The sequence below is a fragment of the Mycobacterium kiyosense genome, from assembly GCA_021654635.1.
GTDB classification, from domain to species: Bacteria; Actinomycetota; Actinomycetes; order Mycobacteriales; family Mycobacteriaceae; genus Mycobacterium; species Mycobacterium kiyosense.
In genome coordinates, this window is the sequence record AP025179.1 from 2,705,445 (window position 1) to 2,763,115 (window position 57,671).

The window sequence follows — 57,671 nt, forward strand, 5'->3', positions numbered from 1 at the left end:
AGCTCACGACGACCTGGTTCGGCTGAAGTCCGACCGGGTGTGGATCATCGACCCGCTGGACGGCACTCGCGAGTTCTCCACCCGCGGTCGTGACGACTGGGCGGTCCACATTGCGCTGTGGCAGCGCCCGTCGAACGGCCGGCACCAGATCACCGACGCGGCCGTCTCCCTGCCGGCCCGCGGCAACATCGTCTACCGCAGCGATACGGTGTCCGCGCGGGCCGCGCAAGCCGCGTCCGGTGGTACACCAGGCGTCATCCGGATCGCCGCCAGCGCCACCCGCCCGCCGGCCATCCTGTACCGGATGCGGCATCTGGTGGACATCGAACTGCTGCGGATCGGGTCGGCGGGCGCCAAGGCGATGGCGGTGGTCGACGGCGTCGCCGACGCCTACCTGCACGCCGGCGGCCAATGGGAATGGGATTCGGCGGCGCCGGCCGGGGTGGTGCTGGCCGCCGGCATGCATGCGTCGCGGCTGGACGGCTCGCCGCTGATGTACAACCAGCTCGATCCTTACCTGCCGGACCTGCTCATGTGTCGCAGCGAACTGGCGCCGATCCTGCTGGACGCCATCCGGCAGGCGTGGTGGTGAGCAGTCCCGTCGCCAGCCGGGCCTGACTGCGCGGCTCCTCCTCAGCACGCGGCGCGTGCTGCATCGTCGCCACGCGGGGTTCGACTGCGCGGCTCCTCCTCAGCACGCGGCGCGTGCTGCATCGTCGCCACGCTCTAAAGTCATCGGCATGCGGTCGTGGTCTTCTCCGCCGGTCCCGGATCTGCCCGGACGCGGCCCCGAGCTACGGCTTTACGACACCGCCGACCGCCAGGTCCGCCCGGTGACAGCCGGTCGCACCGCGAACATGTACGTCTGCGGCATCACCCCGTATGACGCCACGCATCTGGGTCACGCCGCCACCTATCTCGCGTTCGACCTGATCCACCGGCTCTGGCTCGACCTCGGTCACGACGTGCAGTACGTCCAGAACGTCACCGACGTCGACGACCCGCTGTTCGAACGCGCCGACCGCGACGGCGTCGACTGGCGCGAACTGGGCGACCGTGAGGTCGAACTTTTCCGCACCGACATGACGGCGCTGCGGGTGCTGCCGCCACGTGACTACGTCGGGGCCACCGAAGCCGTCGCCGAGATCGTGGAGCTCATCGAGAAGATGGTGGCGTCCGGGGCCGCCTACGTGGTCGAGGGAAAGTACCCGGACGTCTACTACCGCGCCGACGCCACCGTGCAGTTCGGCTACGAGTCCGGCTACGACCGCGACACCATGCTGGCGTTGTTCGCACAGCGCGGCGGCGACCCGCAACGCGCCGGTAAGACCGACGAACTCGACGCGTTGCTGTGGCGGGCCAACCGCCCCGGCGAGCCGTCCTGGCCGTCGCCGTTCGGGCCGGGAAGACCCGGCTGGCATGTCGAATGTGCGGCGATCGCGCTGAGCCGTATCCACAGCGAGCTCGACATCCAGGGTGGCGGCAGCGACCTGATTTTCCCGCACCACGAATTCACCGCCGCGCACGCTGAATGTGTCACCGGCGCGCGCAGATTCGCGCGCCACTACGTGCACGCCGGGATGATCGGCTGGGACGGGCACAAGATGTCGAAGAGCCGCGGCAACCTCGTCCTGGTCTCCACACTGCGCGCCCAGGGCGTCGACCCGGCGGCGGTGCGGCTCGGTCTGCTGGCCGGGCATTACCGGGCCGACCGCTCGTGGAGTCAACAGGTGCTCGACGACGCCCAGCGCCGTCTGCAGCACTGGCGCGCGGCGACCGCGTTGCCGGCCGGCCCGGACGCCGCCGACGTCCTCACCCGGGTTCGCCAGTACCTTGCCGACGATCTCGACACCCCTAAATCGCTTGCCGCACTGGATGGTTGGGCCACCGATGCACTGGAGTACGGCGGTCACGACGAGGCGGCGCCCAGGTTGGTGGCCGCCGCGGTCGACGCCCTGCTGGGAGTGGGTCTGTAGCGGCGCGGTGGTACGTTTTCGGCCATGGCGAGGGTGCAGCAGAACGTGCAGGACAAAGTCGTATTCATCACGGGCGCCGGCCGCGGTATCGGCGCGGAGGTCGCCCGCCGGCTGCATAACAAGGGCGCCAAGCTCGTCCTGACCGACCTGGGTGAGGCGGAGCTGAAGTCGATCGGCGCCGAACTCGGCGGCGACGGGCGCGTGCTGACGGTGGTGGCCGATGTACGTGATCTGGCCGCCATGCAGGCCGCCGCTGACCAGGCCGTGGCAAAGTTCGGCGGCATCGACGTGGTGGTGGCCAATGCGGGCATCGCCAGCTATGGCTCGGTGCTCAACGTCGACCCCGAGGCGGTCAAGCGGGTCATCGACGTCAACCTGCTCGGCGTCTTCTACACGGTGCGCGCCACCTTGCCGGCCATCATCGACCGCCGCGGCTACGTGTTGATCGTCTCCTCGCTGGCGGCGTTCGCCGCCGCTCCCGGAATGGCGCCCTACGACATGTCCAAGGCCGGCAACGAGCATCTGGCCAACGCGCTGCGGTTGGAGGTCGCGCATCTGGGGGTCAGCGTCGGCTCGGCCCACATGTCCTGGATTGACACCGCGCTGGTGCGTGACACCAAGGCGGATCTGCCCGCGTTCGGCGAGATGCTGGCCAAGCTGCCGCCGCCGCTGGGCAAGACCACCTCGGTGAACAAGTGCGCGGCGGCGTTCGTCAAGGGCATCGAAGAACGCCGGACGCGGGTGTACTGCCCGGGCTGGGTTGCGGCCCTGCGCTGGCTCAAGCCGGTGCTGTCCAGCCGAATCGGCGAAGCGCAGGTGCTCAAGTCCGCGGGTGGGGTGATTTCCAGGATGGATGACGACGTGGCCGCGCTCGGCCGGTTCACCAGCGCCTACACCCACGCCCTGGAGAAGCCGTCGGGTTCGTGACCCCGTGCGGGTGATTATCTGCGGCGCCGGGATCGCCGGGCTGGCCGCCGCCGAACGCATGTCGAGCATGGGCGCCGAAGTGGTGTTGCTCGAGCGCGCCCCGGGTCCCGACGAACGCGGCTACCTGATCGACTTCTACGGCCCCGGTTACGAAGCCGCCGAAGCGGTCGGCGTCCTGCCTGCGATTAAGGACGGGTCCTACCGCATCGACGAGGCCACCCTGGTCGACCAGCAGGGCCGCCGCCGGGCCGACCTGCCCTACAACCAGATCGCCAAGGCCCTCGGCGGCCGGGTGTCCAGCCTGCTGCGATCCGATTTGGCGAAAGCGTTGCGGGGCAACCTGCCCGACGGCGTCGACGTGCGTTACGGCGCGTCGCTGTCGGCGGTGACGGACCGCGACGACGGTGTCTCGGTGACGCTGGAAACCGGGGAGGAGCTGGCGGCCGACGTGCTGATCGGCGCCGACGGCAGCCACTCGAGGGTGCGGAGCCTGGTGTTCGGACCCGAGTCGCAATACCTGCGCTATCTCGGATTCCATTACGCGGCTTTTGTCTGCGACGCCTCCGACGTCGGCCGCCAAGCCGACACCGAGCAGATCGTGCTGACCGACACCGTCGAGCGGCAGATGGATCTGCTTTTTCTGCCCGACGGCCGCGCTGCCGTGCTGGCGACGTTCGCCGCCGCAGGTCCGGAATTGCCCGCGGATCCGCGTGCCGCGGTGCGGGACCGGTTCGCCGACGTGGGTTGGCTGGTGCCGGAAATATTGAACCGGTGCCCACCGGCCGGGGAGATGTACTACCAGGCAGCCGCCCAGGTCGTGATGCCGCGGTGGAGCAAGGGTCGGGTGGTGCTGCTCGGCGACGCCGCGGCCGCGGTCTCGCCGCTCGCCCCGCACGGCGCGTCGCTGGCGGTGGCCGGCGCCTACGTGCTCGCCGAACAGCTGCGTCTGACGTCCTCGGTCGAGCGGGCGCTGGACTTCTACGAGAAACTCTGGCGCTGGGTGGTCGAGGACAAGCAGAAAGCCGCCCGCGAGGTCGGCTGCTGGACGGTGCCCACGTCGCGCCGGGCCGCCCTGCGGTTCAGCTGGCGCCCGCTGGTCAATCGGTTCATCACCACGGCGTTGGCCGGTGAGCCGACCACGGTCATCGCGACGCTGCGCCGGGGAACTTCGGAACCGGGTTAGCGGCCGAAGCCGGGGCGGCGGCGTTTGAGGTAGCGCTCGAACTCGGCGGCCAGTGCGTCACCGTCGATCTGGCCCAGTACCTCGTTGACGTCGACGGACGCGTCGCCGTGCTGTTCGAGTGACTGCACGTATTCGGCCAGCTCCTGGTCGTCGGCGGCCATCTCGGTGATCTCCTGCTCCCACGCCTCGGCTTGCGCGGGCAGGTCGGCCAGCGGAACCTCGACGTCGAGTACTTCCTCGACGCGGCGCAGCAGCGCCACGGTCGCCTTGGGGTTGGGCGGGTGCGAGACGTAGTGCGGCACCGCCGCCCAGAACGTCACGGCCGGGATGCCCGCGGCCACGCACGCGTACTGGAAGACGCCGGCTATGCCGGTGGGGCCCTCGTAGCGGGTTTCCTCCAGTCCGAACAGCCGAGCCGAGTCCGACGAGTAGGCCGCACCCGAGACCGGTACCGGCCGGGTGTGCGGGGTGTCGGCCAGCAGCGCGCCCAGGATCACCACGGTGTCGACGTTGAGTTTGTCGATGATGCCCAGCAGTTCGTCGCAGAAGGTGCGCCAGCGCATGTTGGGTTCGACGCCGGACATCAGCACGACGTCGCGGTCGCTGTCGGGCGGGCGGCAGTGTGAGATCCGCATGGCCGGCCATTCCAGTTCCCGGGTGACGCCGTCGACTTGGCGGATCACCGGGCGATTGACCTGGTAGTCGTAGTAGGCCTCGTCGTCGATCTCCACGATCGGCAGCGCGTCCCAGATGTCGAACAGGTGTGCCACGGCGTCGCTGGCGGCGTCGCCGGCGTCGTTCCAGCCCTCGAATGCCGCCACTACGACGGTGTTCTGCAGTTGCGGCAGCCGTTGGGCATCATCCTGCCCGCGATCCGGCGAGTTCACCCGGCCAGCCTACGGCGTGGCGCTCCGGTTACGACGCAGACGTGCGGTTCTCGCCTCCGTGCGTCGAGCGTCCCCAGATGTACGGCCAAACGACCCTGCGAGCGGCATTTTGAGGCCGCTGGCGGGAGGCGACCGAAAGGCCCAGACGAAATACGGTTGGCTGCAATCTGGTTAACCTGGGTAATTAAGTCATTGCCGACCAGATCCGCGCGCCGGCGCTCGGTGGGCACCGCGATCGCCGGCCGGATCGGGTCAAGCTTGGCGTCCAGGGTTCGGGTGACGACGTAAACTCGTCTGGTCGAGAGGCGTTGCAACGGATTTTTTGGGGGGTCCTGGTCCCCCTGGTATCCGCCACGCTCGGCAGATCCAAGGACGCCTTCCGCGATGGAAGGATTGCATGTGAGCGCCCCCGAAAGTTTTGAGCCGAACATCCGTCCGGACTGCACCGACGAACTTTCCGCGGCCCTGCGCGAGCGGATTCTGGTGATCGATGGGGCGATGGGCACCGCGATCCAGCGCGACCGGCCGGACGAGGCCGGCTACCGCGGCGACCGGTTCACCGAGTGGCCGACCGCGTTGCAGGGCAACAACGACCTGCTCACGCTGACGCAGCCGCAGATCATCTCCGGGATCCACCGCGAGTACCTCGAGGCGGGTGCGGACATCCTGGAGACCAACACGTTCAACGCGAACGCGATCTCGCTGTCTGATTACGACATGGCGGACCTGAGCTACGAGCTGAACTACGCCGGGGCTGCGCTGGCCCGTAAAGCCGCCGACGAGTTCAGCACCACCGACAAGCCCCGCTATGTCGCCGGCGCCATCGGCCCGACCACGCGGACCGCGTCGATCTCGCCCGACGTCAACGACCCCGGGGCCCGCAACGTCTCCTACGACCAGCTGGTGGCCGCCTACCTGGAAGCCGCCAACGGCCTGGTGGACGGTGGCGCCGATCTGCTCATCATCGAGACCATCTTCGACTCGCTGAACGCCAAGGCGGCGGTGTTCGCCGTGGAGACGCTGTTCGAGGACCGCGGGCGGCGCTGGCCGGTGATCATCTCGGGCACCATCACCGACGCCTCCGGGCGGACGTTGTCCGGGCAGGTCACCGAGGCGTTCTGGAACTCGATCCGGCACGCCAAACCGATCGCGGTCGGCCTCAACTGCGCCCTGGGCGCGCCGGAGATGAGGCCGTACATCGCCGAGGTGTCGCGGATCGCGGACACCTTCGTCTCCTGCTACCCGAATGCCGGACTGCCCAACGCCTTCGGTGAGTACGACGAGTCCCCGGAGCGGCAGGCCTCTTATATCGCCGAGTTCGCCGACGCCGGCCTGGTGAACCTGGTCGGTGGGTGCTGCGGGACGGCGCCTCCGCACATCGCCGAGATCGCCAAGGTCGTCGAAGGTAAGCCGCCGCGCTGGGTGCCGCAGATCCCGGTGGCGACCCGGCTCGCGGGACTCGAGCCGCTCAACATCACCGAGGATTCGCTGTTCGTCAACATTGGTGAGCGCACCAACATCACCGGCTCGGCCCGGTTCCGCAACCTGATCAAGGCGCAGGACTACGACACCGCGCTGTCGGTGGCCCTGCAGCAGGTCGAGGTCGGCGCCCAGGTCATCGACATCAACATGGACGAGGGCATGATCGACGGCGTCGCCGCGATGGACCGGTTCACCAAGCTGATCGCGGCCGAGCCCGACATCAGCCGCGTCCCGGTGATGATCGACTCCTCCAAGTGGGAGGTCATCGAGGCGGGCCTGAAGAACGTGCAGGGCAAGCCGATCGTCAACTCGATCTCCATGAAGGAGGGCGAGGAGAAGTTCGTTCGCGAGGCACGGTTGTGCCGCAAGTACGGTGCCGCCGTGGTCGTGATGGCCTTCGACGAGCAGGGGCAGGCCGACAACCTGGAGCGCCGCAAGGAGATCTGTGGGCGCGCCTACCGCATTCTGACCGAACAGGTCGGCTTCCCGCCCGAGGACATCATTTTCGACCCGAACTGCTTCGCGCTGGCGACCGGCATCGAGGAGCACGCCACGTACGGCATCGACTTCATCGAGGCCTGCGCCTGGATCAAGGAAAATCTGCCGGGCGTGCACATCTCCGGCGGCATCTCGAACGTGTCGTTCTCGTTCCGCGGCAACAACCCGGTCCGCGAGGCGATCCACGCGGTGTTCCTGTTCCACGCCATCAAGGCCGGCCTGGATATGGGCATCGTCAACGCCGGCGCGCTGGTGCCCTACGACTCCATCGACCCCGAGCTGCGGGACCGCATCGAGGACGTCGTGCTGAACCGCCGCGAGGATGCGGCCGAGCGACTCCTGGAGATCGCCGAGCGATTCAATAGGACCGAGAAGAGCGAGGACCCGAAGGCCGCCGAGTGGCGATCCCTGCCGGTGCGCGAGCGGATCACCCACGCACTGGTCAAGGGCATCGACGCCCACGTGGACGACGACACCGAGGAGTTGCGGGCCGAGATCGCCGCTGCGGGCGGGCGCCCGATCGAAGTGATCGAGGGCCCGCTGATGGACGGCATGAACGTCGTCGGCGACCTGTTCGGCTCCGGCAAGATGTTCTTGCCTCAGGTGGTGAAGTCGGCCCGGGTGATGAAGAAGGCCGTGGCGTACCTGCTGCCGTTCATCGAGAAGGAGAAAGAGCAGTCCGGCGCGGCAGCCGGTAAGGACACCAACGGCACGATCATCATGGCGACCGTCAAGGGCGACGTGCACGACATCGGCAAGAACATTGTCGGGGTCGTGCTGCAGTGCAACAACTTCGAGGTGATCGACCTCGGTGTGATGGTGCCCGCCGAGAAAATCCTGGCCGCGGCTGAGGAATACGACGCCGACATCATCGGGCTGTCCGGGCTCATCACCCCGTCGCTGGACGAGATGGTCAACTTCGCCGTCGAGATGGAACGCCAGGGACTGCAGATCCCGCTGCTGATCGGTGGTGCGACCACCTCGCGTGCCCACACGGCGGTGAAGGTGGCGCCGCGCCGCAGCGGTCCGGTGGTGTGGGTCAAGGACGCGTCGCGCTCGGTGCCCGTCGCCGCCGCGCTGCTCGACGACAAGCAGCGTCCCGCGTTGCTGGAGGCCACCGAGAAGGACTACGCAGCGCTGCGCGAACGGCACGCTCAGAAGAACGAGCGCCCGACGCTGACGCTGGCGAAGGCACGCGCCAACCGGACGCCGATCGAGTGGGACGGCTACCCGCCGCCGGTGCCCGCCCAGGGTCTCGGCGTGCGGGATTTTCACGACTACGACCTCGCCGAGTTGCGGGAGTACATCGACTGGCAGCCGTTCTTCAACGCCTGGGAGATGAAGGGCCGCTTCCCCGACATCCTCAACAACCCGGTCTCGGGGGAGGCCGCGCGCAAGCTGTACGACGACGCCCAGGAAATGCTGGACACCCTGATCAAGGAGAAGTGGCTGACGGCCAACGGGGTGATCGGGTTCTTCCCGGCCAACGCGGTCGGTGACGACATCGAGGTCTACACCGACGACACCCGGACCGAGGTGCTCACCACGCTGTACAACCTGCGCCAGCAGGGCGAGCACCGCGACGGCATCCCCAACCGGAGTCTCGGCGACTTCATCGCGCCGAAGGCCACCGGTCTGGCCGACTACGTCGGCGCCTTCGCCGTCACCGCGGGACTCGGCAGCGCGGAAAAGATCGCGGAGTTCAAGGCGGACAACGACGACTACAGCGCGATCCTGCTGGAATCGATCGCCGATCGGCTGGCCGAGGCGTTCGCCGAACGGATGCACCAGCGGGTCCGCAAGGAGTTCTGGGGATTCCAGCCGGACGAGCAGTTGGACAACGAGGACCTGATTGGCGAGAAGTACCGGGGGATCCGTCCTGCCCCCGGCTACCCGGCCTGCCCGGAGCACACCGAGAAGGTGACGCTCTTTAAGTTGCTGGACGTTACCAAGCGGACCGGCATCGAGTTGACCGAGTCGATGGCGATGTGGCCCGGTGCCGCCGTCAGCGGATGGTACTTTTCGCATCCGCAGTCGCAATACTTCGTGGTCGGCCGGCTGGCCCAGGACCAGGTCGCCGACTACGCCAAGCGCAAAGGCTGGACGCTGGCCGAAGCCGAGCGCTGGCTCGCCCCCCAACCTCGGCTACAACCCGGAGGACTGAGCCGACGTCGGTGCGCCGCTACCGGCCTTCGTCGCCGGGTGTCCAGGTGTTCGGCAGCATTGGCTCCTGCGGGCCGTCGGTGAATTCGGCGCCGGGCAGCCGTGTGAGCCCCGAGCGCTGGTACGTCTGCTCTGCGCAGCGTGCCGACGAAGCCCTGCGGCCCCGCCCCGGAGGCCGAGGCTGCGACGTCGTCGGGCTCGGGCATGTCGGGCGGTCCGTCGACCTCTTCGTCGAGGTAGGCGAACTGATATTTGTGGCTGTGCTGGCGCACCCGTGCTCGGCGCTTGGCTCTGGCCTCGGCGGCGCTGGACAGCGGTGCGGCCGCTGGCGCCGCCGCCGCCGCACCGACGGCGGCGGCGGCTCTGGCCCCGAATGTAGGCGTGAATCCTTCACCGTCGGGGTCGCCGCCAACCGCATAGAACACTTGCACGCCGCCGGCGGCGGGGGCCGCCGGTGCCGGCGCGCCGGCCGACGATCCGGGGGCTCCGGCCGGTGCCGCGGCCGGTCCGCCGGCGCCGGTGCCGGCCAGCGTCACCCCGGTGACGGCGGGCGTCAGCTGCTCGGTGGGCGCTGTGGCGGCGACGGCGAGCGGCAACTCGGTGCTCGCCTCCAACCCGGCTAACCCGGCCAGCCCGATCAAGCCGACCGGCGCGAAGAGCGGGGCCAGCGCGGGAGCGAACGGGAAGATGTAGATGACCGGGTCGATGATCGAGTACGCCAGGATCATGAAGATCTCGGTGGTCATGAACGACAGCAACGAGTCCAGCGCTTGCACGACGAAGTCGCCCAGCGGTCCCGTCAGGTATTGGGCGGCCAGGTTGCGCATCAGGGTGACCAGATAGTTCAGCGCGTCGAGGATGATTTCGGTCGGGTCGCCAGAGATGCTGCCGGTGTCGGCGGCCGGCGCTGCCTGGGTGGTGACGATCTGTGGTGCGGTGCCCAACGTCGCCGTAGCCGCCGCCAGGCTGGTCTCTGCGACGGTCTGGTAGACGCTCATGGTCGTCGCGGCCTGGACCCACATCCGCAGGTAGTCCGCCTCGTTCAGCGCGATGGGGACGGTGTTGATGCCGAAGAAGTTGGTGGCCACCAGGGCGCCGTGCACGGCATGGTTGGCCGCCAGTTCGACCAGGGTCGGCATCTCGGCGAGTGCGCAGGTGTAACCGGCGGCCACGGTCTCTGCTGCGGCGGCCGCCGCAGCGGACACCGTTGCGGCCTGGGTCAGCCAATACAGATACGGCTGATGGGCCGCGACGAACTGCGCCGCGGTCGGGCCCGCCCACGCGCCCGCCGCAACGGCGCCGAGCACGCCTTCGAGGTCCGCGGCGGTGGAGGTGTATTCGGCGGCGAGCGCGTGCCAGGCGTCGGCTGCTGCCAGCAATGGACCGGGGCCTGAGCCAGTGGACAGCAGCGTCGAGTGCACCTCGGGCGGCAGCGCGAACCACACGGGACCGGTCATCATCGGCTGAGTCCTTCGAGCCATAAAAGCCAGCTAGTCTGGCCAAACCGGCATTAGGTTAGCCTAATCTTTTGAAGTTGTTATGAATACGCCGAAGAAACTGTTGTGACTTCTCTCGCGCTCGCATGGAACAATCGCTGGCCGTGAAGACCTTCGACGATCTTTTCGCCGAACTGGGCGAACGCGCGCGCACCCGGCCGGCCGGCAGCGCCACCGTTGCGGCGCTGGATGCCGGGGTGCACGCCCTGGGCAAGAAGATCCTGGAAGAGGCCGGCGAGGTGTGGCTGGCCGCCGAGCACGAACCCGACGAGGCGCTGGCCGAGGAGATCAGCCAATTGCTCTACTGGACGCAGGTGCTGATGATCGCGCGCGGCCTGTCCCTCGACGACGTCTACCGGAAGCTGTGAGCATGTTGCGTGTCGCGGTGCCCAACAAGGGCGCGTTGAGCGAACCGGCCACCGAGATCCTGTCCGAGGCCGGCTACCGGCGCCGCACCGACCCCAAGGACCTCACCGTCATCGACCCGGTCAACAACGTCGAGTTCTTCTTCCTGCGGCCCAAAGACATCGCCATCTACGTCGGCTCCGGCGAACTCGACTTCGGCATCACCGGCCGCGATCTGGCGCTGGATTCCGACGCCCCGGTGCGCGAACGCCTGGCGCTGGGCTTCGGCTCGTCCCGGTTCCGGTACGCCGCGCCGGCCGGACGGGACTGGACGGTCGAGGACCTGGCCGGCAAGCGGATAGCCACCGCCTACCCCAACCTGGTTCGTAAGGATCTGGCCGCCAGGGGCGTCGGCGCGACGGTGATCAGACTCGACGGAGCGGTGGAGATTTCGGTGCAGCTCGGTGTCGCCGACGCCATCGCCGATGTGGTGGGTTCGGGACGCACGCTGAGCCTGCACAACCTGGTGGCCTTCGGGGAGCCGCTGTGCGACTCCGAGGCCGTGCTCATCGAGCGGGCTGAGCCCGGCGGCCAGGCGGCCGCGGCCCGGGATCAGCTAATTGCCCGCGTTCAGGGCGTGGTGTTCGGCCAGCAGTACCTGATGCTCGACTACGACTGCCCACGCTCGGCGCTGGACCAGGCCACCGCCATCACCCCCGGATTGGAGTCGCCGACCATCGCGCCGCTGGCCGATCCGGATTGGGTCGCGGTCCGGGCGCTGGTGCCGCGCCGCGACGTCAACGGCATCATGGACCGGCTGGCCGTCATCGGAGCCAAGGCGATCCTGGCCTCCGACATCAGGTTCTGCAGATTCTGACCGTCGACCGCGGGCTTAGCTGTGTTAGCGTCCCGCTGGGAACTGCGGTAGGCCGCGGGCTTTCCCGCCATCGTCGCCAGGGGAGTACGTCTGTCCCAGGAGGGATTGCTGTGACGCAAGTTCTTGTCCTGCTGCTGGCATTGCTGATCGGGGTCGTGGCGGGGCTGCGGTCCCTGACGGCCCCCGCCGCGGTCGCGTGGGCGGTGTTCCTCAGCTGGCTCAACATGACCGGAACGTGGGCGTCCTGGGTGGGCAACATCGTCACCGTGGTGATTTTCAGCCTGCTCGCCGTCGCCGAACTGGTCAACGACAAACTGCCCAAGACACCGCCGCGCACCGCGACGCCGGTGTTTCTGGTCCGGCTCATCATCGGCGGCTTCGCCGGGGCGGTGATCGGCACTGCGTGGGGGCACAAGTGGGCGGCGCTGGGGGCCGGCATCATCGGTGCCGTACTGGGCACCGTGGGCGGTTTCCAGGCCCGGCGGGCGCTCGTCGTCAGGAACGGCGGCCACGATCTGCCGATCGCACTGCTGGAGGACGCGGTCGCGGTGTTGGGCGCCGTCGCCATCGTCGTGGCGGCAGCCGCGCTGTGACCCAAGACGCTGTGCTGCAGGAGCTTTCGCCGCTATCGGACCGGTAGCCGCGGACGGGACCGCGGGGGCGGAGCGCGGGAAAAGATGTGACGCGGGCGGTCTTCGTCGAGGACCGATCCGGCAGCTGGACGAGCTAACCGGCGGTGGTGCCTACCGGTGCGCTGGACAGTGTTGTGGGTTGCCGCTGCGTCTTGGGCAGCCGTTTGACCGCGATCAGCACACCGGTTCCCGCGATCGTGCACAGTGCCCACAACGCCAGGTACCAGAATGAGCGGAACTCGGGTCCGAAGAACACGGCGAGGGCGATGAACCAGAAGGTGATCATCCCGAGGTAACCCCACCAGACGATGGGGGCGGTTCCGGCGCTGCTGCGGCGGCGCATCAGGACGCCGACGTACATCACGGGTAAGGCGGCGTTGGCGACGGAGAAGTACGTCACCGCGAGCGGATCACCCATCGCATGGCTAAGGGCGTTCCAGATGACAATCGCCGCGGCGGCTCCGGCCACGATCAGCGCGGCGAACTGGCGCGGGTTCGCCGAAGGCAGCAACTCTGTCCTGCCGTACTGGATCGCCTGCACAATGAAGGCGACCTCGAAGGTGACGGTGAAAAGCAAAGCGACCCAAAATAATTCGACGTACCAGTGGTGGTAGGTGGTGAACCAGGTGTGGTAGTGGGCGACGAACGAGCCGTCGCCGGCGAACCAGAACAGGGTGCAGAAGATCGGTATCGAATACGTCTTTTCGCGGCGCGCAATCACGTAGGAGGCGAAGAACCAGGTGTAGTTGCAGACCATCGCCAGCGAGCACAGCGCCAAAATCCCGAGCTTGTGTTGGTCGATGGCGGTGAGCGTCTGTACTCCGTCGTACATTGCTGAGCTTCCTTCACCAGTCGAGCTGGGCGGTCTCTGGATGATCGCTCGCACCTCAATCGCAATTATTTGAGATGAGGTGTCTCAAAGATTAGGCGGCGGCGAGGCGCGGTGTCAATGATTCTGTTGCCGGACTTGGCGTTCGGTCCGCGGGTGTGGCCGTTGGGCTAACGTCGCTGGATCAGGAGTAGCTGCCGGTCATGCCGCCGGTTCGCTGCGACACGCCGGCCAGCCCGGGTACGGCGGCGGCGTACCGCCGAATGCCGGGCAGTGCGCCTGGTGCGGGCACCAATCGCACAGTCGCGACGGGTTGGGCCGGAAATCGCCGGTCGCACCGGCGGATTGGATCGCGCGCCACATCGCCGTCAGGGTCTTCTCGAAGCGCAGCAGCTCGTCATGATCGGGGGTGTAATCCAACACCTGACGGTCGGCGAGGTAGATCAGTCGCAGCCGGGCGGGCAGCACACCGCGCGAACGCAGCAGCGCCACGGCATAGAACTTCATCTGGAACATGGCTCTGAACTCAGCGGCCGCACGCGTCTCCGGTGGCGCCTTGCCGGTCTTGTAGTCGACGACCCGCAATTCGCCGGTGGCCGCGACGTCGATCCGGTCGATGTAGCCGCGCAGCAGCGTGCCGTCGGCCAACTCGACCTCCACCCGCTGCTCGCAGCACTGCGGGTCGAAGCGGGTCGGGTCCTCGAGCCGGTAGTAACCGCGCAGCAGCGCACGGGCCTCGTCGATCAGCTGAAGACGCTGCTCGGGGCCCAACTCTGCGGCGAGTTCGGCCTCAGCGGCGACAACCTGCTCCCAGGCGGGTTCCACCAGCGCGCAGGCGGTATCGCGAACCCGCTGCGCCGCCGGCAGCCCGTACAGCCGCTCCAGCGCGGCGTGCACCAGCGACCCGCGCAGCTGTGCCGTCGAGGGGGCCTCGGGCAACCGGTCGATGGCCCGGAACCGGTACAGCAGCGGGCACTGCTTGAAGTCGGCGGCCCGCGACGGCGACAGGGCAGGTCGCGGGCTGGCAGCAGCCGGCGGGGGCGGCGCCAGCTGATCGGTCATATTCGCAGCCTATGACTGCGCACCGACAACCCGAAGAAGGGCCGCGGCGCGTCGGCTGGCACGCTGTACGCCGTGTCAGCGACCGGTCCGTTCATTGTCGGTGAGCGTGTGCAGCTCACCGACGCCAAGGGCCGCCACTACACGATCACGCTGACGCCCGGCAGCGAATTTCACACCCACCGCGGTCGCATCGCCCACGACACGCTGATCGGGCTCGACGAAGGCAGCGTGGTCAAGTCCAGCAACGGCGCCATGTTCCTAGTGCTGCGCCCGCTGCTGGTCGATTACGTGATGTCCATGCCGCGCGGCCCGCAGGTGATCTACCCCAAGGACGCGGCCCAGATCGTGCACGAGGGCGACATCTTTCCCGGCGCCCGGGTGCTCGAGGCGGGCGCGGGCTCCGGCGCGCTGACACTGTCGCTGCTGCGCGCGGTCGGCCCGCAGGGCCGGGTTACCTCGTACGAGGTACGCGCCGACCACGCCGAGCACGCCCGCCGCAACGTCAGCACCTTTCATGGCGAGCTGCCGCCGAACTGGGAGCTGGTCATCGGCGACCTGTCCGATGCCGAGCTGCCGGACGGCTCCTTCGACCGGGCCGTGCTGGACATGCTGGCGCCGTGGGAGGTGCTGGAAGCGGTGTCGCGGCTGGTGGTCGCCGGTGGCGTGCTGATCATCTACGTCGCGACGGTCACCCAGCTGTCGAAGGTGGTCGAGGCGGTGCGTGCCCAGCAGTGCTGGACCGAACCGCGGTCGTGGGAGACGATTCAGCGCGGCTGGAACGTAGTGGGACTGGCGGTGCGGCCGCAGCATTCGATGCGCGGTCACACCGCGTTTCTGGTCGCAACCCGTCGGCTCGCTCCCGGCGCGGTGGCGCCGATGCCGTTGGGCCGCAAGCGTCCCGGCCGCGACGGCTGATCAGTCGTCGCTGCGGTGCAGACCTCGCCGAACCGACAGCAACTCGAACTCCGGATGCGCCGCGACCAGGCGCTCGGCGCGGTCCAGCACGTCGACGGTGTGAGCGCGGTCGGGCGACACCACCGCGACACCGATGCCTGAGCGCCGGTGCAGATCATGCGACCCGGTCTCGGCCGCGGACACGCTGAACTTGCGCTGCAGCTCGGCCACCACCGGCCTGATCACCGAGCGTTTCTGCTTCAGCGAGCGCACGTCGCCCAGCAGCACGTCGAACTCGAGCCAGCCGATCCACATCAGGGCGTCGGCGACGGACTCGCCGGCGGCCCGGCTTCCGGGCCGGGCGGCGGCGCCGGATTGGGCGCGGGCGCGGCCGGCGGTGACGTCGGCGGCAACGTCCCGGCGTTCTGCATGGCCAGCAGCATCTCCGCGGTCTTCCGGGACAGCTGCCAGCCGCCCGGCGTCGAGGTGAACTCCATCGGGAAAGTGAACTCCCGGTGATCCGGATTGGCGGTGTGGACGACGACGGTGGCCGTGGCGTTCGACGGGTTCTGGCTCGACCATGCGATGTTGTTCGCGACGAACGTCATCGGCAGGTAGCCGCCGTCGCGCGCGGCGGTGGTGAACCTGTCCAACGCGCCGGCCGTCTCGGGCCCGGCGCCTTGCACCAGGTTCAGCTTGTCGTTGCCCGGGACCGCCGCATCGGCAAGACGTGACAACACATCGGAGAGGATCTCCGGCGCGGGCAGGGGAGCGGTGGGCGCGGCGGCTACGGTGCTCGACGGCGCGGGCGGCACCGCCGTCTGGGCCGAATCCATCTTCTTGGCGGTGTCACGCGAGCATCCCGCGAGCGCCAGCACCGCCACCACGACGGCGGCGCCCAGGGTTACGCAGAGGTTTCGCGACATCCAGCGGCACGCTCAGCCGACAGCAAAACTGTGGAATGAAACGGATGTCACACTCGCGGCCCCGGTATCGGCCGAAGCGACGGTCTGAACGCCCGTGGCTTGGGATTTCGCGGTCACAGAAGTCCTTTCGCGCGGCCCGAGTAGAACCCGAGATTACCAGCGTGACCTAACTTGTAACTTTTCAAGGGCATTTGACTGCGCACATGAAGCGCCGTCGGCCGGTAGCTTAGAGGTATCCGCCACGCCATTCCTGGTGCGGGAAAGGAGCGCAAGATGGGTGACTCAGAGCGTTCTGAAGCATTCAAGAACCCCCGCGATATCCCCCTGTCCAGCGACGATGCTGCAGAACTGGAACAGCTGCGGCGTGAGGCCGCCGTGCTTCGCGAACAACTCGACAACGCCGTCGCACACCAAGGCTCGACGCGCTCGGCGCGCGATGTGCATCAACTAGAAGCTCGAATCGACTCGCTCGCGGCCCGCAATTCCAAATTAATGGAAACTCTTAAAGAGGCCCGCCAACAACTGCTGGCACTGCGCGAGGAAGTCGACCGACTGGGCCAGCCGCCCAGCGGTTACGGGGTGCTGCTCGGTGCGCATGAGGACGAGACTGTCGACGTGTTCACCTCGGGTCGCAAGATGCGACTGACGTGCTCGCCCAACATCGACACCGCGTCGCTGCGCAAAGGCCAGACGGTCCGGCTCAACGAGGCCCTGACCGTCGTCGAGGCCGGGACCTACGAGTCGGTCGGCGAGATCTCGACGCTGCGTGAGGTGCTCAACGACGGGCACCGGGCATTGGTCGTCGGCCATGCCGACGAGGAACGCATTGTCTGGCTGGCCGAACCGCTGGTCGCCGAGGATCTGCCCGAAGGGCATCCCGACGCGCTCAACGACGACAGCCGGCCGCGCAAGTTGCGGCCTGGCGACTCGCTGCTGGTCGACACCAAGGCCGGTTACGCCTTCGAGCGCATCCCCAAGGCCGAGGTCGAGGACCTGGTGCTCGAAGAGGTGCCCGACGTCAGCTACTCCGACATCGGCGGTCTGACCCGGCAGATCGAGCAGATCCGCGACGCGGTCGAGTTGCCGTTTTTGCACAAGGATCTCTACCGGGAGTACGCGTTGCGTCCGCCCAAGGGTGTGCTGCTCTACGGCCCGCCCGGCTGCGGTAAGACCTTGATCGCCAAGGCGGTGGCCAATTCGCTGGCCAAGAAGATGGCGGACCTGCGTGGTGACGACGCCCGTGAGGCCAAGTCCTACTTCCTCAACATCAAGGGCCCTGAGCTGCTCAACAAGTTCGTCGGCGAGACCGAGCGGCACATCCGGCTGATCTTCCAGCGCGCCCGGGAGAAGGCTTCCGAAGGCACTCCGGTGATCGTGTTCTTCGACGAGATGGACTCGATCTTCCGCACCCGCGGCACCGGCGTCTCCTCCGACGTCGAGACCACCGTGGTGCCGCAGTTGCTGTCGGAGATCGACGGCGTCGAAGGGCTCGAGAACGTCATAGTGATCGGCGCCTCCAACCGCGAGGACATGATCGACCCGGCCATCCTGCGGCCCGGCCGGCTGGACGTGAAGATCAAGATCGAGCGTCCGGATGCCGAAGCGGCCCAGGACATCTTCTCCAAGTACCTTGTCGACACGCTGCCGGTGCACGCCGACGATCTCGCCGAGTTCGACGGCGACCGGGGCGCCTGCATCAGGGCGATGATCGAGAAGGTCGTCGAGCGGATGTACGCCGAGATCGACGACAACCGCTTCCTGGAGGTCACCTACGCCAACGGTGACAAGGAAGTCATGTACTTCAAGGACTTCAACTCCGGGGCGATGATCCAGAACGTGGTCGACCGGGCGAAGAAGAACGCGATCAAGTCGGTGCTGGAGACCGGGCAGCCCGGTTTGCGCATCCAGCATCTGCTCGACTCGATCGTCGACGAGTTCGCCGAGAACGAGGACCTGCCCAACACCACCAACCCCGACGACTGGGCGCGGATCTCGGGCAAGAAGGGTGAACGGATCGTCTACATCCGCACCCTGGTCACCGGCAAGTCGTCGAGTGCGTCGCGGGCCATCGACACCGAGTCCAACCTGGGCCAGTACTTGTAAGCGGCGCGAGGGTCGCGCCGGTCCGACCGAGGGTCGTGCCGGCGCGACTTCGCTTCGCTGGCGAGGACCTTGCTTGGCCGCCGACGTCGGGGTCTTCTTCCTGCAGCCGCAGGAACTTAAGTCACCAGCGAGTAGCTGTTGGTCAGCTCGTCCTGCAGCACCTGGGCGGCCTGGGTGGTGGTGTCGATACGCAACTCGGTATCGAGCGTGCGGGCGCGGTAGGACCATCCCGCCGGAAGGTTAAGCCGCTCACCGAGCTTGGGCAGATCGGCCCGCGACAGGTTCGGATCAACCACCTGGCTCCAGGTTTGCATCACCCACTGCCGCCCGTGTGGGTCCTGCAGTTCGTAAATCTCCTCGCCGGCGTCGAACACGAACACGGTGTGGCGGCTCACCTGGTTGACGGTGTAGGGCGTGGGGTTCATCGACGACAGCAGCACGGTGGCCTGCAGCAGCATGTCGATGCCGCCGAAGGTCTTGGTCATCTGCATGCCCTGTTGTGCCTTCTCGATGCGGTTCATCAGCCAATACCGCGGACCGTTGAGAAGTGCTGTGGCCGCACCGTTTTCGGTCGCGATGGCGTGGGCGTCCAAGGCCGACCAGAGTTCGGCCGGACAGTCGTTGAGCCCGAAGCTGTTGTAGACGGTGGCTTGGGGACCCGCTTCGCCGGGAGTGACGAGCAGAACTTCGCCGTAGCGTTTGCCGGACAGGTCGGCCGCGGCGTGGCGCGGCGCGGAATTTGATTGAGGGGCTGACACCAGGGTGAACCTAATCACCGGGTTGACCGGCGTCAACACGGGTCAAATAGCGTGTCGCCCACCTCGCGGCGTAGTGGTTGCGGGCGGTCGAAGTGGCGCGCAGATTGTCGGTCAACGGATCGACGGCGGGGCGCTATCCGTCGTCGGGTCACCACCCTGGGCACTGACGGCAGGTCTCGCAGCAAAAACAGGCTTACTTGGCAACCAGATATGGCCCCTGGGCAAGGCCCTGCGCTATACCCGTTCGACGAGACAATCGATTTACCGGATTGCGGACTGCGGCGTGCGGGTCGAGGACCCGTTCGGTCGTGATTCGGGAGGCCGAGCCTCGTCTCTCGAGAAAATCCGGTTCGAGAACTGCTGTTGCGGCACAGTGGTCATTCGTCCGGAACTGGGATCGTAGATTCGCAGACTATCCCCCTGGACACCAGTGACAACCATGATGTGCTGCGGATACCCTTCGCTGCCGATGTAGATCGGAGCGACATATCCAGCGCGCACCGAGCCGGCCAGCCCCTGATACCCCCAACTGATCGCACGAGACGGAACGCGAGTGCGGAGACTGCGCGAAGAGGACTGGTAGATGCCGGGCTCAGCCGACGATCGCGGGACCGTAGTCTTTAACCCATGCAACGGATTATCGGGACGGAGGTCGAGTACGGCATCTCCTCGCCGTCAGACCCGACCGCCAACCCGATCCTCACTTCCACCCAGGCCGTGCTGGCCTACGCCGCGGCCGCCGGCATCCAACGCGCCAAGCGGACCCGCTGGGATTATGAGGTCGAGTCGCCGCTGCGCGACGCCCGTGGGTTCGACCTGAGCCGCTCGGCCGGCCCGCCGCCGGTGGTCGACGCCGACGAGGTCGGCGCGGCCAACATGATCCTGACCAACGGCGCGCGGCTCTATGTGGACCATGCGCACCCGGAGTACTCCGCGCCCGAATGCACCGACCCGATGGACGCGGTGATCTGGGACAAGGCCGGCGAACGGGTGATGGAGGCCGCCGCCCGGCACGTCGCCAGCGTGCCCGGCGCCGCGAAGCTGCAGTGTACAAGAACAACGTCGACGGCAAGGGCGCCTCCTACGGGTCGCACGAGAACTACCTGATGTCGCGCCAGACGCCGTTCTCGGCCATCATCGCCGGTCTGACCCCGTTTCTGGTGTCGCGGCAGGTGGTGACGGGTTCCGGTCGGGTCGGCATCGGGGGCCTCCGGCGACGAGGCCGGGTTCCAGTTGTCGCAGCGGTCCGACTACATCGAGGTCGAAGTCGGGCTGGAGACCACGCTCAAGCGCGGCATCATCAACACCCGCGACGAGCCGCACGCCGACGCCGACCGGTACCGCCGGCTGCACGTCATCATCGGTGACGCCAATCTGGCCGAGACCTCGACCTACCTGAAGCTGGGCACCACCGCACTGGCGCTGGACCTGATCGAGGCGGGGGTCGACCTCAGCGATCTGGCGCTAGCCCGGCCGGTGCATGCCGTCCACGCGATCAGCCGCGACCCGTCGCTGCGCCAGACGGTGGCGCTGGCCGACGGCCGCGAGCTGACCGGCCTTGCGCTGCAACGGATTTATCTGGACCGGGTGGCCAAGCTGGTCGACAGTCGCGACCCCGACCCGCGCGCGTCGCACGTGGTGGAGACCTGGGCGCAGGTGCTGGACCTGCTCGAGCGGGACCCGATGGAGTGTGCCGAGCTGCTGGACTGGCCGGCCAAGTTGCGGCTGCTCGAAGGTTTTCGGCAGCGGGAGAACCTGAGCTGGTCGGCGCCCCGGCTGCACCTGGTCGATCTGCAGTACTCCGATGTGCGGCTGGATAAGGGCCTGTACAACCGCCTGGTGGCGCGCGGCTCGATGAAGCGGCTGGTCACCGAGCATCAGGTACTGGAGGCGGTGGACAAGCCGCCGACCGACACGCGCGCGTACTTCCGCGGCGAGTGTTTGCGCAGGTTCGGCGCCGACATCGCCGCGGCCAGCTGGGACTCGGTGATTTTCGACCTGGGCGGCGACTCGCTGGTGCGAATCCCGACGTTGGAGCCGCTGCGCGGCAGCAAAGCGCATGTCGGGGCGTTGCTGGATTCGGTGGACAGCGCGGTGGAGCTGGTGGAACAGCTGACGCGCTGACTGGTCGAAGGCGTGGTTAGACCGACGAAATGTCGGGGGCGACCGGTAGGGTAGAGAAAAGCCAGCGGGCGTATGGACACCCGCCCGAAGGTGTATGACGAGCAGGAGGCGGCGATGGCGCAGGAGCAGACCAAACGCGGCGGTGGCGGTGGCGATGACGACGACGTCACCGGTGCGGCGGCCGCGGGTCAGGAACGTCGCGAGAAGCTGACCGAGGACACCGACGATCTGCTCGACGAGATCGACGACGTCCTGGAGGAGAATGCCGAGGACTTCGTGCGGGCTTACGTCCAAAAGGGCGGCCAGTGACCTGGCAGTCGCCCGATCGCCTACCCATCAACTCAGCACTTCCCGGATCCTCAGGTGTAGACCTGTCGTCTTTTGCCGACTTCCTGCGCCGTCACTCGCCGGAGTTGCTTCCCGCCAGCATTAGTGGCGCCCAGGTCGGTGACCAGTTGCCGCATGGCACCACGATCGTCGCGCTCAAGTACCCGGGCGGAGTTCTGATCGCCGGTGACCGCCGCTCGACGCAGGGCAACATGATCGCAGGGCGCGACGTACGCAAGGTGTACATCACCGACGACTACACCGCCACCGGCATCGCGGGCACCGCGGCGATCGCCGTCGAGTTCGCTCGCCTCTACGCCGTGGAGCTGGAACATTACGAGAAGCTCGAGGGCGTGCCGTTGACTTTTGCGGGCAAGGTCAACCGGCTGGCCATCATGGTGCGGGGCAACCTGCCGGCCGCGATGCAGGGTCTGGTGGCCCTTCCGCTGCTGGTCGGTTACGACATTCACGCCGCCGACCCGGAGTCGGCGGGGCGCATCGTCTCCTTCGACGCCGCCGGGGGCTGGAACATCGAGGAAGAGGGCTACCAGTCGGTGGGATCGGGTTCGATCTTCGCCAAGTCCTCGATGAAGAAGTTGTACTCCCAGGTCACCGACGGCGATTCGGCGCTGCGGGTGGCGGTGGAGGCGCTCTACGACGCCGCCGACGACGACTCCGCGACCGGTGGCCCGGATCTGGTCCGTGGCATCTATCCGACCGCGGTCACCATCGACGCCGACGGCGCGATGGACGTCCCGGAACGGCGGATCGCCGAACTTGCCCGCGATGTCATCGAAAGCCGTTCGCGTGCTGACACTTTCGGCCCCGACGGTGGTGAGAAGTGAGTTTCCCGTATTTCATCTCGCCCGAACAGGCGATGCGTGAGCGCAGCGAGCTCGCGCGGAAGGGCATTGCCCGCGGTCGCAGCGTGGTGGCCCTGGCCTACGCCGGTGGTGTGCTGTTCGTCGCGGAGAACCCGTCGCGCTCACTGCAGAAGATCAGCGAACTCTACGACCGGGTGGGCTTCGCCGCGGCCGGCAAGTACAACGAGTTCGACAACCTGCGCCGTGCCGGCATCCAGTTCGCCGACACCCGCGGTTACGCCTACGACCGCCGCGACGTCACCGGCCGCCAGCTGGCCAACGTCTACGCTCAAGCGCTGGGCAGCATCTTCACCGAGCAGGCCAAGCCCTACGAGGTGGAGCTGTGTGTGGCCGAGGTGGCGCACTACGGCGAGACCAAGCCCCCGGAGCTCTATCGGATCACCTACGACGGGTCGATCGCCGACGAGCCGCACTACGTGGCGATGGGCGGCACCACCGAGCCGATCATCAACGCGCTCAAGGAGTCCTATACCGAGGCCGCGGACCTGGCCGACGCGCTGAAGATCGCGGTCGGCGCGCTGCGGGCCGGAAGCCCCGAGTCCAGTGGCAACGGCCAGTCCAGTGTCGCGGTCGCCAATCTCGAAGTCGCGATCCTCGACGCCAACCGGCCGCGGCGGGCGTTCAAGCGCCTGACCCGCGCGGCCGTGGAAACGGCGTTGCAGGAGACGGATTCCGGCGACTCCGCTGCAGCCGACGGGGAAACGCCGGACTCCGGCGAATCGAAGGATTCCGGAGACAGCTAGACCCGGTCCGCACACCGGATCGGCCGCCGTGCGCCGCTTCCGCTGATTCGGCCACGACACCTCATTGCCCCGTTCGGGCGCGGCTGTTCATCGTCCCGGGTGGACAACTTGTACCCTCGATTGGGTGCAGCGACGAATCATGGGCATCGAGACCGAGTTCGGTGTTACCTGCACCTTTCACGGGCATCGTCGACTCAGTCCGGACGAGGTGGCCCGCTACCTTTTCCGCCGGGTCGTGTCGTGGGGTCGCAGTTCCAACGTTTTCCTCCGCAACGGTGCCCGGTTGTACCTCGACGTGGGCAGCCACCCGGAGTACGCCACCGCCGAATGCGACAGCCTGGTGCAGCTGGTCACCCACGACCGTGCCGGTGAATGGGTCCTCGAGGACCTGCTGATCGACGCCGAGCAGCGGCTGGCCGACGAGGGCATCGGTGGTGACATCTACTTGTTCAAGAACAACACCGACTCGGCGGGCAACTCGTACGGCTGCCACGAGAACTACCTGATCGTGCGCGCCGGCGAGTTCTCCCGGATTTCCGACGTGCTGCTGCCGTTCCTGGTCACCCGCCAGCTGATCTGCGGCGCCGGCAAGGTGCTGCAGACCCCCAAGGCGGCCACCTTCTGTCTTTCCCAACGCGCCGAACACATCTGGGAAGGCGTCTCCAGCGCGACCACCCGCAGCCGGCCGATCATCAACACCCGCGACGAGCCGCACGCCGACGCCGAGAAGTACCGCCGACTGCACGTCATCGTCGGCGACTCGAACATGTCCGAGACCACCACCATGCTCAAGGTCGGCACGGCCGCGCTGGTGCTGGAGATGATCGAATCCGGCGTCGCGTTCCGGGACTTCTCGCTGGACAACCCGATCCGCGCCATCCGCGAGGTCAGCCACGACGCGACCGGCCGGCGACCGGTCAGGCTGGCCGGCGGGCGGCAGGCCAGCGCCCTGGACATCCAGCGTGAGTACTACAGCCGCGCCGTCGAGCACCTGCAGACCCGGGAGCCCAACGCGCAGATCGAGCAGGTCGTCGACCTGTGGGGCCGCCAACTCGACGCCGTCGAGAGCCAGGACTTCGCGAAGGTCGACACCGAGATCGACTGGGTGATCAAGCGCAAGCTGTTCCAGCGCTACCAGGACCGCTACAACATGGAGCTGTCCGACCCCAAGATCGCGCAGCTCGACCTGGCTTACCACGACATCAAGCGCGGCCGCGGCGTCTTCGACCTGCTGCAGCGCAAGGGTTTGGCAGCCCGGGTGACCACCGACGAGGAGATCGCCGAGGCCGTCGACACACCGCCGCAGACCACCCGCGCGAGATTGCGCGGTGAGTTCATCAGCGCAGCTCAGGCTGCCGGCCGGGATTTCACCGTCGACTGGGTGCACCTCAAGCTCAACGACCAGGCGCAGCGCACGGTGTTGTGCAAGGACCCGTTCCGGGCCGTCGACGAGCGGGTCAAGCGGCTGATCGCGAGCATGTGAGCCCGGCTTTGCGCCTCCATTGAGTTCACGCTCGGCGGCGATTCTTTAAGGTGGGAACCCGTGGCGACGTCGAAGATCGAACGGTTGGTGAACCTCGTCATCGCGCTGCTGTCGACGCGCGGCTACATCACCGCCGACAAAATCCGCACCAGCGTGGCCGGCTACTCCGAGAGCCCCACCACCGAGGCGTTCTCGCGGATGTTCGAACGCGACAAGAACGAGTTGCGCGACCTCGGTATCCCGCTGGAGGTCGGCCGGGTGTCGAAACTGGACCCCACCGAGGGGTACCGGATCAACCGGGAGGCCTACGCGCTGCCGCCCGTCGAGCTGACCGCGGAGGAGGCGGCCGCAGTGGCCGTGGCGACCCAACTCTGGGAATCGCCCGAACTGATCACCGCCACCCAGGGCGCCCTGCTCAAGCTGCGCGCCGCCGGCGTGGACGTCGACCCCTTCGAAAGCGCGCCGGTGGCCATCGCGTCGCCGCCGGGGGTACCCGGCCTGCGCGGGTCGGAGGACGTGCTGGGAATCCTGTTGGCGGCCATCGAATCCCGGCAGGCCGTCCAGTTCCCGCACCGGCCGTCGCGCGCCGAGCCGTATGTCACCCGCACCGTGGAGCCGTGGGGGGTGATCACCGAGAAGGGCCGCTGGTATCTGGTCGGCCATGACCGGGACCGCAACGCCACCCGCACCTTCCGGATCTCACGTATCGGCGCCGGTGTGAAGCCCGTCGGGGAACCCGGCGCAGTCAGGGTGCCCGACGGACTCGACCTGTCCGCGATCGTGGCCGCCGCCGTAGCCGAGGCCGAAGCGCCCTCGGGTGCCCAGGCCACCGTCTGGGTTGCCGACGGGCGGGCCACCGCGCTGCGCCGCGCTGGCAGGTCGCTGGGACCGCGGCGGCTGGCCGGACGCGACGGCGAAGTGATCGAGATCGACATCGGGTCCAGCGACCGGTTGGCGCGCGACGTCACCGGCTACGGTGCGGATGCGATCGTCGTGGCGCCGCCGTCGCTGCGCGAGGACGTGCTGGACCGGCTGCGTGCGGCCGCCGGAATCGGGGAGCCGCCGGCATGACCGAACTGTCGAATCGGCTGGTGCGGCTGCTGAACATGGTGCCGTACCTGACCGCCAACCCGCGCATCACCAAGGCCGAGGCGGCGGCCAAGCTCGGCGTGTCCGACAAGCAGCTCGAGGCCGACCTGAACCAGCTGTGGATGTGCGGCCTGCCGGGTTATCTGCCCGGCGATCTCATCGATTTCGAGTTTTCCGGCGACACGGTCCAGGTGACGTTCTCGGCGGGTATCGACCGGCCGCTGCGGTTGACCTCGCCCGAGGCGACCGGCTTGTTGGTGGCACTGCGGGCGCTGGCGGATATCCCCGGCGTGGTGGATCCGCAGGCCGCCCGCAGCGCCATCGCCAAGATCGCCGCCGCGGCCGGCGCCGTCGGGCACGAGAACGCCGCGACCGCCGTCGACGAACCGGCTGCGCTGGAGAGCAGCGCGGCCGCCACCGTGCGCGCCGCCGTCCGGGACAAGCACGCCCTGTCCATCGACTACTACGCGGCCTCGCACGATTCGCTGACCACCCGCACGGTCGACCCGATCCGGGTGTTGCTGATCGGCGGTCACAGCTATCTGGAGGCGTGGTCGCGCGAGGCGGAGGGGGTGCGGCTGTTCCGGTTCGACCGCATCGTCGATGCCAGCGACCTGCGCGAACCCGCCACACCACCGGAACCGGCGGTGCAGTCGCCGCCGGACACGTCGCTATTCGACGGCGACCCGTCGCTGCCGGCGGCCACGCTGCGGGTGGCGCCGTCGGCGTCGTGGATGTTCGAGTACTACCCGATGCGCGACGCCCGCGAGCTGCCCGACGGTTCGTGTGAGGTGACGATGACCTATGCCTCCGAGGATTGGATGACGCGGCTGTTGCTGGGCTTCGGAGCCGAGGTGACGGTGCTGGCGCCGGAGTCGCTGGCGCAGCGGGTCCGCGGGGCCGCGGAGGCGGCTCTCGCGGCGTACCAGGCCGCTGAGCTCGGCTGATGCCGTGTTGAGCCGCGGCGCGCGACTCGCTTGTCCCAGGGGTGGGCCCGTCCTGCGGTAACATCGGGGCCAACGTCTGGAGGTAATCAAAGTGGGCAGTCTTCAACCGTGGCACTGGGTGATCCTGGCCATTGTGGTGATCGTGCTGTTCGGTGCCAAGCGGCTCCCCGATGCGGCCCGTTCGTTGGGTAAGTCGTTGCGGATCTTCAAGTCCGAAGTCCGCGAGATGCAGAGCGAGAACAAGGCCGAGGCCTCGATCGAGTCGCCCACGCCGGTGCAGTCGCAGCGCGTCGAACCCCCGACGGGTGCCGAGCAGGGTCACACCGAGGCGCGGCCGGCCTAGTCCGGCGTCATCCTGACCTGGTGAAAGGTTCCAGGGCCTCAGCGCGCGCTCTAGGTCCTCTCAGACGGCTCGACCCGCGTAACCGGCGCAGCCGGGTCAACCCCGACGGGACGATGTCGCTGGTCGACCATCTGACCGAGTTGCGTGCCCGGCTGTTGATCTCTATCGCTGCGATCCTGGTGACCACGGGTTTCGGCTTCGTCTGGTATTCGCACCCGATCTTCGGGCTGGAGAGCCTAGGCGAGTGGCTGCGGCATCCGTACTGTGCGCTGCCGCAGTCGGCGCGCGCCAGCATCAGCGCCGACGGCCAGTGCCGCTTGCTGGCCACGGCCCCGTTCGACCAGTTCATGTTGCGGCTCAAGGTCGGGATGACGGCCGGGGTGGTGCTGGCCTGCCCGGTGTGGTTCTACGAGTTGTGGGCGTTCGTCACGCCCGGTCTGTACAAGAAGGAACGCCGGTTCGCGGTCGCGTTCGTGATCCCGGCGGCGTTTTTGTTCGTGGCGGGCGCGGGGCTGGCTTACCTGGTGTTGTCCAAGGCGCTGAGCTTCTTGTTGACGGTCGGCAGCGACGTCCAGGTGACGGCGTTGTCCGGCGACCGTTATTTCGGATTCTTGATCAATCTGCTGGTGGTGTTCGGCGTCAGCTTCGAATTTCCGCTGCTGATCGTGATGCTGAACTTCGTCGGTGTGCTGACCTACGAGCGGCTCAAGGCTTGGCGGCGTGGCCTGATCTTCACGATGTTCCTGTTTGCGGCGGTGTTCACACCCGGCTCGGATCCGTTCTCGATGACAGCGCTCGGATTGGCACTGACGGTTCTGCTCGAGTTCGCCATCCAGATCGCTCGGCTGCACGACAAGCGCAAAGCCAAGCGGGAGGCCGCCGCGATTCCCGACGACGAAGCCTCGGTGATCGAGCCGCCCTCGCCGATTCCGGCGCCCTCGGTGATCGGCGTGACGCATGACGACGTCACCTGATCCGGTGGCTCGTTTGCTGAGCGCGAGCGCATACCGCCTTGTCGTGAGCGCATACCACCGTGCCGCAAGTGCGGGCCACCGTGCCGCGGGCGCACACCACCGTGCCGCGAGCGCACACCACCGTGCCGCGAGCGCGGGCCACCGTGCCGCGAGCGTCCCCATATGTATGGTCAAACGGCCTCTCGACCGTCGTTTTGGGGACGCTCGCGCAGGACGGAATGCATGACGGCGTCTCCTGATCCGCCCGAGCTGACCCGCTTCGCCGCCGAGTTGTCGTTCAAGCTCGACGACTTTCAGCGGCGCGCCTGCGCCGCGCTCGAGCAGGGCCACGGCGTGCTGGTTTGCGCGCCGACCGGGGCGGGCAAGACGATAGTCGGCGAATTCGCCGTGCACCTTGCGCTGGCCGGTGGCGGCAAGTGCTTCTACACCACGCCGTTGAAGGCGCTGAGCAATCAAAAGCACACCGACTTCACCGCCCGCTACGGCAAGGACAAGATCGGCCTGTTGACCGGCGACCTGTCGGTCAACGCCGACGCTCCGGTGGTGGTGATGACCACCGAGGTGCTGCGCAACATGCTCTACGCGGATTCTGCTGCGCTGCAAGGGCTTTCGCATGTCGTGATGGACGAGGTGCATTTTCTGGCCGACCGGATGCGAGGCCCGGTGTGGGAAGAGGTCATCCTGCACCTGCCCGACGAGGTGCGCTTGGTGAGCTTGTCGGCGACGGTCAGTAACGCCGAGGAGTTCGGTGGCTGGATCCAGACCGTCCGCGGCGACACCACGGTCGTCGTCGACGAGCACCGGCCGGTGCCGCTATGGCAACACGTCCTGGTCGGCAAGCGACTCTTCGACCTCTTCGACTACCGCCGAGACGGCGCCCAACCCACGTCCCCCAAGGGAAAACCGCACGTCAACCCCGACCTGACCCGCCACATCGCGCATCGCCGCGAAGCCGACCGGATGACGGACTGGCAACCCCGTCGGCGGCATCAGGGCAGGCCCGAGCGCCCCCGCTTCTACCGGCCACCGGCGCGCCCGGACGTGATCGCGGCCCTGGACTCCGCGGGACTGCTTCCGGCGATCACGTTCGTGTTCTCCCGCGTCGGCTGCGATGCCGCCGTCCAGCAGTGCCTGCGTTCACCGCTGAAGCTGACCACCCAGGCCGAACGCGCGCAGATCGCGGAGGTCATCGAGCATCGCTGCGGCGACCTGGCCGACGCCGACCTGGCGGTGCTGGGCTACTACGAATGGCGCGAAGGCCTACTGCGTGGCCTGGCCGCCCACCACGCCGGGATGTTGCCGGCGTTCCGTCACACCGTCGAGGAATTGTTCACCGCGGGCCTGGTCAAGGCCGTGTTCGCCACCGAGACCCTGGCGTTGGGGATCAACATGCCGGCCCGCACCGTGGTGCTGGAGAAGCTGGTGAAGTTCAACGGAGAGCAGCATGTGCCGCTGACCCCGGGGGAGTACACGCAGCTGACCGGTCGGGCAGGTCGGCGCGGCATCGACGTCGAGGGCCACGCGGTGGTGCTGTGGACGCCGGACGTCGAGCCGTCCGAGGTGGCGGGCCTGGCCTCCACGCGTACCTTTCCGCTGCGTAGTTCGTTCGCGCCGTCGTACAACATGACGATCAACCTGGTCCGTCAGCTGGGGCCGGAGCAGGCGCACCGGCTGCTGGAGCAGTCGTTCGCGCAGTATCAGGCGGACCGGTCGGTGGTCGGGCTGGTGCGCGGCATCGAACGCGGAAAATCCATGCTCGACGAGATCGCCGCCGAGATCGGCGGACACGACGCACCCGTCCTGGAGTACGCCCGGCTGCGCGCGCAGATCACCGACCTGAATCGCTCCCAGGCCCGCGCCTCCCGACTGCACCGGCGCCAGGCGGCCTCCGACGCGCTGGCCGCGCTGCGCCGCGGCGACATCATCACCATCACCCACGGTCGCCGCGGTGGCCTGGCCGTCGTCCTGGAATCCGCACGCGACCGCGACGACCCTCGGCCGCTCGTGCTGACCGAACACCGCTGGGCCGGGCGGATCTCCTCGGCGGACTATTCGGGCACTACGCCGCTGATCGGGACGATGACGCTGCCCAAGCGGGTCGAACACCGCCAGCCGCGGGTACGGCGCGACCTGGCGTCGGCGTTGCTGTCGGCCGCTGAGGGACTGGCCATCCCGAAAGCCCGGCGGGACAAGGAGAACGCGCACTACGATCCCGAATTGGCTTCGGCGCGTGAACAATTGCGGCGCCATCCGTTGCACAATTCGCCGGGCGTCGAGGAGCAGGTCCGCCAGGCCGAACGCTACTTGCGCATCGAACGCGACAACGCGCAGCTGGAACGCAAGGTGGCCGCCGCCACCAACTCGCTGGCGCGTACCTTCGACCGGATCGTCGGGTTGCTGACCGAGCGCGAGTTCATCCAGGGCCCCGCCGACGATCCGCGCGTCACCGACGACGGCAGGCTGCTGGCCCGCATCTACAGCGAGAGCGACCTGCTGGTGGCCGAGTGCCTGCGCACCGGCGCGTGGGCGGGTCTGAAGCCCCCCGAGCTGGCGGCGGTGGTATCGGCGGTGCTCTACGAGGCGCGCGGCGGTGACGGTCCGGGCGCACCGTTCGGCCGCGACGTCCCCACCCCGGCGCTGCGCCAGGCGCTGCTGCAGACGGCCCGGTTGTCGACGGCGCTGCGGGCCGACGAACAAACCCACCGGATCACGCAGAGCCGCGAACCCGACGACGGCTTCGTGTCGGTGATCTACCGGTGGGCGCGCACCGGGGACCTGGCGGCGGCCCTGGACGCCGCCGATGCCGTGGGCAGCGGGTCACCGATGTCGGCGGGGGGACTTCGTGCGCTGGTGCCGTCAGGTGCTCGACCTGCTCGACCAGGTGCGCAACGCCGCACCCGATCCCGACGTGCGGGCGGCAGCCAAGCGCGCTATCAATGATGTTCGGCGCGGCGTCGTCGCAGTTGATGCCGGGTAGGCTTGGCCCGAGCTACGGTTACATCCGGACTGTGCCGCGCAAGATTGGACTGAGGAGCAACGATGAGTGGACCGGACCCCAGGTGGCAGCAGCCAGGCCAGGGTTCCTCGGACCCGACGATGGCCGGGTCGCCCTGGCAGCAGCAGCCGGGCGGTCAGGACGCGACCTGGCATGCGCAGTCATATCCGGCCGCGGAGTACCCGGGTTACCAACAGCAGGCTGAGACCGCCTATCCGCAGTACTCCCAGCCCGGTTACGACCCCAACTCGGCAGCCACCCAGTACGGCGCGGCCCCGCAGTACGGTCAGACGCCGCAGTACGGCCAGCCGGCCCAGCAGTACGGCCAGACCCCCCAGTACGGTCAGCCGGGTCAGCCCGGCCAGTACGGCCAGCCGGGGCAATACCCGGGGCAGGCGCCGTACGTCCAGCCCGGGGCGGGCCGCAAGCGCTCCAAAGGGTTCATTTTCGGTGTGGTCGGCGGGATCGCGGCGCTGTTCCTCGTCGTCATCGGGATACTCGGCTTCGTCGTGCCCGGGTTTTTCATCACCACCGAGCTGGACGTCAGCAAGGCCAACTCCGGTGTGCAGCAGATCCTGACCGACGAAACCAACGGTTACGGCGCTAAGAACGTCAAAGACGTCAAGTGCAACAACGGCGCCAACCCGAAGGTGAAGAAGGGCGGCACCTTCGACTGCACTGTCAGCATCGACGGCGCGTCCAAGCACGTCACGGTGACGTTCCAGGACGACAAGGGCACCTACGAGGTCGGCCGCCCTCAGTAGGTCTAGAGCGCGTCGAGCGCTTTCTGCAGTCGCGAGATCGAGGAGCCCACGCCGTAACGGCTGGCCAATTCCGCTGTGCGCTTGGGGTTCGCAGCGTGCAGCGGCAGCGTGTCTGTCGGCGTCGACAACGTGACGGGTGCGTCGGTGGCCACCCGCACCACGGCGCCGGCGGCCTCGATGTAGTCGGCGGCGGCGCGCAGCTTGGCCCGCAGTCCTTTGGCCATCTTGGACTTGGGGTCGTCGGCCGCGGACAGGATCTGCTCCAGCGAGCCGTGCTGACCCAGTAGGGTGGCCGCCGTCTTCTCCCCGACTCCCGGCACACCGGGCAGGCCGTCGGACGGGTCGCCGCGCAGCAGCGCCAGTTCGGCGTAGGCGGGGCCGGCCCGATCCACCGGCACCCCGTACTGTTCGGCCACTTCCTTCGGCCCGAACAAGGACGCTTTCGCCAGACCCCGGCCCAGGTAGAGCACCCGGACCGGGACGGGATCGTCGGACACCACCTGCAGTAGGTCGCGGTCTCCACTGACCACCACCACCGGATCGTCTTTCTCCGCGGCGGCCAGGGTGCCCAGCACGTCGTCGGCCTCGAAGCCGGGTGCGCCCGCGGTAGGGATACCGAACGCGTCGAGTAACTCCATGATCATCTCGACCTGCGGCGACAGCTCGTCGGGCACTTCCTCGATGTCGGGTTGGCCCGCGGGTTCTTCCTCGGCGACCCGGTGCGCTTTGTACGACGGGATGAGGTCGACCCGGAATTGTGGGCGCCAGTCCAGGTCCAGGCACACCGCCAGCCGGCCCGGCTTCTGCTGGCCTATCACCACGGCCATCGAGTCGATGAAGCCCCGAACGGCGTTGACGGGCCGTCCGTCCGGAGATTTGATCGATGACGGCACCCCGAAGAACGAGCGAAACCACATGCTGGCACCGTCCAGCAGCACAAGGGGAGCGGGCATGCGGACCATACTGCCAGGTGGGCCGGATAGCCTGGCTGCCATGAACTCCCATCGATTCGACGCTGCGGTCTATGCGCGGCGGCTGGAGGCCGCCGCTGAGTTGGCTGCCCGGGCCGGTCTGGCCGGTCTGGTGATCACTCCGGGTTATGACCTGCGATATCTGCTGGGCTCGCGCGCGGAGACCTTTGAGCGACTGACGGCTCTGGTGCTGCCCGCGGACGGCGACCCGACGGTGGTGTTGCCGCGGCTGGAGCTCGCATCGTTGAAGGATTCGGCCGCAGTGGAATTGGGGCTGCGGGTGCGGGACTGGGTCGACGGGGAGAGCCCGTATGAGTTGGTGGCCACCGCGTTGGGTGATGTCGCGGCGGCCGCGGCGGTGGCGGACTCCATGCCGGCGTTGCATCTGCTGCCGCTGGCCGAAGCGCTGGGTGTGATGCCGGTGCTGGCCACTGACGTGTTACGCGAGCTGCGAATGGTCAAGGAGGAAGCGGAGATCGACGCGCTGGTTAAGGCGGGTGAGGCGATCGACCGGGTGCATGCTCGTGTTCCTTCGATGCTGGTCCCAGGCCGCACCGAGGCCGACGTCGCCGCTGATATCTCCAAAGCAATTGTCGCCGAAGGCCATTCCGATGTCGCGTTCATCATCGTCGGATCGGGCCCGCACGGCGCCGACCCGCATCACGGGTATTCAGATCGCGAGTTGGCGGCGGGGGACATCGTGGTGGTCGACATCGGCGGCACTTACGAGCCCGGGTATCACTCCGATTCGACCCGCACCTACAGCATTGGTGAGCCGAGTGCGGAAGTGGCGCAACAATATTCGCTGCTACAGCGGGCGCAACGCGCGGCTTTCGACGTAGTCCGCCCGGGAGTGACGGCCGAGCAGGTAGACGCTGCCGCACGAGATGTGTTGGCGGAAGCCGGACTTGGTGACTATTTCGTGCACCGCACCGGGCACGGCATCGGACTGAGCGTGCACGAAGAGCCCTACATCGTCGCACGCAATTCTTTGCCTCTGAGGGCGGGGATGGCGTTTTCGATTGAGCCGGGTATCTATTTCCCGGGCCGGTGGGGTGCCCGCATCGAGGACATTGTGGTGGTGACCGACGACGGCGCGGTTTCGGTCAACAACCGGCCGCACGATTTGATCGTGGTGCCGGTCGATTGAGTGCTGGGCTGATGCTCGTCAGCCGGCATTGGACGCCCTTGTTCGTTGCGGACTACCCCGGCGTGGGCTCGGACTTGCAGGCCACGAACCACGCGAGGTGGTAGTTGGCGGCTGTCTTGTCGCCGGCGATGAGCGCATCGAGCGCTGCCAGCAGCTGCCAGTTGCCGACATCGTGGCGGTCGACGCGACCGGGGTAGCTGTCGAGCACCTTGGTGCTGATCGCGTCCAGGTGCTCTTGCAGAAGGTCGATCTCGGAGTCCAACACGCCGGTGCCCGCGCAGGCTGCTTTGGCTAACGTATGCGCCAGGCGCGGTAGGCCGTCGCGCCACTGGGTGGCCTGTGTCAGCTGCCAGCCGAATTCCTTTATCTCCGTGGTGGATCGGGGTCGCGGCGAGGTCGCCGTCGCTGGGATGTCGTCCTCATCCGGCAGTTGGTGGATCGGTGCGTAACTGGCGGTGACGGCAACCTCACCGAGCAGGGATTCCAGGGTGCCGCGCCGGCGGGCCGGTTGCAGCAGCTTTACCGCAGCCGGCAGATCGATGCCCGGCGGCACCCATCCGCAAGCCAAATCCGTTGTCAAAAGGGTGGTTCCGTCGGGACGTTCCCCAGCGGCCCAGGCGAGACGAGGTTGCTGGCGGGCAACGGCGTTGACCAAGCGTTGCAGGCGCGCCTTGGCGGTTGCGTTGGCTGAGGCCTCGCCCGCGGCGGCGCCGGTGGCGGTTGCGGCGACGGCGTGCGCGGCCACGTGCGTTCCCGACGACGGTGGCGGGGGAGTCGACGTGGGCGTCTGACGCACGACGGTGGGCTGCCCAGTGCCGGACTGGCCGGATGCAGGGCTGACGGGCGCCGATGCCGGCGTGCCCGGTACCGGTGGTGGCGGGCTTGGCGGCGCCGGAGGAGTCAAGGTTGTCGAAATCGGGGGCCGCAGATCCGCGCCGTATGACGGAAGCGAGCCGACTGCCGGCGGTGCGACGGCGGGCGCGATAGGCGGCGGTGCAGCGGCGACAGTCTGCGGGGCCGGTGGTGTGGCCTCGGGAGCGGGCGCGTGATGAACAGGTGCCGGCGAATCAGTCACCGGCAGATGCAATTGCGGTGTGGATACGGCTGCTGGGGTCGTCGGTATCGGGTGGGCGATCTGCGGTTCGGTCGAGGTGGTCGCGGCGTGCGGCAGCGAGGGGGCGGCGGCGGAGAAAGGTGCGCCGGACTCGAGGCCTCGGTTGAAGCTCTGTGCTAGTTCGGATGGGGTGAGTTGCGGTGGTATGGCGACACTTGTTGGCAGCTCCTGTAACGGCGAACTTGGCGGCTTAGGCATGGAGACTGTCGGAGCAGTCGGCACCATGGAATTGGTCGGTGGTGGAGTTACGGATGGCGCCCGACCTTGGAACGGGTGACTTGCGACAGCTTGGGTTTGTGGTCCCTGTCCTGAAGGGTTTGCCGCAGCCGTCGCACTAGCGGCCATGGATGGGTGCGAATTTGTCGGCAATGAATTGTATGGACGAGCGTGACTGCCGTGCGGTGAAGTGCCTACTCCGGCGGTTGCCGCGAGCCGGTCAGTGCTTCCTTGCTGTGGTAACGGAGGTGCCGAAGGGTTCTTAAAATTCGAGAGCTGGCCCAACGGTGATGTGGGATTATTGAGCGCGGCGTGTACTCGCGCGTTCAGTTCTGACTCGTCATCCGGTTGGCGGAACATTTCCTCGAGATTCGCGCCCTGTGTTCGCGCATAATCGCGCGCGGATTGACCGCGCCCTTCTCCGTCGAGAATTCGCTGAATCGCATCTAAGATGCTAGCACCGGCCTTTGCCGCAGCGAGGTTTGCCAGCGCTCGATATCGATGTATCGCGGCGATAATCTGAGTTTGTTTCGTAGAGGAATCGGCTTTCGAGTTCTGGATGGCTTTAATCTCCTGATTGCCCTCGGCGGCTAGAGCGGTAAGCTCTTGTCGAAGAGTTTCAATGCTCTCAAGAGCGGTAGCGTATGCCCTTTGTTTAGTACCATTCTTTTCCGAAACATACTGCGCGAGATGTTCACCGAAGCGAAATTTTTCACGGAGATCGTCAGCCGTTAGCCCATGTTGAGGCGCGAGCGGGCCCCGCTGTGCATTACGCAACTGGTCAGCAAAAAGATGAAACGCCGCTTCCGTGTTCGTGCGATGGAGGCCTGCGTCCGCGAGTGCTGCGACATCTCCGGAGTCTGGCCATTGGTCGCCGACAAGGATTGCTGTCCATTCGCCAGGAGGTAAATCAGTCACTGTAGCCGAATCTCCTCATTTGCAGAGACCTTCGACGGTCGTTGTTGCTTCGTCACCGGAATGCACGGAGGAATTTATATCAGCCTCAGGAGAGTCGCCCAGAAGTTTGATCGCAAGTTGTTGGTACGCGTTCGAAAGCTTGTGAACCTCCCTCACGAGGTCCGGCGGAGTTGCTGGCTCATTTTCGAGAGTTGTTGAAAGATAACTGCTGCCCGCGAGGAGCGCCTGACGAGCGTTTACAGCTGAGGCAAGCTGCGTCGTATAGTCGGAGCCCTTGTCGCGTGAACTCGTAGCTGCAATTGCTCTACTTACCATGCCGTATGCAGCGCACACCTTCGCTTTCGCGTCCGCAATCTGCTGACTCGTGTACGTCGGTGGCGCAGGCGGATGGTACTGGGGGATCGGGCGCAACCATGCGCCCACGGCGACGCCGATCGCTACGAGAGCGAGTCCCAGTGACGCAAGTGCTGGCAATTGCGACGACCGGCGCGGCGGTCCAACCGGTGGCCAGGGTGTAGGCGAGGGCTGCGGAGCAGGCTGAGTCGACACGGGTGGATCGTATCGTTGATCCGCAAATTCGCCAGTCGCCCTTTGCTGACATACTCAGAATTGCATGTCAAACAGCAGTTTCGGACTGAACATAATTTGCGCCACTAACCCGCCGCGCACGGAACGGCTACGAGTCGCCGTCGCCGTCCGCACGCTTCTTATCCGGCAGCACAATCCGTCGTGTCGCCACACCGGCCAATCGCGTGGCTGCCTGCTCTTCGTTGGCGGGGAACTTGGCCAGCGCCTCATTGGTTTTCGCTTCGCGCTCGGCGTGCCCGGCCTGGGCCTCGCCGTTGTCGGCGGCATCGCCAGCGTTGGCCGCCGCACCCAACGCCCGGAGTAACTGGCTTATCGCCGAGCTGCCCGTTGCCAGCTGGTCAGACGTGATCATCGGCGGCGCCGGGACCCCGAGCAGCTGCGAAAGCTGGTCGAGGATGATCCTCAGCTGATCGCCGTCCCCGCCGCTCATAGCACCCTTTCAACTGTTACTGCCGCACCCGGCGCAGATGAACTCCCCCTCCACACCGGACCGCGCAGAAAGCGCCCACCTGCGACGCTCTAGCTTCCGTCGCAATTGTTTCGTGAGATCATGCTGAAGGCTCAACACGCTGTCGTAGGCCATGCGATATGCGGACGCTTTAATGGTGTTCTTTTCTGCGACTCGCTGAACAGCTTTTTCTCCGTGGCGAAAAGCGTTGCGAAGATCTTCGGCGGTTAAACCGCGTTGATTACTAAACGGTCCTGTCTGAGCGGCGCGTAGGAGAGTGACAAAGTGAGTGAAGCTAGATTCTAGCGCTTCGCGGTTATTCCTTCCGATATTGAGTGCTGTAAGATCCTGATCGGTGGGCCATTGGTCTCCGATAATTAAATACGACCACCTACCTGGGGGAAACTCAGTCATTGGCACAATTTCTCAATTACCGATGTAGTTTCATCTCCATCTCTTAAACTCGACGCCATTTCGGCATTTGTCTGACCATTGAGATAATTCATGGCATAACCCTGGAACAGAACTGCAAGCTTGTGAATCGCTGATGCTAGGTCTGGTGCCACAGCCGGTTCGTCGGCAAGTGTAGTAAGAAGGTACTGACTGCCCGCGATTAGCGATTGTCGTGCACCGACCGCCACGGTCAACTCAGCCGTCGGGTCTGGCCCCAGATCCCGGGCCATGTTAATTCCTACTGCACTATGGACGCTTCCGTACGCAGCGCACACCTTCGCTTTCGCGTCCGCAATCTGCTGACTCGTGTACGTCGGTGGCGCAGGCGGATGGTACTGCGGGATCGGGCGCAACCATGCGCCCACGGCGACGCCGATCGCTACGAGAGCGAGTCCCAGCGACGCAAGCGGGAGCAATCGCGACGGCCGGCGCGGCGAAGGCCCAACCGGAGGCCAGGGCATAGGCGAGGGCTGCGGTGGAGGCAGAGTCGACACGCGTGGATCGTATCTTTGATCCGCGCATCCGCCAGTCACTCTTTGCTGGTCGGTGCTGAATCTGCCAGTTGAGCAAGGAATCTAAGGGCGGGTTGAAAGTTTGCCGACCGCCCGCCGCCCGCTACCGGCCCGCCCGCAGCCCGCCGCATGCGTTAACCCTGCGAGTCGCCGTCGCCTCCGCACGCTTCAATTTTCTTGGTTTCCTTCTGCCGCAAGGGCAGTCAAGTCTTGTCGTAAAGCAACGATACTTTCATGCGCAGTACCATAAAATCGTTCTTTGGCTGCATTCCTGCTCGCCACGTCCCGCGCGTATCTCTCCCTTATTAACCGATCTGCGTAGATCGTCTGCAGTAAGTCCTCGCTGTTCTGCTAATGGAATGTCTTGTGCTGTTTTTAGAACATCCGAAAAAAATGTGTAAATGCTTCGCGTGTATTAGCCGCGGTTAACCTTACATTGGGACATTACTTCTAGATCTTAATCATCAGGGCGCTGATCGCCGTTGAGCAATCGTGACCATTTACCTGGTGGGAAGGTCACTTGCACATCTCACTGAGTCTGGATGCAGACCTATCGACTTCTTTACGTGTTGACGTAAGTTCAGGATCGTTAGCCTCGGACATATACTGCAACGCCAATTGCTGATAGTGGTCGGCAAGCGTTCGTGTTTCCTCGGCGAGGTCATGCGGTGTCGCCGGCTCTTGCCCCAGGATTTTCAACAAATACTGTCCACTGTCAAAAAGTGCAATCCGCGCATTTGCGGCCAACCCGAGTTGCGTGGCTGGGTCGTCGTCCCCGTTTCTCCCGGTATTAGCCATCACGGCGTGGTCTGCCTTACCGTATGCAGCGCACACCTTCGCTTTCGCGTCCGCAATCTGCTGACTCGTGTACGTCGGTGGCGCAGGCGGATGGTACTGCGGGATCGGGCGCAACCATGCGCCCACGGCGACGCCGATCGCTACGAGAGCGAGTCCCAGTGACGCAAGCGGGAGCAATCGCGACGGCCGGCGCGGCGGTGGTCCAACCGGAGGCCAGGGCATAGGCGAGGGCTGCGGTGGAGGCAGAGTCGACACGCGTGGATCGTATCTTTGATCCGCGCATCCGCCAGTCACCCTTTGCTCGTCGGTGCCGAATCTGCCAGTTGAGCAAGGAATCTAAGGGCGGGTTGAAAGTTTGCCGACCGCCCGCCGCCCGCTGCTGGCCCGCCCGCAGCCCCGCACGCGTTAACCCTGCGAGTGGAACATCCATCATTTGCACAGGCTTTCGATATTGGATGCTGTTTCATTTCCGACCTGAGTAATGGATTGCATCTGGACCTCAGTCTTGCCATTCAAATAATCGATGGTTAATTCCTGGTAGATATCAGTAATCTTTGATATTTTTGCCGCGAGGCCACTAGGAGTGGCTGGTTCCGAGCCCAGAACCGTTCTGAGATACTGACTGCCGGCCAATAATGCTTGCCGCCCATTAATAGCAAACGCTAGTTTAGAAGTGGGATCAGTGCCTACGTCGCGAGAAGCACTCGCCTCGATTGCACTATGGACGCTCCCGTATGCAGCGCACACCTTTGCTTTCGCGTCCGCAATCTGCTGACTCGTGTACGTCGGCGGTGTAGGCGGATGGTACTGCGGGATTGGGCGCAACCATGCGCCCACGGCGACGCCGATCGCTACGAGAGCGAGTCCCAGCGACGCAAGCGGGAGCAATCGCGACGGCCGGCGCGGCGAAGGCCCAACCGGAGGCCAGGGCATAGGCGGAGGCTGCGGAGCAGGCTGAGTCGACACGTGTGGATCGTATCTTTGATCCGCAAATCCGCCAGTCACGCTTTGCTGGTCGGTGCCGAATCGGCCAGTTGAGCAACGAATCTAACGATCGCATCCGGTGAATAACTGGGACAATTTGTGCTAGCTTTGCGGCGTCAGGTTCTTTCGATTCTTGAATGGTCTTAATTTCGCTGTTACCCTGTTCGGCTAAAGCGGCTAACGCTTCTCGAAGACATTGCACGCTGTTCTGCGCGATATCATACGCCGACTCCTTCACGGCGTTCTTCTCTCCAGTATGACGAGCCCGCTTTTCTCCGTCGCGAAATTTATGACGAAGATCATCGACAGTTATCCCACGCTGCTCAGCCAAAAATTGCTTCTGTGCACTACTCAACGCATCTGCGAACTGCAGAAATGAATTTCTACAAGCTTTACGGTTATTTCTTGCCTGTTGGACAACGGTTATTTCGTGATCACTCGGCCATTGATCGCCAACGAGGATCAAGGACCATTCACCTGGTGGAAAACTCGTCACTTACACAACCCATCAATTTGCGATGAAAGTTTGTCGACTGAACGTCGCAGCGTGTCAACGTCCGAATCGCGGGCATCCGCTAAGTAGCTGATCACTAGCTCTTGATAATCGTCAGCCAATCCGCGTGCCGCCGTCGCCAGATCAGGCGGAGTGGCAGGTTCTTTAGCAAGCGTTGAGAGGAGGTATTGTCCACCGACTTCGAGAGCTTGTCGCGAACTGGTGGCGACTGCAAGGCTAGCGGTAGGATCGAAGCCGCCGTCGTGGGCGTTTACTGCTGCAAAGGCAGCATGCACTTTCCCGTATGCAGCGCACACTTTCGCTTTCGCGTCCGCAATCTGCTGACTCGTGTACGTCGGTGGCGCAGGCGGATGGTACTGCGGGATTGGGTGCAACCATGCGCCCACCTGAGTTAGGACATTTTGCTTAGTGCCCCGGTTGGGGGATGTTGAGGCTGGCCAGAATTTGTCGCTGGGGCTCGGGGACCTCGGGTGGGAATGTCTCGGTGGTCCCGTTGATGGCGATGGTTGCTGAGCGAAGGGGCCGCAGCTGCTTGATGACGTTGGCGATGGCCAGGCCGGTGCGTTCCTGGATGTTGTGGGCCACGGCCAGGGCGGTGACGACGATCGTGAGGTGGGCTTCGATGGCGTCGCGGGTGCGGTGGAACATCGGTCGGGCGCGAAGGTCGCTCTTGGACATGCGAAATGACCGTTCCACTCGCCACAACTCGTAGTAGTGGGCGATCACTTCTCCACGCGGGCGGCAGTGGTGGGGATCGTTGGTGACGTATCCTTGCGGGGCCGACCAGCGATTGCGCGCGGTGCGGGCGAGCCTCATCGAGCACGCGGTCTCCGGCAGCGGTCTTGGCAAGCGAGTGGATTTGGCGACACGGTCACCGTTGATCACCGCCCGCGCACGAGATTCTTGGGCGTAGAGATGTCTTCTGGTCGCGGCGTGCCCGTTTGGCGACTACGACCAGATCTCGCCCGCCAGGCGTTGGTGTGTTCGTCGGGATCCCAGACTGGCTCCAGCGCGGTGCGTCCGCCGTTGACGGTGCTGTTGGCGTGCCGAGGGCTGACAGTGTCGATGATCTGCCCGTCAGTGAAAGCGTCGCCATGCCAATGGAAATGCGACTCCAGATCGCCGGGCGCTTTGGTCATCCGCGATCCGACGATGAACCCCAGCCCGGCCTCATCCAACGCGGCCAGGTTCGACGCCGACAGCATGCCGGCATCAGCGGCGATCACCATCGGCGTGTCACCGAGATCATGGCGGGCGGCGAACGCGGTAACGACCGGGATCAGCGTGGTGGTCTCGGCGGTGTTTCCCTCGAAACAGCCGATCTCCAAAGGGAATCCGCTGCGGTCGACCAACAGCCCGACAACGATTTGAGGATCGACACGACGCTCCTTGGAGATATGCCGAGCTCGGCATAATTCCAATTATCAGGTCGTGATTATGCCGTCCGGTGCCGGCGTGGCGATTCTCATTTGCAGGTCGACGGAGGTTTCGGGGGCGGTTCGCGCGGCGCATAATCGTGCTCCGTGCTGCTGGTCGTCAGGAGTGTTGGAGGAAGTTGATGAGGTCATCGGCTGGCCGGTAGCGGCCGGGGTGGTGTTCGGTCCGCTGACGCGGCTCAGGGCGCTTTCGTTCTTTGACGGTGTCGGCGTGCAGATAGATGAGTTTGACCGGGCTTTGGTGGCCGAGCCACAGGGCGATGACGGAGGTGTCGATGCCGGCATGCAGCAGCGCCATCGCCGCGGTGTGACGCAGCGTGTGCGGAGTGACGCGCTTGGCGGCGATCGATGGGCATGTATGGGCCGCTGCGGCAGCATGTTTGGTGACGAGCCGTTGAACCGCGTCTGCCGACATCGGTGTCGTGCGTTGGGTCGGAAAGGCTGGACTGCTGGCAGCAGTACCGGCCTCCTGGCGTAAACGCAGGACGGTCGTGGTGGGTTTGGTCAGCGAATTGTGCACGTTCTTTTCGGCCTTTTCCGGTGGTGTGCACGGCGGCTCCCGGTGTCGTGGTGATGACATCGCTGATGCTCAGCGTGGTGATCTCTGAGACCCGAAGGCCGGTCGTGACGGCGGTGAGCAGCAGCGCGTGGTCGCGTCCGGCCGTACCAGGTGGTTCGGTCAGCGCGGCCAGGGAAGCATCAGTCTCGGTGCTGGTCAGATACGACACGGTCGCCTGGTTATGGCGGCGTTGCGGGATCGCCAAGATCTGACTGGCCGTGTGAGCGCATTCTGGGGTCAGCGGCAGCGCATAGCGGTAGAACGAATGGATCGCGGCCAGTCGTGCATTGCGGGTTGCGGTGCTGTTGTGGCGTTCGGTGTCAAGGTAATTCAGGAAAGCTCCGATCATCGTGGCGTCGAGATCATCGAGTGTCGGCTGCGCCGGAGATCGCTTGGTCTGGCCGGCGGTGAAGAGGTCAGCAGGAGTTGAAGGTGTGTCCCGGTAGGCCGCGATGGTCTGTGGACTGGCCTGCAGGTGGCGCATCAGCCGGTCGATGAAGAACCCTTGCAGCAGCGAACTCAGCGTCGGGGTGGTCATGGCGCCGGCTTTGCGGCAGAGGTTTGGGCGGCGTTGTCGAGGCGGTCGGCGGCAAGGGTGAGCAGTTCGGGCACTGCCTGCAGATACCAGTAGGTCGAGGCGGGATCGACGTGGCCGAGCCAGGTTGACAGCAGTGGCAGTCGCGCTTGAACGTCGTGGCCGTCGCGGTACCAGTGGATATATTGGTCACCGCGAGAAGGTGTGGCACCAGATCGTGCAGGCGGACTGGCCGGTGCCCCGGCGCGGTGGCGCCGGCGGCCGCGACGTCCTCCCACGGAAGGTGGCATTGAGCCGGTCCGGAGATATCGGTGCGCGCCGGGTGTTGAGGAAAACCGTTGCGCTGCTGTGTGTGCCGGCCCTGACCCATGCTTGGCGGGCCTGTAGGTAGTCGGCGATCACGGTGGCGGTGCTCGGGTGGATGAACACCAGCCGGGACTTGCCGAACTTCGTCTCCAGCACTTGAATCACTCCGCCGGCCAGGTTGACGTCGCTGACGGCCAGCCGACACGCTTCGCCCGGGCGTAGCCCGGTGGCGGCCAGCAGCCCGATCATTGTTCGCCACGTCAGCGCCTTGAACGCTGGCTCCAGGATGCCTGTCGCGGCCAGCAGCGCGCAGGTATCGTTCTGGCTGAGAATATTTGGCGGCTTGGGCCGGTAGCGTCGCGGCCGGTGCTCTTCGGCTGGGATCTGGGTGAGCGGATCCAACGCATGCTGGTATCGGGCGAAGATCCGCACCGCGTCCAGTCGGCGAGCTATCAACGCGTCGCTGACCGGGACCTTGATCGGGGTGGTGGCCCATTGGACTGCGAGGTCGTTGTGGACCCGGTGGCTCCACGTGCTCATAAGAACTCGACGAAACTCCACAGCAGCTTGCTCAGGCCTTCAGTTTTAGATCCCAGCGCCCGGCGGGTCGCTAGGTAGTCAGTGACGTTCTCGCGCAATGTCTTCATGACCGTGCCCCCGGCCATGGGCGCGCCATGCCTTGACCGGCATCGGGATCTGTCTTCGCGGTGATCGTCGGCCAGGGCCGGGCCAAGGGCCGCAATGCGACGTCATCGACCTTGGCGTAGATGGCGGTGGAGCGCGCGCTGCGGTGGCGCAGCACCTGACTCACCTCCGGCAGTGAGGCCCCACAGCGCAGCATCTGCGTGGCCAGCGTGTGACGAAAACGGTGCGCGTTGATGCGCTCCAGCCCAGCGTCTCGGCACGCCGCGGCCACCAGGTGAGCGATCACTGCGGTCGATATCGGACGCCCTGCGGGCTTGACGGTAGTGAACACCGATCGCGTCGCGCAGGCCGGCCTGCCGTCGACCAGCCACGCCGCGATCGCCTCACCGGGTTCCGATGGCGACCGTGCTCACGTGGTTGCCTTTGCCGACGTGTCAGTTCTCCCTGCCCGCCCAGTGATATCGTCGAGACCCAGAGCGGCGATCTCGCTGCCCGCGGGCAAATTGACCAGCAGATTGCGTCGCCGATTGGTAGCAGTCCAGCAGTGACGCGACGCGACACCCAGGAGATGCTCAAGATCTGCAGCCGGTACTGCCTTGGAAGCGACGCCAAATGCCAGGCCGCCGACACTGGAACCGCCCCCGACAGATCGGCCGATATACGGCCGGTCGCGTGAAACATCGCAGGAAGGAACGCACCGACCGCGCCATCGACTTCGCCGAAGATTCCGTTATTGCGGTCACTGCAGGACTCGACCATGAACTCGAGTGACCATGCCGGCATCAGAAAGCACCTCGAGACCTCGGGCTGAGCCCAACATCCCGAGGAACTGCACCGCCCGCCTTGCTGAATTTGCTCACCGTCACTGGCATAAACCCCGCTGACGGTCCAGCCACTGCTCGTACTCGATGAGCAAGTCATCGATCCACGCCGGGCGATCACCGGCATCGATACTGCGTGTGCGATCCATAGGTTTCTCCTCCTGATAGGCAAATCAATGCCATCAGGAAGGCTGTCTCGCGCAGCACGATTATGCCGCGCGAACCGCCCCCGAAACCTCCGTCGACCTGCACGAGAATCGCCACGCCGGCACCGGGATCGGCATAATCACGACCTCGGGATAATTGGAATACCCGACCTTGCGCAGGTCGTCCTCATTCTCGGCCTCGAAATACAGGGTGGTGACGTCATAGAGCAGAAGGCTCCAGCCCGCCCCGATCGAGGCGTGGGTGAAGCATTCGGCCGCGATCTGCTCCCGGTAGTTGCCGGTGTTGACCTTGGCGAGATGCCGTTGAACCGTCCTGTAGGACACGGTGTCTGCACCGAGGTCAGCGAGTACTCGGGCAGCGTCGACCTTGCTAGTGGGCTCGACGATCCGGGCGATCAGCAAGTCCCGAAACACCGAGTCCTCGACCACATCGAAGCCCAGCCAGTCATAAACCGTGCCGAGCACGTCGTAGAGCAACCGCGAATGTGTGGCCGCGGTACGCCCGGCCGGCACCGGAGCACCCTTGGACACGCCTGGCGACAAGGACAAGGTGCTTGAGCGCCAGTCGACGCCATCGATGGACTGGGTCCCGAGCGGCACCTCGATATCGAGAACGCCTTCGATCCTCGGCCGCGATACGGCGACCTGCTCAAGCAAATCGAGCTGAGCATCGGGTGGCGCCGATCCCATGCGCCAGGATTGACTGACCTCGATGTTTCCGCACGACCTGCACCGCCACCGCGCCCGAGGCCGTGCGCACCTTCCGCACGTACGCCACCGCCCGAAACTACCCGCTTAGTGCTGACGGGGCACTAAGCTAGCAAACCGCGGGTCAGCGAATCGCAGTTTCAAAAGACGGCCGAAGGTGACCTAAGTCAGGAAGCCGCCGTCGTGGGCGTTTACTGCTGCAAAGGCAGCATGCACTTTCCCGTATGCAGCGCACACTTTCGCTTTCGCGTCCGCAATCTGCTGACTCGTGTACGTCGGTGGCGCAGGCGGATGGTACTGCGGGATTGGGTGCAACCATGCGCCCACGGCGACGCCGATCGCTATAAGAGCGAGCCCTAGTGACGCAAGCGGGAGCAATCGCGACGGCCGGCGCGGCGAAGGCCCAACCGGAGGCCAGGGCATAGGCGGAGGCTGCGGTGGAGGCAGAGTCGACACGCGTGGATCGTATCTTTGATCCGCGCATCCACCAGTCACGCTTTGCTGGTCGGTGCCGAATCTGCCAGTTGAGCAAGGAATCTAAGGGCGGGTTGAAAGTTTGCCGACCGCCCGCCGCCCGCTGCCCGCCGCCCGCTGCCCGGCCGCCCGCTGCCGGCCCGCCCGCGTTAACCCTGCGAGTCCGCGTCGCCGTCGGCACGCTTTTGTCTGGCAGCACAATGCGCCGTGTCGCCACCGGCTTGCCCTCGACGTGTTTGACCACTGCCGGGGTCGGCGGCGGTGTGGTGATGCGCCCTTGCACCGGCGCTCCGTTCTTCACCGTCGGTCCGACGACGCGTTTGGTGTCGGGCTTGGTCTCGCTGCCTGCGCCAGCGGACCCGTTCATGGCACCCGGCGGCATCATCGGCATTGCTCCCATCGCCCCGCGCTGGGCGGCGGGCGCCTCGTGCGGGGCAGGAGCCACGGAAGAGACGGTCTGGGAGGAGGCGGGCACGGTCCCGGCGGTCGGAGTCGGTGGCGGTCCGAGCATCGCTGTCGGTGTGGTGCCCTCGATTCCCCCACCGCCGCCACCACCGGCAGCGCCACCGCCGCCGCCGGAAAAGCTGCTCCCGCCGCCCAATTCGCTTTCCGCGTCCAAAAGCTCTCCCGGGGCAATTTCGCCGGCTCCGGCGCCGTGTTGCATCATCCCCATCCCCGCTTGCATGGCCTGCTGCCCGGCCTGCGCCAGTTGCTGCGGAATCTGGCTGAACGGCTGCAGTAGCCCGCCGAGCGCTCCGGCGATACCCCCAGCGATCCCGGAGGCCATCTGCGGCATCTGTTGCAGCATCTGCGACATCTCGCCCTGGCCTGCCACACCGGCCAACCGCGTGGCTGCCTGCTCTTCGTTGGCGGGGAACTTGGCCAGCGCCTCATTGGTTTTCGCTTCGCGCTCGGCGTGCCCGGCCTGGGCCTCGCCGTTGTCGGCGGCATCGCCAGCGTTGGCTGCCGCACCCAACGCCCGGAGTAACTGGCTTATCGCCGAGCTGCCCGTTGCCAGCTGGTCAGACGTGATCATCGGCGGCGCCGGGACCCCGAGCAGCCTGAAAGCTGGTCGAGGATGATCCTCAGCTGATCGCCGTCCCCGCCGCTCATAGCACCCTTTCAACTGTTACTGCCGCACCCGGCGCAGATGAACTCCCCCTCCACACCGGACCGCGCAGAAAGCGCCCACCTGCGACGCTCTGGCAATTGGTGATGCTAGCGCCGATCGACCAATTCGGATATTCAGCGCCAGCGCGGCGAAGCCGGTCGACAGCAAGTCAGGTTCTCTACTTCCCCGGCTTGTGGTCCGGCTGTTGCGAGGGATTGGGATTGGCGACGATGAGGTTGTACCGGTTCATCATGTGCTGGTCGGGGACTAGGGGCCGACCTGGGCCGTCGCCAAAGTGCTGGGCGTAGAAGTCTCGCAACGCTTGGTTGAGCTCGTGGTCGTATTCGTCAGCGGTCAAGCCCGACACCACCCTCGCTACCTCGTCCGGGTCCCCGATATGTCCATTCGTCAGGTAGCCATCAGGGAGGTGGATGGGCTGACCGGATGCGAGGAGTGCGTCCAGTATCTCGCGGTCAATTCGGCCGGTGGACATCAGCGGCATCGTGTGCTCGTGAACAGTAGACGCTGAGGGAACCGGTCCCAGCACGTCGTTCTCGATGATCCCGCCTGTCACATTGATGCCCGCGCCCGCTACGGCGCCACCGCCGGGTATGAAGCCCACGCCCGAACTGACGACCTTGAGCGACGTTTCGTACACGAGCTTGCGGGCGTCATATTCTGCTCGCTTGGCGGCATCCGCTGCGAGCTGTTGATTCTCGACCTCTGCTTCGACTCCGTTGTGGATTCCCAGATCGACTAGGCCGCGCAGGGTCATCGCGGCGCCCAGATTGCCGTTGTAGCTGTCCAGGTGCGGTGCATGATTCAGCAAGTCCTGGGCATAGGCATGCTCGAAAATCAGAGCTTGGCTCTCGGCGCGACCGCTAAAGGTGTTGCGCGCCTCGGTATCGGTGCTTAGCACCGAAAAAGATTCCTTTCGCGATCGGCATCGATCCGTTTTCACTGGAACTGCGGTCATCAAGTGGCCCACCGAATTCGGTGAGACCACCTCCGACGCCGGCGATGTTGCTGACGTACGGTGCGAGGCCATGCGCCATGCTTCGGACAAGGTTCGGATTCGCACTGCCGAGGGTGTGGTGGCCGGGCAGGTGTAGCAGATCGTGCGTTCCGATGTACTGGCCGTAGGCACGAGCTGTCTCAGCGGCGAGCTGAGCTTCCGGACCACGGGCGGCGTCGCCGATCCAATTGAATAGTGCCGCAGCCCGTTCGCCGTTATCGGACCACAAGTGATGCGTGATCCCGGCGAGCATCTCGCCGCCGCCGGCACCAACCAGCGCGTCATGCACTGCCTGGTGATCGGGTGACACCGCCGCCAAGGCACTCGCGACCATAGGGTCCAAAATGAAGTCGCGGGAGTCGCTATCGCCCCGGCTCGCCGGGTCGTCCGACCACGCCTTGCTGTTCAGCATCGCCGCCGTCTTGCGTAACATCGCTCGGTCCAGCTCAGAATTCTTTTGTAGAGCCCTATTTCCGCTCATCATCACCTCTGCAATCATCTGCGTGCACTCGGCTTTCTCCGCTTGGGGCGAGCTCAGAGTGGCTTGAACATCCGCGGGTAACTGCGTCAAACCACCGTGCACAATCTCATCGGCGGGCATGGCGCCGGGTCTGAGATCGGTCCTGGGATATGAGATGGCCGGGTTGCACAACAGTTGCCACGAGTTCGCGAGCATCCCTTGCTGGTCCCCGAGACGCGCAGCTGCGCCCCAAAGTTGGTACGCGGTCATGCCATGCTGCTGCGCTTGCAGCTGACTCAGTACCGAGGCTTGCTCGGGCGTCAAGGGCACTCGTCCCGCGATCTGGTCCTCGGTGATCGAATTTAACACGCTGTTGACCCGTGCTGCTGCCTCGTGGTCACCGGAAAGCGCAGCGCGTACGTCGCTTTCAGCTTGTTCGGGTGTCGTGGCATCGTGCGCATCCACCGTCTCGACGACGGCAGCGTCATATCCGTCCTCAGCGCGAAGCTTCGTCATCAGATGCTGTAAAACCTTGGAGTACGACTGTCTGACATCGGTGATGTCGTGCAGGGCGTCGGCGGTGTCGTCGCAGGCATTCCGCCGGATGGTCTGGATGGCGGCGGTCGCCTCTCGCTCGCCATTCGAGGACAGATAGCCTCCGTCCAGAAAGTGATGTATCTCTGCGATCTCATCGTCGAGGCGCTGAAGTTGGGCTTCCAGCAACGCGATCCGTCGGGCCGCGGCCCGCTGTGCCTCGGCCAGGACGGCGGCCGCGCTTTCCAGGTCCACCGCAATCTGGGGCAGTTTTTCCGCCTGTGCCCCAAGCGTTGTGGTGACGCGCTGGACTTCGGCAGCGTCGTTGATCGGATGATCGCCGTTTTCACCGTTCCAGGCCGCCCGGAAACGCGCAAGCGCTTCTGCGAAGGCCGCGTCGGCTTCGGCGGTGCTGTGCCCCGCGTCGTGAAACGCTTGCGCCAGAGAGGAAATCTGCGCTGGACACCCGCGTTGCAGGGTTTTGTTGACCGACCACGGGTTTCCGCCGGCCTTGGTGACCAGCCCCGGGATTTTCAGGTAGCGGAGATGCACCGCACCGCCCGAACGCGACCGGCATTCTGCTCGTCCATGTCGGTGAACGTCGCGGCGGCCAGGTGAGCGTTGTCGGCAATGGTGTCAAGAGTCTCACGGTGGCCCAACAGAATTCGGGCATGGCGATCGCGTGCCAATCCTGCCACGCTGTGGAAGGCCTCAGCTGCGGCGAAGTCGCCGAACATCTGCGTGCCGAGCACAGCCTGCGAAAGATGAGCTGCCGCTTGATGAGCGTGCGCACCCGCCCGGTGTGCCTGCCCACTGCCCGAGTGCAGCATCGCGCTGTCGACGAACACAATCGGCCCCTTTCCGCTCAACGAGGCGTCGAGATCGCCACGCCCCCAATAGAGATCAGATGCAGGCGAGGCTAATGACCGGCGGTAGGGCCCGCAATTCACTTCGTGCGGCACCAAGAACGAAAAGACTTACTCGCCGCGGTCCAGCAATTCCGAGGAACCGAGCACCCGCTCGACCTGCACTTCGATGACCACCCGTCGCGGGTTGGCCCGCGGGGTGCGATAACGCTGCGCGTAGCGCAACTCCGCGTCGCGGATCGCGTCGATGTCTTTGTTGACGATCGCGCGGCCTTCCAGCGACAGCCAGCGGGCGCCGTCGACCTGGCTCAGCACCGCCACCCCGCCGCGTTCGGCGTTAAGCGCTTTCTGCGAGCCGCCGGTGGTGATGACCCGCGCGATGTGGGTCTTGGGGTCGAAGGTGAACCCCACCGCGACCACGTGCGGCGAATTGTCGGTGCGCAGCGTGGTCAGCATGGCCAGGTGGCGTTCGGTGAGGAACGCCAGTGCGTCGTCGGTGAGACGGGTAGTGGTCTTGGCCATCGCCCTCCACGCTAGCGCAGGCCATAATCACACCCGTGGACGACACGGGCGTTGCTCCGGTGGTAATTTTCGGCGGCCGCAGCGAGATCGGCATCGCACTCGCACGCCGGCTGGCTCCCGGGGCCACGGTGGTACTCGCCGCACGGAACCCCGACCAGCTCGGCGCTGAAGTGAAAACCCTGCTCGATGCGGGTGCAACCGCAGTGCACACCCGAGAATTCGACGCCGACGACCTCGCCGGCCACGGCCCTTTGGTCGAGGCGATCATCGCCGATCACGGTCCCATCGGCACCGCGGTGCTGGCCTTCGGAATCCTGGGTGATCAGGCCCGCGCCGAGACCGACGCCGCACACGCGGTGGCCATCGTGCACACCGACTACGTCGCTCAGATCAGCTTGCTCACCCACCTCGCCACCGCCATGCGCGCGGCCGGACATGGATCGCTGGTGGTGTTCTCCTCGGTCGCCGGGGTGCGGGTGCGCCGCGCCAACTACGTCTACGGGTCGGCCAAGGCCGGCCTGGACGGCTTCGCCACCGGGCTGTCCGACGCACTGCACGGCACCGGGGTGCGATTGTTGCTGGCACGGCCGGGATTTGTGATCGGCCGCATGACCACAGGCATGTCGCCGGCGCCGCTGTCCAGTACCCCCGAGCAGGTCGCCGCCGCGACAGCCCGCGCACTGGCCAAGGGCAGGCGCACGGTATGGATCCCGTGGGCGCTGCGGCCGTTGTTCTTCGTGCTGAAGCTGCTGCCGCAGTTCGTGTGGCGACGGATGCCGCGATGATCGTCGTGGTCGGAATCGGAGCCGACGGCATGCCGGGTATTTCCGAAGCATCCCGCAATGAATTGCGCAGAGCTGCAACAGTTTACGGATCTGCCCGACAACTCGACCTGCTCGACGCCACCGTCACGGCCGAGCGCCGCCGGTGGCCGTCGCCGGTGTTGCCCGCTTTGCAGACGTTGCCTGCCGACGGCCCGGATGTCCATGTCGTCGCAAGCGGCGATCCCCTGATGCACGGCGTCGGCGGCAGCCTTATCCGGATGTTCGGCACCGACAAGGTGCGGGTGCTGCCGCATGTCTCGTCGGTGACGTTGGCGTGCGCCCGGATGGGCTGGAACGTCCACGACACCGAAGTGATCAGTCTGGTGACGGCCGAACCGAACACCGCGGTGCGCCGCGGCGGCCAGGCGATCGTGCTGTCGAGCAACCACACCACGCCCACCGCACTGGCCGCGGCGCTGGCTGCGCACGGCCGCGGCGACTCGGAATTCACCGTGCTCGAGGAACTCGGCGGTCCGCTCGAGCGTCGCCGCGACGGCACCGTCCGCGACTGGGCGGACAGCCCGCCCGCCGACGTGCAGAACCTCAATCTGATCGCGGTGCGCTACCTGCCCGACGAGCGCGTCATGCTGCTGCCCGACGACGCCTTCGCCAACGACGGACAGATCACCAAGTACGGCATCCGGGCGGTCACGCTGGCGGCGCTGGCGCCGCGACCCGGGCAGCGGTTGTGGGACGTCGGGGCCGGCTCGGGCAGCATCGCCGTGGAGTGGTGCCGCAGCGGCCGGGGCTGTACCGCGGTGGCATTCGAGCTCGACGAAAAGCGCCGCCACAACATCGTTTTCAATGCCGCATCCAACGGGGTGCGGGTAGAGGTGCGCAGTCAGGCGCCCGAGGACTTCGACGAGGTGCCCACGCCGGCGGCGATTTTCGTCGGCGGCGGCCTGACCAGCCCAGGCCTGCTGGACGCCTGCCTGGCTCACCTGCCGGCAACCGGACGACTGGTCGCCAACGCCGTCACGGTGGAATCTGAAGCCATACTCGCACAAGCATATTCACAACACGGCGGTGAACTGCGACGCTTTCAGCACTATCAGGGTGAGGCACTGGGCGGGTTCACCGGCTGGCGCCCGCAGTACCCCGTCACGCAGTGGTCGGTAACCAAGCGATGACGGTGTATTTCATCGGCGCCGGCCCGGGTGCGGCCGACCTGATCACCGTGCGCGGCCAGCGTCTGCTCCAAACCTGTCCGGTCTGCCTGTACGCGGGATCGATCATGCCGAAAGATCTACTGGCGCACTGTCCGCCGAACGCGCAGATCATCGACACCGGCCCGCTGACGCTCGATGAAATCGTCGCCCGGCTCGTCGATGCCGACGCTGCCGGCCACCATGTGGCGCGGCTGCATTCCGGTGACCCGTCCTTGTACAGCGCGCTGGCCGAACAATGCCGGCGCCTCGACGCACGCGGCATCCGGTACGAAATCGTGCCCGGCGTACCGGCTTTCGCCGCCGCAGCCGCCGCCCTCAAACGCGAGCTCACCGTGCCCGGGGTTGCGCAGACGGTGACGCTGACCCGGGTCTCCACCCTGTCCACCGCCATGCCGCCCGGTGAAGACCTCGTCACCCTCAGCCGATCGGGGGCCACGCTGATCCTGCACCTGGCCGCCGCGCAGATCGACGCCATCGTCCCGCAGTTGGTGGCTGGCGGCTACCGCTCCGAAACACCGGCAGCGGTAGTGGCTTTCGCGAGTTGGCCGCAGCAAACCGTGCTGCGCGGCACGCTGGCCGACATCGCGGCCCAAATGCGTCAGGCGGGCATCACCAAGACCGCCGTCATCATCGTCGGTGATGTGCTGGCCGCCGAAGGATTCACCGACAGCTACCTGTATTCGGTGGCGCGCCGGGAGACGCACTGATGCGGGTCCTGCTGCTCGGCGGCACCGCCGAGGGCCGCGCGCTGGCCAAAGCCCTTTACCCGCGGGTCGACATCGTCAGCTCACTGGCGGGCCGGGTGCCCGATCCGGCCCTGCCGGTCGGGCCGGTGCGGATCGGCGGATTCGGCGGCGTCGACGGGCTCAGACGCTGGTTGCACGACGAGCGCATCGACGCGGTCGTCGACGCCACGCACCCGTTCGCGGCCACCATGACCGCCCATGCCGCGCTGGTCTGCGACGAACTCAGGTTGCCCTATCTGGTGCTGGCCCGGCCACCGTGGGATCCGGGCTCAGCCGCCGTCGTTGCCTCTGACGCTGAGGCGGCTGAACACGTTGCTCGGCAGGGGTATGCACGCGTCTTTCTCACCACCGGCCGATCCGGCACCAAGGCTTTCGCCGGCAGTGACGCCTGGTTCTTGATCCGCGCCGTCACCGCGCCCGATGACGGCGTGCTGCCGCGTCACCATCGGTTGGTGTTGTCTCGCGGCCCGTACCGCTACGACGACGAGGCGACGTTGATGGCCGAGCATCGCATCGATGTGCTGGTGACCAAGAACAGCGGTGGCGAGATGACCCGCGCCAAGCTGGATGCCGCGGATGCGCTTGATATTCCGGTAGTCATGGTGCAGCGCCCAGCACTGCCCGAGCGGGTCGCCACGGTAGGCACTGTGCAGGAGGCCGCGCAATGGGTGGCGGGGCTGGGCTGAGCGATGCCGCGATCCGCTACTGCGGCGGCTAGCCGGGGTAGCGGCGCAGCGTGAACACCCGGTCGCCGAATTCAGTTGACTGCCAACAGGTTTGCGATGAACCGATGATCAACAGGCAGCGCATGTCAATCTCGGCGGGGTTCAGGTCCGCCAGCCGCACCACCCGTACCTCCTCGTCGGGCCCGGACACGTTGCGGCCGATGACAACCGGCGTGCCGGGATCGCGATGCTCGAGCAGCAGCTGCCGCATCGCACCCACCTGCCAGGTCCGGGACTTGGAAGCCGGGTTGTAGATGGCCAGCACCAGATCGGCTGCGGCCGCGGCCCGCAACCGCGCGGCGATCACCTCCCAGGGTTTGAGCCGGTCCGACAGCGAGATCACCGCGTAGTCATGACCCAACGGAGCACCCACCCGGCTGGCCACCGCCTGCGCCGCGGTCATCGCGGGAATCACCCGAACCTGCACGCCCGGCCATTGCCCGGCCTCTTCGAGAACTGCGGTTGCCATCGCGAACACGCCGGGATCGCCGGAGGACACCACCGCCACGGCGCGACCTTGCTCGGCCAGCGAGCAGGCCAGCCGGGCGCGGGCGGGTTCGTCGGTGTTGTCGCTGGGATGGCGGCGCTGCCCCTCCCGTGGCGGCACCCGGTCCAGATAGGTCGCGTAGCCGACCAGGTCGGTGGCGTCGGCCAGTTCGCGGCGGGTCTGCGGTGTCATCCAGTCGCAGCCACCGGGGCCCAGGCCCACCACGGCAACGGTGCCGGTGACCGACGCGCGCTTCCGCCCGCCCGGCAGCATTGCCAACGAGAAGTACGGCACGCTGGTCTCCTCGACGTCGGCGGCCGGCAGCACCCGCTGCTTGGCGGTGCTGGCCCGCTCCACATAGAAGGTGCCGTCGAGTTGACCCGATGCCGAAAGCGCTTCGCGCACATTGTGATACGACCTGCCAAGCTTGAGGATCACCGCCGCGTCGGCGTCGGCCAGCCGGCGGGTCAGCTCGCCTACCGGCAGCGTGCCAGGAAGTATCGACAACACTTGGTCGCCGGCCACCAGTGGGGTCGCTACGGCGGCCGAGGCGGCGCTCACCGACGTCACACCGGGCACGATGACGGCGTCGAACCGGTCGGTGAGTCGGGTGTGCAGATGCATGTATGAGCTGTAGAACAGCGGGTCGCCCTCGGCCAGCAGCGCCACGTTGCGCCCGGCGGCCAAATGCGCGCCGATGCGTTCGGTGGCTGCGGCGTAGAAATCCTCCATCGCGCCGGCGTAGCCGCCCGGATGGTCGGTCGTCTCGGTGGTCACCGGATACACCAGGTGTTCCTCGATCTGGCCGGCCCGCAGGTACGGCTCGGCGATGCCGCGCGCGATGCTGCGGCCGTGCCGGGCGCTGTGATAGGCCACCACATCGGCCTCCCCGATCACCCGCGCCGCCTTGACGGTCACCAGTTCCGGATCACCGGGGCCGAGTCCGACGCCCCACAGGGTGCCGGTCATTCGCGTTCGGACGCGATCGCGTTGACCGCGGCGGCGGCCATGGCGCTGCCGCCGCGACGGCCGCGCACCACCAGGTAGGACATGCCGCGCGGGCGGTCGATCAGCTCCTGCTTGGACTGCGCGGAGCCGACGAAACCCACCGGTCCGCCCAGCACGGCGGCGGGCGGGGGGACGCCGTCGTCGAGCAGCTCGAGCAGCCGGAACAGGGCCGTCGGGGCGTTGCCGATGGCCAGGACCGCCCCGGGCAGCCGGTGCGCCCACAACTCCACCGCCGCCGCCGAGCGGGTGGTGCCCTGCAGGGCGGCCAGTTCGGCCGCCCGCGGGTCGGCGACCAGCGACACCACCTCGTTGCCGGCGGGCAGCCGCGCCGCGGTGATCCCGGCGGCCACCATCGACGAATCGCAGAGCACCGGGGCGCCGCCGCGCAGGGCGGCGCCGGCCCGGGCGACGACGTCGTCAGTGAAAGCGACGTGCTCGGTCACATCGACCTGCCCGCAAGTGTGGATCAGCCGAACCACCACCCGCTCCACGTCGGCGGGAAAGCGACTCAGGTCCGCTTCGGCGCGAATAATCGCAAACGAGCGCCGATAGATCTCCGCGGCGTCGCGGATGTAGTCGAGCACTCGCCCACTTTAAGACCTCAGCACCCGGTAGCCCCTCGCGGTCGCGACCAGCACCTCGCACCCGGGGGGGCTGCCGCACGCCCGCTCACACCCGGCGAAGTGCCGGTGCCCGTGGTAATCGACGTCCAGCGACCCTGCGGCATCGGCACGCACGTCGGCGGCGGACTGCGCGCAGCCCGGGCTGCCGGTGCACGCGCTCACCGTCAGCCAGGGGGAGTGCTCGTCGAACACCAGACCCAACGGCGCGAGCACGCGCAAGGCCACATCCGCGGTTTCCTCGACGAGGTCACACACCAGCACCGATCGCCACGGTGTGATCACCATGGGGGCCTCGATCGCCGCCAGGAATTCCGCGACGCGGGCCGGCAGTACACCCAGCGGTATTCCGGCGCCGAGTGTGACGCGACCGTCGTTTTGGGCCAGCCAACCGACCGGCGGTTTGGTGACGGGAGGAAACTCCGCACCCAGCGCCACACCGGGCATTAGTGTTTCGATGTCATCGAGTTCATTTACCCGCCAAGCCTTTCCGCGGATCTCTTGGAAGCGCAGCGCGATATCGAGCAGGGTTGCGGGGATTTCGGCGGGCACCCCGGTGTCGTAGCCGGCCAGCAGCAGCCGCGGGCCGTCGTCGAAAACATGCACGCCGACGTCGGCGCGCAAACCGGATACGTCTGCTCGCCCGTCGTCGAATCCGAACCAGAACCGGCCACCCAGCTCGGCGAGTCGCGGCTCGGCGCAGATCGCCGCATCCAACTCAGCGACCCATGGCCGCACGTCCGCATGGTTGCCGACCCGCCCGGACAACGGGGAGGCGACGATATTGCGTACCCGCTCGTGGGTTTGCGAAGGCAACAGCCCCGCTTCGGCCACCGCCGCAGCGACGGCGTCGACGTCGGTGACCGCGCGTAACTGCACGTTGCCCCGCGCGGTCAACTCCAACGTGCCCGAACCGAACTGCGTCGACAGACTCGCCAGCGCCGCCAACTGCGCCGCGGTGATCATCCCGCCGGGCAGCCGAATCCGGGCCAGCGCGCCGTCGGCGGCCTGGTGCACCTGCAGCGCACCCGGGCAGGCGTCGTCGTCGCGCATCCTGGCCATCTCTCCACCGTACGACTTCGACGGCCCGGTTTGGATGCGAGTTTCCTGGGCAAACCGAAGTCCGTGCCCACGGTGGAGTACGCCCCGGGACGCTGGGCTGACGTGTACGGCGAGCCGGAGCAGCCGACCGTCCTGTTGTGGCACGGCATGCAAACCGACGCGCGGGGCGCCGTACGGCCGCTGGCGGAGCTGCTCGCCGGTCATGGTGTCCAGGTGATCGCGCCGGACTGGAACTCTCATGCCGAGGACGGCGGGCGGGCGGACCTGTTGGGGTCGTTGACGTTGGCGCGACAAGGCGCCGACGACGGCATCGTCCTGGTGGGCTGGTCGCTGGGTGGAGCCGCCGCCGCCGGCGTGACGCTGGACGCCGCCCGTCACGATGTCGTTGTCGCACATACGGTTTGCCTCGCAGGCGCTTTCATGGCTGCCGATCCGATCTCGGGGCGCCACCTCGAGGAGCTGCTTTCCGCCGATATCGGTGCACCGTTCACATT

49 protein-coding genes and 8 pseudogenes (2 of these 57 cut by a window edge) are annotated in these 57,671 nt (G+C 66.3%); 29 read left to right on the plus strand and 28 right to left on the minus strand.

Going from position 1 to position 57,671, the window contains the following annotated elements; genetic code table 11:
* From L6444_RS12830 to L6444_RS12845, 4 genes are all read left to right on the plus strand, one after another.
* On the plus strand, positions 1 to 592 hold the 3' portion of the coding sequence (locus L6444_RS12830; RefSeq protein WP_236983042.1) for a 3'(2'),5'-bisphosphate nucleotidase CysQ. 203 nt of this gene lie to the left of the window's left edge; the window shows 592 of its 795 coding nt (coding positions 204-795); its start codon lies beyond the left edge, outside the window; it ends in the stop codon at positions 590 to 592.
* A 148-nt stretch (positions 593 to 740) separates the two neighbouring features.
* Positions 741 to 1,976, plus strand: a complete 1,236-nt coding sequence (mshC, locus tag L6444_RS12835; protein ID WP_236983044.1) for a cysteine--1-D-myo-inosityl 2-amino-2-deoxy-alpha-D-glucopyranoside ligase — start codon at positions 741 to 743, stop codon at positions 1,974 to 1,976.
* 24 nt (positions 1,977 to 2,000) lie between these two features.
* Complete coding sequence (locus L6444_RS12840) at positions 2,001 to 2,903, plus strand: SDR family oxidoreductase (protein ID WP_236983046.1); 903 nt, start codon at positions 2,001 to 2,003, stop codon at positions 2,901 to 2,903.
* A gap of 4 nt (positions 2,904 to 2,907) precedes the next feature.
* Positions 2,908 to 4,086 (plus strand): FAD-dependent monooxygenase, encoded by a 1,179-nt coding sequence (locus tag L6444_RS12845; protein WP_236983048.1) that lies wholly within the window; start codon positions 2,908 to 2,910, stop codon positions 4,084 to 4,086.
* On the opposite strand, the gene L6444_RS12850 is transcribed toward L6444_RS12845, so the two are convergent.
* Positions 4,083 to 4,934 carry a PAC2 family protein gene (locus L6444_RS12850; protein WP_236984077.1) on the minus strand — a complete coding sequence of 284 codons (852 nt, stop codon included), beginning with the start codon at positions 4,932 to 4,934 and terminating at the stop codon, positions 4,083 to 4,085. The two genes, L6444_RS12845 and L6444_RS12850, sit on opposite strands and share 4 nt — an antisense overlap.
* Before the next feature lie 423 nt (positions 4,935 to 5,357).
* Here L6444_RS12850 and metH point away from each other — a divergent pair.
* Positions 5,358 to 9,117: pseudogene (metH, locus tag L6444_RS12855) on the plus strand (methionine synthase).
* Positions 9,118 to 9,135: 18 nt separating this feature from the next.
* Here the strand turns inward: metH and L6444_RS12860 are convergent.
* Together L6444_RS12860 and L6444_RS12865 are read right to left on the minus strand one after the other, a co-directional pair.
* A complete protein-coding gene (locus L6444_RS12860) occupies positions 9,136 to 9,534 on the minus strand; it encodes a PPW family C-terminal domain-containing PPE protein (protein WP_236984079.1) in 399 nt (132 codons plus the stop codon).
* A 595-nt stretch (positions 9,535 to 10,129) separates the two neighbouring features.
* Positions 10,130 to 10,597 (minus strand): annotated as a pseudogene (locus L6444_RS12865) (PPE family protein); the annotation flags it as partial.
* A gap of 101 nt (positions 10,598 to 10,698) precedes the next feature.
* Here L6444_RS12865 and L6444_RS12870 point away from each other — a divergent pair.
* The 3 genes from L6444_RS12870 to L6444_RS12880 all read left to right on the plus strand — a co-directional run bounded on the left by L6444_RS12870 (position 10,699) and on the right by L6444_RS12880 (position 12,427).
* The gene (locus L6444_RS12870) at positions 10,699 to 10,980 is read left to right on the plus strand and encodes a phosphoribosyl-ATP diphosphatase (RefSeq protein ID WP_236983050.1); all 282 of its coding nucleotides are present in this window, start codon (positions 10,699 to 10,701) and stop codon (positions 10,978 to 10,980) included.
* A gap of 2 nt (positions 10,981 to 10,982) precedes the next feature.
* Complete coding sequence (gene hisG, locus L6444_RS12875) at positions 10,983 to 11,834, plus strand: ATP phosphoribosyltransferase (protein ID WP_236983052.1); 852 nt, start codon at positions 10,983 to 10,985, stop codon at positions 11,832 to 11,834.
* 110 nt (positions 11,835 to 11,944) lie between these two features.
* The gene (locus L6444_RS12880; protein ID WP_236983060.1) at positions 11,945 to 12,427 is read left to right on the plus strand and encodes a glycine zipper 2TM domain-containing protein; all 483 of its coding nucleotides are present in this window, start codon (positions 11,945 to 11,947) and stop codon (positions 12,425 to 12,427) included.
* 133 nt (positions 12,428 to 12,560) lie between these two features.
* Here L6444_RS12880 and L6444_RS12885 read toward each other — a convergent pair whose 3' ends face one another.
* Together L6444_RS12885 and L6444_RS12890 are read right to left on the minus strand one after the other, a co-directional pair.
* On the minus strand, positions 12,561 to 13,298 hold the full coding sequence (locus tag L6444_RS12885) for a hypothetical protein (RefSeq protein ID WP_236983062.1): 738 nt from the start codon (positions 13,296 to 13,298) through the stop codon (positions 12,561 to 12,563).
* Positions 13,299 to 13,496: 198 nt separating this feature from the next.
* The gene (locus L6444_RS12890; RefSeq protein ID WP_236983064.1) at positions 13,497 to 14,357 is read right to left on the minus strand and encodes a RecB family exonuclease; all 861 of its coding nucleotides are present in this window, start codon (positions 14,355 to 14,357) and stop codon (positions 13,497 to 13,499) included.
* A gap of 72 nt (positions 14,358 to 14,429) precedes the next feature.
* Between L6444_RS12890 and trmI the strand changes: the two genes are divergently transcribed.
* Positions 14,430 to 15,272, plus strand: coding sequence for a tRNA (adenine(58)-N(1))-methyltransferase TrmI (trmI, locus tag L6444_RS12895; RefSeq protein ID WP_236983066.1), 843 nt, complete (start codon positions 14,430 to 14,432; stop codon positions 15,270 to 15,272).
* On the opposite strand, the gene L6444_RS12900 is transcribed toward trmI, so the two are convergent.
* Both L6444_RS12900 and L6444_RS12905 read right to left on the minus strand, forming a co-directional pair.
* On the minus strand, positions 15,273 to 15,566 hold the full coding sequence (locus tag L6444_RS12900) for a DUF503 domain-containing protein (RefSeq protein ID WP_236983068.1): 294 nt from the start codon (positions 15,564 to 15,566) through the stop codon (positions 15,273 to 15,275).
* On the minus strand, positions 15,566 to 16,177 hold the full coding sequence (locus L6444_RS12905) for a lipoprotein LppK (protein WP_236983070.1): 612 nt from the start codon (positions 16,175 to 16,177) through the stop codon (positions 15,566 to 15,568). The genes L6444_RS12900 and L6444_RS12905 overlap by 1 nt, the downstream gene beginning before the upstream one ends.
* A gap of 273 nt (positions 16,178 to 16,450) precedes the next feature.
* Here L6444_RS12905 and arc point away from each other — a divergent pair, with 273 nt between their 5' ends.
* Positions 16,451 to 18,280: a proteasome ATPase gene (gene arc / locus L6444_RS12910; RefSeq protein WP_236983077.1), complete on the plus strand. Its 1,830-nt coding sequence runs from the start codon at positions 16,451 to 16,453 to the stop codon at positions 18,278 to 18,280.
* Positions 18,281 to 18,396: 116 nt separating this feature from the next.
* Here arc and L6444_RS12915 read toward each other — a convergent pair whose 3' ends face one another.
* Together L6444_RS12915 and L6444_RS30580 are read right to left on the minus strand one after the other, a co-directional pair.
* Positions 18,397 to 19,038 (minus strand): hypothetical protein, encoded by a 642-nt coding sequence (locus L6444_RS12915; RefSeq protein ID WP_370652843.1) that lies wholly within the window; start codon positions 19,036 to 19,038, stop codon positions 18,397 to 18,399.
* A 261-nt stretch (positions 19,039 to 19,299) separates the two neighbouring features.
* Positions 19,300 to 19,671 (minus strand): papain-like cysteine protease family protein, encoded by a 372-nt coding sequence (locus L6444_RS30580; RefSeq protein ID WP_370652842.1) that lies wholly within the window; start codon positions 19,669 to 19,671, stop codon positions 19,300 to 19,302.
* Here L6444_RS30580 and L6444_RS30585 point away from each other — a divergent pair.
* From L6444_RS30585 to L6444_RS12970, 12 genes and pseudogenes are all read left to right on the plus strand, one after another.
* Positions 19,666 to 20,180, plus strand: a pseudogene (locus tag L6444_RS30585) (proteasome accessory factor PafA2 family protein); the annotation flags it as partial. The gene L6444_RS30580 and the pseudogene L6444_RS30585 overlap by 6 nt on opposite strands.
* Before the next feature lie 73 nt (positions 20,181 to 20,253).
* Positions 20,254 to 21,162 (plus strand): annotated as a pseudogene (locus L6444_RS30590) (proteasome accessory factor PafA2 family protein); the annotation flags it as partial.
* A 114-nt stretch (positions 21,163 to 21,276) separates the two neighbouring features.
* On the plus strand, positions 21,277 to 21,471 hold the full coding sequence (locus L6444_RS12925; RefSeq protein WP_065049939.1) for a ubiquitin-like protein Pup: 195 nt from the start codon (positions 21,277 to 21,279) through the stop codon (positions 21,469 to 21,471).
* On the plus strand, positions 21,468 to 22,334 hold the full coding sequence (prcB, locus tag L6444_RS12930; RefSeq protein ID WP_236983081.1) for a proteasome subunit beta: 867 nt from the start codon (positions 21,468 to 21,470) through the stop codon (positions 22,332 to 22,334). The genes L6444_RS12925 and prcB overlap by 4 nt, the downstream gene beginning before the upstream one ends.
* Complete coding sequence (gene prcA / locus L6444_RS12935) at positions 22,331 to 23,116, plus strand: proteasome subunit alpha (protein ID WP_236983083.1); 786 nt, start codon at positions 22,331 to 22,333, stop codon at positions 23,114 to 23,116. Before prcB ends, prcA begins: the two co-directional genes overlap by 4 nt.
* 124 nt (positions 23,117 to 23,240) lie before the next feature.
* Positions 23,241 to 24,599 (plus strand): Pup--protein ligase, encoded by a 1,359-nt coding sequence (gene pafA / locus L6444_RS12940; protein WP_236983085.1) that lies wholly within the window; start codon positions 23,241 to 23,243, stop codon positions 24,597 to 24,599.
* A 60-nt stretch (positions 24,600 to 24,659) separates the two neighbouring features.
* Positions 24,660 to 25,670 carry a helix-turn-helix transcriptional regulator gene (locus tag L6444_RS12945; protein ID WP_236983087.1) on the plus strand — a complete coding sequence of 337 codons (1,011 nt, stop codon included), beginning with the start codon at positions 24,660 to 24,662 and terminating at the stop codon, positions 25,668 to 25,670.
* Positions 25,667 to 26,635: a helix-turn-helix transcriptional regulator gene (locus L6444_RS12950; RefSeq protein WP_236983095.1), complete on the plus strand. Its 969-nt coding sequence runs from the start codon at positions 25,667 to 25,669 to the stop codon at positions 26,633 to 26,635. The genes L6444_RS12945 and L6444_RS12950 overlap by 4 nt, the downstream gene beginning before the upstream one ends.
* 91 nt (positions 26,636 to 26,726) lie before the next feature.
* Positions 26,727 to 26,978, plus strand: a complete 252-nt coding sequence (gene tatA, locus L6444_RS12955) for a Sec-independent protein translocase subunit TatA (RefSeq protein WP_236983097.1) — start codon at positions 26,727 to 26,729, stop codon at positions 26,976 to 26,978.
* A 20-nt stretch (positions 26,979 to 26,998) separates the two neighbouring features.
* On the plus strand, positions 26,999 to 27,952 hold the full coding sequence (gene tatC, locus L6444_RS12960) for a twin-arginine translocase subunit TatC (protein WP_236983101.1): 954 nt from the start codon (positions 26,999 to 27,001) through the stop codon (positions 27,950 to 27,952).
* Between the two features lie 222 nt (positions 27,953 to 28,174).
* Positions 28,175 to 30,929: pseudogene (locus L6444_RS12965) on the plus strand (DEAD/DEAH box helicase).
* Between the two features lie 62 nt (positions 30,930 to 30,991).
* Positions 30,992 to 31,711 carry a DUF4333 domain-containing protein gene (locus L6444_RS12970; RefSeq protein ID WP_236983103.1) on the plus strand — a complete coding sequence of 240 codons (720 nt, stop codon included), beginning with the start codon at positions 30,992 to 30,994 and terminating at the stop codon, positions 31,709 to 31,711.
* Between the two features lie 2 nt (positions 31,712 to 31,713).
* Here the strand turns inward: L6444_RS12970 and L6444_RS12975 are convergent, their stop codons facing one another.
* Positions 31,714 to 32,664, minus strand: a complete 951-nt coding sequence (locus tag L6444_RS12975) for a 5'-3' exonuclease (RefSeq protein ID WP_236983105.1) — start codon at positions 32,662 to 32,664, stop codon at positions 31,714 to 31,716.
* A gap of 40 nt (positions 32,665 to 32,704) precedes the next feature.
* Here L6444_RS12975 and L6444_RS12980 point away from each other — a divergent pair, with 40 nt between their 5' ends.
* Positions 32,705 to 33,832, plus strand: a complete 1,128-nt coding sequence (locus tag L6444_RS12980; RefSeq protein ID WP_236983107.1) for a M24 family metallopeptidase — start codon at positions 32,705 to 32,707, stop codon at positions 33,830 to 33,832.
* A gap of 52 nt (positions 33,833 to 33,884) precedes the next feature.
* On the opposite strand, the gene L6444_RS12985 is transcribed toward L6444_RS12980, so the two are convergent.
* The 6 genes and pseudogenes from L6444_RS12985 to L6444_RS13010 form a co-directional block, all read right to left on the minus strand.
* Entirely contained in the window at positions 33,885 to 34,628 is a 744-nt protein-coding gene (locus L6444_RS12985) for a DUF5632 domain-containing protein (protein WP_236983109.1), read from the minus strand.
* 2,128 nt (positions 34,629 to 36,756) lie between these two features.
* A complete protein-coding gene (locus tag L6444_RS12990) occupies positions 36,757 to 37,098 on the minus strand; it encodes a hypothetical protein (RefSeq protein ID WP_236983112.1) in 342 nt (113 codons plus the stop codon).
* A 428-nt stretch (positions 37,099 to 37,526) separates the two neighbouring features.
* Positions 37,527 to 37,799 (minus strand): hypothetical protein, encoded by a 273-nt coding sequence (locus tag L6444_RS12995; RefSeq protein WP_236983113.1) that lies wholly within the window; start codon positions 37,797 to 37,799, stop codon positions 37,527 to 37,529.
* A gap of 2,556 nt (positions 37,800 to 40,355) precedes the next feature.
* A complete protein-coding gene (locus L6444_RS13000) occupies positions 40,356 to 40,763 on the minus strand; it encodes a hypothetical protein (protein WP_236983115.1) in 408 nt (135 codons plus the stop codon).
* Between the two features lie 19 nt (positions 40,764 to 40,782).
* Positions 40,783 to 41,771: pseudogene (locus tag L6444_RS13005) on the minus strand (IS1634 family transposase); the annotation flags it as partial.
* A 142-nt stretch (positions 41,772 to 41,913) separates the two neighbouring features.
* On the minus strand, positions 41,914 to 42,333 hold the full coding sequence (locus L6444_RS13010; RefSeq protein WP_236983118.1) for a tyrosine-type recombinase/integrase: 420 nt from the start codon (positions 42,331 to 42,333) through the stop codon (positions 41,914 to 41,916).
* A 20-nt stretch (positions 42,334 to 42,353) separates the two neighbouring features.
* On the opposite strand from L6444_RS13010, the gene L6444_RS13015 reads away from it, so the two are divergent.
* The gene (locus L6444_RS13015; protein ID WP_236983120.1) at positions 42,354 to 42,584 is read left to right on the plus strand and encodes a hypothetical protein; all 231 of its coding nucleotides are present in this window, start codon (positions 42,354 to 42,356) and stop codon (positions 42,582 to 42,584) included.
* 95 nt (positions 42,585 to 42,679) lie between these two features.
* Here L6444_RS13015 and L6444_RS30595 read toward each other — a convergent pair.
* From L6444_RS30595 to L6444_RS13055, 9 genes and pseudogenes are all read right to left on the minus strand, one after another.
* Positions 42,680 to 42,910: pseudogene (locus L6444_RS30595) on the minus strand (integrase); the annotation flags it as partial.
* 186 nt (positions 42,911 to 43,096) lie between these two features.
* A complete protein-coding gene (locus L6444_RS13020; protein WP_236983122.1) occupies positions 43,097 to 43,753 on the minus strand; it encodes a tyrosine-type recombinase/integrase in 657 nt (218 codons plus the stop codon).
* A gap of 103 nt (positions 43,754 to 43,856) precedes the next feature.
* On the minus strand, positions 43,857 to 44,237 hold the full coding sequence (locus L6444_RS13025; protein WP_459551935.1) for a tyrosine-type recombinase/integrase: 381 nt from the start codon (positions 44,235 to 44,237) through the stop codon (positions 43,857 to 43,859).
* Positions 44,238 to 44,963: 726 nt separating this feature from the next.
* A pseudogene (locus tag L6444_RS13030) lies at positions 44,964 to 45,624 on the minus strand (IS1634 family transposase); the annotation flags it as partial.
* 54 nt (positions 45,625 to 45,678) lie between these two features.
* Entirely contained in the window at positions 45,679 to 47,064 is a 1,386-nt protein-coding gene (locus tag L6444_RS13035) for a hypothetical protein (RefSeq protein WP_236983127.1), read from the minus strand.
* A 253-nt stretch (positions 47,065 to 47,317) separates the two neighbouring features.
* Positions 47,318 to 48,058, minus strand: a complete 741-nt coding sequence (locus L6444_RS13040; protein WP_236983129.1) for a hypothetical protein — start codon at positions 48,056 to 48,058, stop codon at positions 47,318 to 47,320.
* Positions 48,021 to 49,700 carry a putative alpha/beta hydrolase gene (locus L6444_RS13045; protein WP_236983131.1) on the minus strand — a complete coding sequence of 560 codons (1,680 nt, stop codon included), beginning with the start codon at positions 49,698 to 49,700 and terminating at the stop codon, positions 48,021 to 48,023. The genes L6444_RS13040 and L6444_RS13045 overlap by 38 nt, the downstream gene beginning before the upstream one ends.
* Positions 49,682 to 49,996, minus strand: a complete 315-nt coding sequence (locus L6444_RS13050; RefSeq protein WP_236983133.1) for a DUF2563 family protein — start codon at positions 49,994 to 49,996, stop codon at positions 49,682 to 49,684. Before L6444_RS13050 ends, L6444_RS13045 begins: the two co-directional genes overlap by 19 nt.
* A 129-nt stretch (positions 49,997 to 50,125) precedes the next feature.
* The gene (locus tag L6444_RS13055) at positions 50,126 to 50,536 is read right to left on the minus strand and encodes a F420-dependent biliverdin reductase (RefSeq protein WP_236983135.1); all 411 of its coding nucleotides are present in this window, start codon (positions 50,534 to 50,536) and stop codon (positions 50,126 to 50,128) included.
* Between the two features lie 35 nt (positions 50,537 to 50,571).
* Between L6444_RS13055 and L6444_RS13060 the strand changes: the two genes are divergently transcribed.
* The 4 genes from L6444_RS13060 to L6444_RS13075 are packed head-to-tail and all read left to right on the plus strand — an operon-like array spanning position 50,572 to position 53,961.
* Positions 50,572 to 51,321, plus strand: a complete 750-nt coding sequence (locus L6444_RS13060) for an SDR family NAD(P)-dependent oxidoreductase (protein WP_236983138.1) — start codon at positions 50,572 to 50,574, stop codon at positions 51,319 to 51,321.
* Complete coding sequence (cbiE, locus tag L6444_RS13065; protein WP_236983140.1) at positions 51,318 to 52,490, plus strand: precorrin-6y C5,15-methyltransferase (decarboxylating) subunit CbiE; 1,173 nt, start codon at positions 51,318 to 51,320, stop codon at positions 52,488 to 52,490. The genes L6444_RS13060 and cbiE overlap by 4 nt, the downstream gene beginning before the upstream one ends.
* The gene (gene cobM / locus L6444_RS13070; protein ID WP_236984091.1) at positions 52,487 to 53,236 is read left to right on the plus strand and encodes a precorrin-4 C(11)-methyltransferase; all 750 of its coding nucleotides are present in this window, start codon (positions 52,487 to 52,489) and stop codon (positions 53,234 to 53,236) included. The genes cbiE and cobM overlap by 4 nt, the downstream gene beginning before the upstream one ends.
* The gene (locus tag L6444_RS13075) at positions 53,233 to 53,961 is read left to right on the plus strand and encodes a cobalt-precorrin-6A reductase (protein ID WP_236984093.1); all 729 of its coding nucleotides are present in this window, start codon (positions 53,233 to 53,235) and stop codon (positions 53,959 to 53,961) included. The genes cobM and L6444_RS13075 overlap by 4 nt, the downstream gene beginning before the upstream one ends.
* A 28-nt stretch (positions 53,962 to 53,989) precedes the next feature.
* Here L6444_RS13075 and L6444_RS13080 read toward each other — a convergent pair whose 3' ends face one another.
* The 3 genes from L6444_RS13080 to cobG are packed head-to-tail and all read right to left on the minus strand — an operon-like array spanning position 53,990 to position 57,177.
* A complete protein-coding gene (locus L6444_RS13080; RefSeq protein ID WP_236983142.1) occupies positions 53,990 to 55,456 on the minus strand; it encodes a precorrin-2 C(20)-methyltransferase in 1,467 nt (488 codons plus the stop codon).
* Positions 55,453 to 56,079: a precorrin-8X methylmutase gene (locus tag L6444_RS13085; RefSeq protein ID WP_236983144.1), complete on the minus strand. Its 627-nt coding sequence runs from the start codon at positions 56,077 to 56,079 to the stop codon at positions 55,453 to 55,455. Before L6444_RS13085 ends, L6444_RS13080 begins: the two co-directional genes overlap by 4 nt.
* Before the next feature lie 9 nt (positions 56,080 to 56,088).
* The gene (cobG, locus tag L6444_RS13090; protein ID WP_236983146.1) at positions 56,089 to 57,177 is read right to left on the minus strand and encodes a precorrin-3B synthase; all 1,089 of its coding nucleotides are present in this window, start codon (positions 57,175 to 57,177) and stop codon (positions 56,089 to 56,091) included.
* A gap of 63 nt (positions 57,178 to 57,240) precedes the next feature.
* On the opposite strand from cobG, the gene L6444_RS13095 reads away from it, so the two are divergent.
* Positions 57,241 to 57,671, plus strand: partial view of an alpha/beta hydrolase gene (locus L6444_RS13095; RefSeq protein WP_236983148.1) — the 5' portion only. 238 nt of this gene lie beyond the right edge of the window; 431 of the gene's 669 nt are visible here — the first part of the coding sequence; the start codon lies at positions 57,241 to 57,243; the stop codon falls past the right edge of the window.

Bases quoted from the DNA above. Each gene is read 5' to 3' on its own strand.
- mshC (WP_236983044.1), top strand. From the start codon at position 741: ATGCGGTCGTGGTCTTCTCCGCCGGTCCCGGATCTGCCCGGACGCGGC.
- L6444_RS12840 (WP_236983046.1), top strand. From the start codon at position 2,001: ATGGCGAGGGTGCAGCAGAACGTGCAGGACAAAGTCGTATTCATCACG.
- L6444_RS12860 (WP_236984079.1), bottom strand. From the start codon at position 9,534: ATGCGGTTGGCGGCGACCCCGACGGTGAAGGATTCACGCCTACATTCG.
- L6444_RS12870 (WP_236983050.1), top strand. From the start codon at position 10,699: ATGGAACAATCGCTGGCCGTGAAGACCTTCGACGATCTTTTCGCCGAA.
- hisG (WP_236983052.1), top strand. From the start codon at position 10,983: ATGTTGCGTGTCGCGGTGCCCAACAAGGGCGCGTTGAGCGAACCGGCC.
- L6444_RS12885 (WP_236983062.1), bottom strand. From the start codon at position 13,298: ATGTACGACGGAGTACAGACGCTCACCGCCATCGACCAACACAAGCTC.
- L6444_RS12890 (WP_236983064.1), bottom strand. From the start codon at position 14,357: ATGACCGATCAGCTGGCGCCGCCCCCGCCGGCTGCTGCCAGCCCGCGA.
- L6444_RS12900 (WP_236983068.1), bottom strand. From the start codon at position 15,566: ATGTGGATCGGCTGGCTCGAGTTCGACGTGCTGCTGGGCGACGTGCGC.
- L6444_RS12905 (WP_236983070.1), bottom strand. From the start codon at position 16,177: ATGTCGCGAAACCTCTGCGTAACCCTGGGCGCCGCCGTCGTGGTGGCG.
- arc (WP_236983077.1), top strand. From the start codon at position 16,451: ATGGGTGACTCAGAGCGTTCTGAAGCATTCAAGAACCCCCGCGATATC.
- L6444_RS12925 (WP_065049939.1), top strand. From the start codon at position 21,277: ATGGCGCAGGAGCAGACCAAACGCGGCGGTGGCGGTGGCGATGACGAC.
- L6444_RS12950 (WP_236983095.1), top strand. From the start codon at position 25,667: ATGACCGAACTGTCGAATCGGCTGGTGCGGCTGCTGAACATGGTGCCG.
- L6444_RS12970 (WP_236983103.1), top strand. From the start codon at position 30,992: ATGAGTGGACCGGACCCCAGGTGGCAGCAGCCAGGCCAGGGTTCCTCG.
- L6444_RS12975 (WP_236983105.1), bottom strand. From the start codon at position 32,664: ATGCCCGCTCCCCTTGTGCTGCTGGACGGTGCCAGCATGTGGTTTCGC.
- L6444_RS12980 (WP_236983107.1), top strand. From the start codon at position 32,705: ATGAACTCCCATCGATTCGACGCTGCGGTCTATGCGCGGCGGCTGGAG.
- L6444_RS12990 (WP_236983112.1), bottom strand. From the start codon at position 37,098: ATGAGCGGCGGGGACGGCGATCAGCTGAGGATCATCCTCGACCAGCTT.
- L6444_RS12995 (WP_236983113.1), bottom strand. From the start codon at position 37,799: ATGGCCCGGGATCTGGGGCCAGACCCGACGGCTGAGTTGACCGTGGCG.
- L6444_RS13020 (WP_236983122.1), bottom strand. From the start codon at position 43,753: ATGAGCACGTGGAGCCACCGGGTCCACAACGACCTCGCAGTCCAATGG.
- L6444_RS13035 (WP_236983127.1), bottom strand. From the start codon at position 47,064: ATGATCACGTCTGACCAGCTGGCAACGGGCAGCTCGGCGATAAGCCAG.
- L6444_RS13055 (WP_236983135.1), bottom strand. From the start codon at position 50,536: ATGGCCAAGACCACTACCCGTCTCACCGACGACGCACTGGCGTTCCTC.
- cbiE (WP_236983140.1), top strand. From the start codon at position 51,318: ATGATCGTCGTGGTCGGAATCGGAGCCGACGGCATGCCGGGTATTTCC.
- cobM (WP_236984091.1), top strand. From the start codon at position 52,487: ATGACGGTGTATTTCATCGGCGCCGGCCCGGGTGCGGCCGACCTGATC.
- L6444_RS13080 (WP_236983142.1), bottom strand. From the start codon at position 55,456: ATGACCGGCACCCTGTGGGGCGTCGGACTCGGCCCCGGTGATCCGGAA.
- cobG (WP_236983146.1), bottom strand. From the start codon at position 57,177: ATGGCCAGGATGCGCGACGACGACGCCTGCCCGGGTGCGCTGCAGGTG.